The organism is Pseudomonas sp. 102515, from assembly GCF_031085165.1.
Classification (GTDB): Bacteria; Pseudomonadota; Gammaproteobacteria; order Pseudomonadales; family Pseudomonadaceae; genus Chryseomonas.
In genome coordinates, this window is record NZ_JAVHTY010000005.1 from 1 (window position 1) to 56180 (window position 56180).

54 protein-coding genes (1 of these 54 running past the window's edge) are annotated in these 56180 nt (G+C 66.3%); 13 read left to right on the plus strand and 41 right to left on the minus strand.

The window, feature by feature from the left end:
• Window positions 1-111 precede the first annotated feature (111 nt).
• The 10 genes from pdxJ to rpoE form a co-directional block, all read right to left on the minus strand.
• The gene (gene pdxJ / locus RCF34_RS18610) at window positions 112-852 is read right to left on the minus strand and encodes a pyridoxine 5'-phosphate synthase (RefSeq protein WP_308709506.1); all 741 of its coding nucleotides are present in this window, start codon (window positions 850-852) and stop codon (window positions 112-114) included.
• A gap of 3 nt (window positions 853-855) precedes the next feature.
• Window positions 856-1539, minus strand: coding sequence for a DNA repair protein RecO (gene recO / locus RCF34_RS18615; RefSeq protein ID WP_308709507.1), 684 nt, complete (start codon window positions 1537-1539; stop codon window positions 856-858).
• A gap of 2 nt (window positions 1540-1541) precedes the next feature.
• A complete protein-coding gene (gene era / locus RCF34_RS18620) occupies window positions 1542-2447 on the minus strand; it encodes a GTPase Era (RefSeq protein ID WP_133862947.1) in 906 nt (301 codons plus the stop codon).
• Window positions 2440-3129: a ribonuclease III gene (rnc, locus tag RCF34_RS18625; RefSeq protein ID WP_133862948.1), complete on the minus strand. Its 690-nt coding sequence runs from the start codon at window positions 3127-3129 to the stop codon at window positions 2440-2442. The genes era and rnc overlap by 8 nt, the downstream gene beginning before the upstream one ends.
• Window positions 3126-3521 (minus strand): DUF4845 domain-containing protein, encoded by a 396-nt coding sequence (locus RCF34_RS18630; RefSeq protein ID WP_133862949.1) that lies wholly within the window; start codon window positions 3519-3521, stop codon window positions 3126-3128. The genes rnc and RCF34_RS18630 overlap by 4 nt, the downstream gene beginning before the upstream one ends.
• Window positions 3518-4372 carry a signal peptidase I gene (gene lepB, locus RCF34_RS18635; RefSeq protein WP_308709508.1) on the minus strand — a complete coding sequence of 285 codons (855 nt, stop codon included), beginning with the start codon at window positions 4370-4372 and terminating at the stop codon, window positions 3518-3520. Before lepB ends, RCF34_RS18630 begins: the two co-directional genes overlap by 4 nt.
• A gap of 5 nt (window positions 4373-4377) precedes the next feature.
• Complete coding sequence (gene lepA, locus RCF34_RS18640) at window positions 4378-6177, minus strand: translation elongation factor 4 (RefSeq protein ID WP_183633383.1); 1800 nt, start codon at window positions 6175-6177, stop codon at window positions 4378-4380.
• 147 nt (window positions 6178-6324) lie between these two features.
• Window positions 6325-7749 (minus strand): DegQ family serine endoprotease, encoded by a 1425-nt coding sequence (locus RCF34_RS18645; protein WP_308709509.1) that lies wholly within the window; start codon window positions 7747-7749, stop codon window positions 6325-6327.
• Between the two features lie 222 nt (window positions 7750-7971).
• Window positions 7972-8499: an RseA family anti-sigma factor gene (locus tag RCF34_RS18650; RefSeq protein ID WP_308709510.1), complete on the minus strand. Its 528-nt coding sequence runs from the start codon at window positions 8497-8499 to the stop codon at window positions 7972-7974.
• A gap of 33 nt (window positions 8500-8532) precedes the next feature.
• Window positions 8533-9114 (minus strand): RNA polymerase sigma factor RpoE, encoded by a 582-nt coding sequence (gene rpoE / locus RCF34_RS18655; protein WP_026083736.1) that lies wholly within the window; start codon window positions 9112-9114, stop codon window positions 8533-8535.
• A gap of 320 nt (window positions 9115-9434) precedes the next feature.
• On the opposite strand from rpoE, the gene nadB reads away from it, so the two are divergent.
• On the plus strand, window positions 9435-11057 hold the full coding sequence (nadB, locus tag RCF34_RS18660; protein WP_308709511.1) for an L-aspartate oxidase: 1623 nt from the start codon (window positions 9435-9437) through the stop codon (window positions 11055-11057).
• On the opposite strand, the gene RCF34_RS18665 is transcribed toward nadB, so the two are convergent.
• Both RCF34_RS18665 and RCF34_RS18670 read right to left on the minus strand, forming a co-directional pair.
• Complete coding sequence (locus tag RCF34_RS18665; protein ID WP_308709512.1) at window positions 11014-11466, minus strand: protein YgfX; 453 nt, start codon at window positions 11464-11466, stop codon at window positions 11014-11016. The two genes, nadB and RCF34_RS18665, sit on opposite strands and share 44 nt — an antisense overlap.
• The gene (locus tag RCF34_RS18670; protein ID WP_133862956.1) at window positions 11450-11707 is read right to left on the minus strand and encodes a succinate dehydrogenase assembly factor 2; all 258 of its coding nucleotides are present in this window, start codon (window positions 11705-11707) and stop codon (window positions 11450-11452) included. The genes RCF34_RS18665 and RCF34_RS18670 overlap by 17 nt, the downstream gene beginning before the upstream one ends.
• A gap of 122 nt (window positions 11708-11829) precedes the next feature.
• Here RCF34_RS18670 and RCF34_RS18675 point away from each other — a divergent pair, with 122 nt between their 5' ends.
• Both RCF34_RS18675 and RCF34_RS18680 read left to right on the plus strand, forming a co-directional pair.
• Complete coding sequence (locus RCF34_RS18675) at window positions 11830-12747, plus strand: folate-binding protein YgfZ (protein ID WP_308709513.1); 918 nt, start codon at window positions 11830-11832, stop codon at window positions 12745-12747.
• Window positions 12748-12787: 40 nt separating this feature from the next.
• Window positions 12788-13618 (plus strand): HDOD domain-containing protein, encoded by an 831-nt coding sequence (locus RCF34_RS18680; RefSeq protein WP_308709514.1) that lies wholly within the window; start codon window positions 12788-12790, stop codon window positions 13616-13618.
• Window positions 13619-13674: 56 nt separating this feature from the next.
• Here RCF34_RS18680 and RCF34_RS18685 read toward each other — a convergent pair whose 3' ends face one another.
• The gene (locus RCF34_RS18685) at window positions 13675-15078 is read right to left on the minus strand and encodes a sensor histidine kinase (protein WP_308709515.1); all 1404 of its coding nucleotides are present in this window, start codon (window positions 15076-15078) and stop codon (window positions 13675-13677) included.
• Window positions 15071-15742 (minus strand): response regulator, encoded by a 672-nt coding sequence (locus RCF34_RS18690; protein WP_007161984.1) that lies wholly within the window; start codon window positions 15740-15742, stop codon window positions 15071-15073. Before RCF34_RS18690 ends, RCF34_RS18685 begins: the two co-directional genes overlap by 8 nt.
• A gap of 330 nt (window positions 15743-16072) precedes the next feature.
• Between RCF34_RS18690 and RCF34_RS18695 the strand changes: the two genes are divergently transcribed.
• The 3 genes from RCF34_RS18695 to RCF34_RS18705 are packed head-to-tail and all read left to right on the plus strand — an operon-like array spanning window position 16073 to window position 19070.
• A complete protein-coding gene (locus RCF34_RS18695) occupies window positions 16073-17053 on the plus strand; it encodes a tripartite tricarboxylate transporter substrate binding protein (RefSeq protein WP_308709516.1) in 981 nt (326 codons plus the stop codon).
• Window positions 17054-17101: 48 nt separating this feature from the next.
• Entirely contained in the window at window positions 17102-17560 is a 459-nt protein-coding gene (locus tag RCF34_RS18700; RefSeq protein WP_017640135.1) for a tripartite tricarboxylate transporter TctB family protein, read from the plus strand.
• Between the two features lies 1 nt (window position 17561).
• The gene (locus RCF34_RS18705) at window positions 17562-19070 is read left to right on the plus strand and encodes a tripartite tricarboxylate transporter permease (protein ID WP_308709517.1); all 1509 of its coding nucleotides are present in this window, start codon (window positions 17562-17564) and stop codon (window positions 19068-19070) included.
• A gap of 55 nt (window positions 19071-19125) precedes the next feature.
• Here RCF34_RS18705 and RCF34_RS18710 read toward each other — a convergent pair whose 3' ends face one another.
• The 7 genes from RCF34_RS18710 to ppc form a co-directional block, all read right to left on the minus strand.
• Entirely contained in the window at window positions 19126-19908 is a 783-nt protein-coding gene (locus RCF34_RS18710; RefSeq protein ID WP_308709518.1) for a class I SAM-dependent methyltransferase, read from the minus strand.
• 31 nt (window positions 19909-19939) lie between these two features.
• Entirely contained in the window at window positions 19940-20641 is a 702-nt protein-coding gene (locus tag RCF34_RS18715) for an extensin family protein (RefSeq protein WP_308709519.1), read from the minus strand.
• Window positions 20642-20748: 107 nt separating this feature from the next.
• A complete protein-coding gene (locus RCF34_RS18720) occupies window positions 20749-21606 on the minus strand; it encodes a DUF72 domain-containing protein (protein WP_308709521.1) in 858 nt (285 codons plus the stop codon).
• Window positions 21606-21965: a hypothetical protein gene (locus RCF34_RS18725; protein WP_308709522.1), complete on the minus strand. Its 360-nt coding sequence runs from the start codon at window positions 21963-21965 to the stop codon at window positions 21606-21608. Before RCF34_RS18725 ends, RCF34_RS18720 begins: the two co-directional genes overlap by 1 nt.
• Before the next feature lie 137 nt (window positions 21966-22102).
• A complete protein-coding gene (gene tsaB / locus RCF34_RS18730; RefSeq protein WP_308709523.1) occupies window positions 22103-22786 on the minus strand; it encodes a tRNA (adenosine(37)-N6)-threonylcarbamoyltransferase complex dimerization subunit type 1 TsaB in 684 nt (227 codons plus the stop codon).
• A 138-nt stretch (window positions 22787-22924) separates the two neighbouring features.
• The gene (adk, locus tag RCF34_RS18735; RefSeq protein WP_133862967.1) at window positions 22925-23572 is read right to left on the minus strand and encodes an adenylate kinase; all 648 of its coding nucleotides are present in this window, start codon (window positions 23570-23572) and stop codon (window positions 22925-22927) included.
• A 190-nt stretch (window positions 23573-23762) separates the two neighbouring features.
• The gene (gene ppc / locus RCF34_RS18740; RefSeq protein ID WP_308709524.1) at window positions 23763-26399 is read right to left on the minus strand and encodes a phosphoenolpyruvate carboxylase; all 2637 of its coding nucleotides are present in this window, start codon (window positions 26397-26399) and stop codon (window positions 23763-23765) included.
• 163 nt (window positions 26400-26562) lie between these two features.
• Between ppc and RCF34_RS18745 the strand changes: the two genes are divergently transcribed.
• The 3 genes from RCF34_RS18745 to RCF34_RS18755 all read left to right on the plus strand — a co-directional run bounded on the left by RCF34_RS18745 (window position 26563) and on the right by RCF34_RS18755 (window position 28416).
• The gene (locus tag RCF34_RS18745; protein WP_308709525.1) at window positions 26563-26898 is read left to right on the plus strand and encodes a pilin assembly protein; all 336 of its coding nucleotides are present in this window, start codon (window positions 26563-26565) and stop codon (window positions 26896-26898) included.
• 267 nt (window positions 26899-27165) lie between these two features.
• The gene (locus tag RCF34_RS18750; RefSeq protein WP_007161972.1) at window positions 27166-27597 is read left to right on the plus strand and encodes a DUF4398 domain-containing protein; all 432 of its coding nucleotides are present in this window, start codon (window positions 27166-27168) and stop codon (window positions 27595-27597) included.
• A 45-nt stretch (window positions 27598-27642) separates the two neighbouring features.
• Complete coding sequence (locus RCF34_RS18755; protein ID WP_308709526.1) at window positions 27643-28416, plus strand: OmpA family protein; 774 nt, start codon at window positions 27643-27645, stop codon at window positions 28414-28416.
• Window positions 28417-28475: 59 nt separating this feature from the next.
• Here RCF34_RS18755 and RCF34_RS18760 read toward each other — a convergent pair whose 3' ends face one another.
• The 5 genes from RCF34_RS18760 to msbA form a co-directional block, all read right to left on the minus strand.
• Window positions 28476-29966 (minus strand): helicase HerA-like domain-containing protein, encoded by a 1491-nt coding sequence (locus tag RCF34_RS18760; RefSeq protein ID WP_308709527.1) that lies wholly within the window; start codon window positions 29964-29966, stop codon window positions 28476-28478.
• A 49-nt stretch (window positions 29967-30015) separates the two neighbouring features.
• Window positions 30016-31443: a bifunctional D-glycero-beta-D-manno-heptose-7-phosphate kinase/D-glycero-beta-D-manno-heptose 1-phosphate adenylyltransferase HldE gene (gene hldE, locus RCF34_RS18765; RefSeq protein WP_308709528.1), complete on the minus strand. Its 1428-nt coding sequence runs from the start codon at window positions 31441-31443 to the stop codon at window positions 30016-30018.
• A gap of 212 nt (window positions 31444-31655) precedes the next feature.
• Entirely contained in the window at window positions 31656-33068 is a 1413-nt protein-coding gene (locus RCF34_RS18770) for a PIG-L family deacetylase (RefSeq protein WP_308709529.1), read from the minus strand.
• 1 nt (window position 33069) lies between these two features.
• Complete coding sequence (locus RCF34_RS18775; protein WP_308709530.1) at window positions 33070-33966, minus strand: GNAT family N-acetyltransferase; 897 nt, start codon at window positions 33964-33966, stop codon at window positions 33070-33072.
• Window positions 33956-35770 carry a lipid A export permease/ATP-binding protein MsbA gene (gene msbA, locus RCF34_RS18780; protein ID WP_308709532.1) on the minus strand — a complete coding sequence of 605 codons (1815 nt, stop codon included), beginning with the start codon at window positions 35768-35770 and terminating at the stop codon, window positions 33956-33958. Before msbA ends, RCF34_RS18775 begins: the two co-directional genes overlap by 11 nt.
• Window positions 35771-35873: 103 nt before the next feature.
• On the opposite strand from msbA, the gene RCF34_RS18785 reads away from it, so the two are divergent.
• Together RCF34_RS18785 and RCF34_RS18790 are read left to right on the plus strand one after the other, a co-directional pair.
• A complete protein-coding gene (locus RCF34_RS18785; RefSeq protein ID WP_308709533.1) occupies window positions 35874-36098 on the plus strand; it encodes a hypothetical protein in 225 nt (74 codons plus the stop codon).
• Window positions 36099-36178: 80 nt separating this feature from the next.
• Entirely contained in the window at window positions 36179-36469 is a 291-nt protein-coding gene (locus tag RCF34_RS18790; RefSeq protein WP_308709534.1) for a hypothetical protein, read from the plus strand.
• Here the strand turns inward: RCF34_RS18790 and RCF34_RS18795 are convergent.
• Together RCF34_RS18795 and RCF34_RS18800 are read right to left on the minus strand one after the other, a co-directional pair.
• A complete protein-coding gene (locus RCF34_RS18795) occupies window positions 36444-37283 on the minus strand; it encodes a hypothetical protein (protein ID WP_308709535.1) in 840 nt (279 codons plus the stop codon). The genes RCF34_RS18790 and RCF34_RS18795 overlap by 26 nt on opposite strands.
• Before the next feature lie 22 nt (window positions 37284-37305).
• A complete protein-coding gene (locus RCF34_RS18800; RefSeq protein WP_308709536.1) occupies window positions 37306-38355 on the minus strand; it encodes a hypothetical protein in 1050 nt (349 codons plus the stop codon).
• 117 nt (window positions 38356-38472) lie between these two features.
• Between RCF34_RS18800 and RCF34_RS18805 the strand changes: the two genes are divergently transcribed.
• Complete coding sequence (locus RCF34_RS18805) at window positions 38473-39114, plus strand: lipopolysaccharide kinase InaA family protein (protein WP_308709537.1); 642 nt, start codon at window positions 38473-38475, stop codon at window positions 39112-39114.
• Here the strand turns inward: RCF34_RS18805 and RCF34_RS18810 are convergent.
• The 13 genes from RCF34_RS18810 to glnE all read right to left on the minus strand — a co-directional run bounded on the left by RCF34_RS18810 (window position 39111) and on the right by glnE (window position 55044).
• Window positions 39111-40277: an O-antigen ligase domain-containing protein gene (locus RCF34_RS18810; RefSeq protein ID WP_308709538.1), complete on the minus strand. Its 1167-nt coding sequence runs from the start codon at window positions 40275-40277 to the stop codon at window positions 39111-39113. The genes RCF34_RS18805 and RCF34_RS18810 overlap by 4 nt on opposite strands.
• A gap of 5 nt (window positions 40278-40282) precedes the next feature.
• Entirely contained in the window at window positions 40283-41044 is a 762-nt protein-coding gene (locus RCF34_RS18815; RefSeq protein ID WP_308709539.1) for a glycosyltransferase family 2 protein, read from the minus strand.
• A gap of 50 nt (window positions 41045-41094) precedes the next feature.
• Entirely contained in the window at window positions 41095-42054 is a 960-nt protein-coding gene (locus tag RCF34_RS18820; RefSeq protein WP_308709540.1) for a glycosyltransferase, read from the minus strand.
• A complete protein-coding gene (locus RCF34_RS18825) occupies window positions 42051-43184 on the minus strand; it encodes a glycosyltransferase (protein WP_308709541.1) in 1134 nt (377 codons plus the stop codon). The genes RCF34_RS18820 and RCF34_RS18825 overlap by 4 nt, the downstream gene beginning before the upstream one ends.
• Window positions 43181-44923: a carbamoyltransferase gene (locus tag RCF34_RS18830; protein ID WP_308709542.1), complete on the minus strand. Its 1743-nt coding sequence runs from the start codon at window positions 44921-44923 to the stop codon at window positions 43181-43183. Before RCF34_RS18830 ends, RCF34_RS18825 begins: the two co-directional genes overlap by 4 nt.
• Window positions 44924-45108: 185 nt before the next feature.
• On the minus strand, window positions 45109-46530 hold the full coding sequence (locus tag RCF34_RS18835) for a lipopolysaccharide kinase InaA family protein (protein ID WP_308709543.1): 1422 nt from the start codon (window positions 46528-46530) through the stop codon (window positions 45109-45111).
• Entirely contained in the window at window positions 46527-47282 is a 756-nt protein-coding gene (locus RCF34_RS18840) for a lipopolysaccharide kinase InaA family protein (protein ID WP_308709544.1), read from the minus strand. The genes RCF34_RS18835 and RCF34_RS18840 overlap by 4 nt, the downstream gene beginning before the upstream one ends.
• Window positions 47279-48010 (minus strand): lipopolysaccharide kinase InaA family protein, encoded by a 732-nt coding sequence (locus RCF34_RS18845; protein ID WP_308709545.1) that lies wholly within the window; start codon window positions 48008-48010, stop codon window positions 47279-47281. The genes RCF34_RS18840 and RCF34_RS18845 overlap by 4 nt, the downstream gene beginning before the upstream one ends.
• Window positions 48010-48816, minus strand: coding sequence for a lipopolysaccharide core heptose(I) kinase RfaP (gene rfaP / locus RCF34_RS18850; RefSeq protein ID WP_308709546.1), 807 nt, complete (start codon window positions 48814-48816; stop codon window positions 48010-48012). Before rfaP ends, RCF34_RS18845 begins: the two co-directional genes overlap by 1 nt.
• The gene (locus RCF34_RS18855; RefSeq protein ID WP_308709547.1) at window positions 48813-49931 is read right to left on the minus strand and encodes a glycosyltransferase family 4 protein; all 1119 of its coding nucleotides are present in this window, start codon (window positions 49929-49931) and stop codon (window positions 48813-48815) included. The genes rfaP and RCF34_RS18855 overlap by 4 nt, the downstream gene beginning before the upstream one ends.
• Window positions 49928-50935: a lipopolysaccharide heptosyltransferase I gene (waaC, locus tag RCF34_RS18860; protein WP_308709548.1), complete on the minus strand. Its 1008-nt coding sequence runs from the start codon at window positions 50933-50935 to the stop codon at window positions 49928-49930. The genes RCF34_RS18855 and waaC overlap by 4 nt, the downstream gene beginning before the upstream one ends.
• The gene (waaF, locus tag RCF34_RS18865) at window positions 50936-51970 is read right to left on the minus strand and encodes a lipopolysaccharide heptosyltransferase II (protein WP_308709549.1); all 1035 of its coding nucleotides are present in this window, start codon (window positions 51968-51970) and stop codon (window positions 50936-50938) included.
• Window positions 51971-52083: 113 nt separating this feature from the next.
• On the minus strand, window positions 52084-55044 hold the full coding sequence (gene glnE / locus RCF34_RS18870; RefSeq protein WP_308709550.1) for a bifunctional [glutamate--ammonia ligase]-adenylyl-L-tyrosine phosphorylase/[glutamate--ammonia-ligase] adenylyltransferase: 2961 nt from the start codon (window positions 55042-55044) through the stop codon (window positions 52084-52086).
• A 327-nt stretch (window positions 55045-55371) separates the two neighbouring features.
• Here glnE and aceE point away from each other — a divergent pair, with 327 nt between their 5' ends.
• Window positions 55372-56180: the 5' portion of a pyruvate dehydrogenase (acetyl-transferring), homodimeric type gene (aceE, locus tag RCF34_RS18875; RefSeq protein WP_308709551.1), read on the plus strand. 1834 nt of this gene lie beyond the right edge of the window; only the first 809 of its 2643 coding nucleotides appear in the window; it begins with the start codon at window positions 55372-55374; the stop codon falls past the right edge of the window.

The following is a 56180-nucleotide window of genomic DNA, read 5'->3' on the forward strand; positions in this document are numbered from 1 at the left end:
ATCCCTGGACCCCTCGCCCGGCTCAGACCTAAGTGCTTGATTTTCAAGCCGCTTCAGCGTCTGCGCCGGAAGTGGGGCGCATTATAGGGGAGTTTCGGAACAGGTCAACAGTTATTTTACGACCGAGTTACAGCGGATCAATTCGGCCATGTCCTTGACCGCCTGCTTGAGGCCGACGAAGACCGCCTGGGCAACGATGGCATGGCCGATGTTCAACTCGTTGATACCTGGCAGGGCCGCGATGGGCTGGACATTATGGTAGTGCAGGCCGTGGCCGGCATTGACCACCAGCCCCAAGCCGGTGGCGAATTCCACTGCCTTGGCCAGGCGCTGCAGCTCCAGGGTCTGCTCGTGCTGGGTGTCAGCTTCGGCATAGCGACCGGTGTGCAGTTCGATCACCGGGGCACCGCAGTCCTTGGCCGCCTGAATCTGCTGCAGATCCGGGTCTATAAAGAGGGACACTTCCGAAGCGGGCAGCGCGGCGATGGCATCACGGATGCGCTGGACCTGACCCAGGACATCCAACCCACCTTCGGTGGTCAGCTCTTCCCGGCGCTCGGGCACCAGACAGACGTGCTCGGGACGGATCTCTTGCGCGAAGGCCAGCATCTCGGAGGTCAGGGCGATTTCGAGATTCATGCGGGTCTGCAGGAGGTCGCGCAGCAGGCGGACATCTCGCTCCTGGATATGCCGACGGTCCTCACGCAGGTGCAGGGTGATGCCATCCGCTCCTGCCTCCTCGGCGTCCAGGGCCGCCTTGACCGGATCGGGATATCTCGTACCCCGAGCCTGGCGCAGGGTGGCGACATGGTCGATGTTGACGCCCAACAGAACACGACTGAACTCTTTCATGGCTTATTCACTTGGCTTGGCGAACAATTCGCGACTCATCAGGGGTTTGCCGCCCAGGTGCGGCGCCAGGGCCTGGCGCATCAAGCGCTTGGCAGCGCGAACTACCGTGGGATCGTCCCATTCGCCGCGATCCAGTGCCAGGATTTCCGCGCCGGCCAGACAGCCCGGGCGAACCTCGTCGACGGCTTCGAAGCCCTGGTCCGGAATGAAGCGATAGAGGCGCTGGCCTTCGATGGCCCGACCATCCAGGGACTGGGACAGCGAAAAGCCGTAGCCCAGCAGGTCGAGCAGACGCCATTCGAAGGTACGCAACAGGGGTTCGACCGGACGACCCTGGACCAGGGCGGCCAGGGTCAGACCATAGAGTTCGAAGAGGGCGGGATAGGGATCTTCGGCGGGTAACAGCCGGACCAGCAGCTCATTGAGATAGAAGCCACTGAAAAGGGCCTGTCCCTGAAGCAGATAGGGCGGCGCCAGGGCCGCCACCTTTTGCAGGTTCTTCAACTCCCCTCGCCCGCTGAGCTGAGCCTCGAGCGGAATGAAGGGCCTGGCCAGACTCCCGGAGCGGGAGCGGGCCGCGCGCAACACGGTACGGACCCGGCCAAAGGCGCCGAACACATCCACCAGCGCACTGCTTTCCCGGTAAGGACGCGAATGCAGGACGAACAGCGGCTCGGACGCCTGCATCGCTAGAGGTCGGAATAACCCAGAGAGCGCAGGGCGCGCTCGTCATCGGACCAGCCGCCCTTGACCTTGACCCAGAGGTTGAGCATGACCTTGGCGTCGAACAGGGTCTCCATGTCGTGGCGGGCTTCCTGGCCGATCCGCTTGATGCGCTCGCCGGCCTGGCCGATGAGGATCTTCTTCTGGCCATCTCGCTCGACCAGAATCAGGCCATGGATGTGCAGCACGCCGTTGTCGTACTTGAATTCCTCGATCTCGACGGCGACCTGATAGGGTAATTCCGCCCCCAGCTGGCGCATGATCTTTTCCCGGATCAGCTCGGCCGCGAGGAAGCGGCTGGATCGGTCGGTGATCTGGTCTTCGGGAAAGAAGTGGTCGCCTTCCGGCAGGCGTTCGGCGACCAGCTCTTCGAGGGCGTCGAGATTGTGGCCGTGCTGGGCGGAGATCGGAATGAGCGCGGCTTCCGGCAACTGCTCCTGCAGCCATTGCAGGTGCGGCAGCATGTCGGCCTTGTCTTCCAGGCGATCCATCTTGTTGACGGCGAGCAGCACCGGGCATTTCACGAAGCGCACCCGTTCCAGCACCATCTGGTCTTCGTCGGTCCAGCGGGTGCGATCGACCACGAACACCACGACGTCCACATCGCGCAGGGCGGTTACGGCCGTCTTGTTCATGAAGCGGTTGAGCGCCTTCTGGTTTTCCTTGTGCAGACCGGGGGTATCCACATAGATGGTCTGGACCTCACCCTCGGTCTTGATGCCGAGCATGTTGTGCCGGGTGGTCTGCGGCTTGCGCGAGGTGATGGCCAGCTTCTGCCCGAGGATATGGTTGAGCAGCGTGGACTTGCCGACGTTGGGGCGACCCACGATGGCTACGTAGCCGCAGCGCGATGCCTTCAGCTCATCATTCATGACCATTCTCCACGCCCAGGGCGATCAAGGCCGCCGAGGCCGCTATCTGTTCGGCGATGCGGCGACTGGCGCCCTGCCCCGTCGTCTTTTCGTTGAGCATGGCGATCTCGCATTCGACGAAGAAGACCCGGCAATGGGGCTCTCCTTCGATGGCGACCACCTCGTAGCGCGGCAGGTCGCAGGCGCGCGCCTGGAGGAATTCCTGCAACCGCGTCTTGGGATCCTTGTTGGTATCCACCGGCGTCAGCTCGCGCAGTTGCGGACCCAGCCAGGCCATGACCCGGTCTTTCGCCGCGTCCATGCCGGCATCCAGATAGATGCCGCCGATCAGGGCTTCCATGGCATCGGCGAGAATGGATTCGCGACGAAAGCCGCCGCTCTTCAGTTCACCGGAGCCCAGGCGCAGGTAGTCACCGAGTTCGAAGCTGCGGGCCAGCAGCGCCAGGGTCTCGCCTTTCACCAGCTTGGCCCGCAAGCGGGACAGCTGGCCTTCGCGGGCCTGGGGGAAGTGATCGTAGAGGGCTTCGCCGATGATGAAGTTGAGGATGGCGTCGCCGAGAAATTCCAGGCGTTCGTTGTTGCGACCGGCAAAGCTGCGGTGCGTGAGGGCGAGCAGCATCAGGTCCGGGTCCTGGAAGGTATAACCCAGCCGACGCTCGAGGCGATCTAGAGATAAAGTCACGGGAGATTTATACGGAAATCACGATTGAAACGAACGACCAGATCGATGTTGCGGATCAGGTGTTCACGTTTTTCATAGTCGAGGTGGATCTGCAGGTGGTTGCCGTCGGCTTCGACGCGCATGGCCTTTTGCAGATCGAGATCACGGATGTCGTTCACCTGCATACCCTTCCCCACGTAGCTGTAGACGTCGGACACGCTGCGAATCTGGTTATCGGGGTTGTCGCCGATGGATTCGATGACCTTGGTCAGAGCATTGTAGTCCAGGTAATGCGGAACGAGTTTCATGGCCGTGCTGGCCAGGAAGGCGATGACGCAGAGTCCGAGCAGGCCACCGAGAAACGACAGACCCTGCTGACGCGATGGGAGACCGGGCACTCTGCGTTCATTCATCTGATGATACCTACGCGAGACAGGGTGGGCATGCTCTGCAGCTTGGGCTCCGGCCAGCTCAGCCAGACGGCGAAGGCCTTGCCGACGATGTTGCGGTCGGGAACCATGCCCAGCAGGTCACGGGGAATGCTGGGATCGTCCCAGTAGCGACTGTCGTTGGAGTTGTCGCGGTTGTCACCCATCATGAAGTAGTGACCGGCCGGCACCTTCCACTCGTGGTCGGGCTCCATGCGGTAGCGGGTCATCTCTTCGCGAATCAGGTGTTCGGCCTTACCCAGTTGTTCCTTGAACAGCTTGACGCTGCCCAGCGAACCCGGCTCGTCGCCCACCAGCTCCTCGCTGACGCGCTGGCCGTTGATGTACAGCTGCTTGTCGCTGGTATAGCGGATGGTGTCGCCCGGCACCCCGATCACGCGCTTGATGTAGTTGACGCTGGGATCGCTGGGATAGCGGAACACCATGACGTCGCCACGCTGCGGATCACCGATCGGGATGACCTTGAGATCGATCACCGGCAGGCGGATGCCGTAGGCGAATTTGTTCACCAGGATGAAGTCGCCCACTTCCAGGGTCGGCTTCATGGAGCCCGAGGGAATCTGGAACGGCTCCACCAGGAAGGATCTCAGGATCAGCACGATGGCCAGGACGGGAAAGAAGGACTTCCCGTACTCGACCAGCGCCGGTTCCTTGTTCAACTGGTCCAGGACCACGGGATCAGGCTCGCTGACCTGCTGCCCATAGGTCTGGATCGCCTTGCGACGACGCGGTGCGAGCACCAGCAGATCGATGAGCGCCAGGGCGCCGCAGACGGCGACCGCGAGAACCAGCAACAGAGGGAAGTTCCAAGACATGGGCTTCAGCTATCCACCTTGAGCACGGCCAGGAAGGCCTCTTGAGGAATCTCTACGCTACCAACCTGCTTCATGCGCTTCTTACCCGCCTTCTGCTTTTCCAGCAGCTTGCGCTTACGGGAGACGTCACCGCCATAGCACTTGGCCAGAACGTTCTTGCGCAGTGCCTTGACGGTGGTACGGGCGACGATCTGACCGCCAATGGCTGCCTGGATCGCTACGTCGAACATCTGCCGCGGGATAAGCTCCTTCATCTTCTCGGTCAGGGCGCGACCCTTGTAGTGCGCCTTGTCGCGATGGACGATCAAGGCCAGGGCGTCGACCTTCTCGCCGTTGATGAGGACGTCGAGCTTGACCAGGCTGGCCGCCTCGAAACGATCGAAGCTGTAATCGAGCGACGCATAGCCGCGGCTCACCGACTTCAGGCGATCGAAGAAGTCCAGCACCACTTCGTTCATCGGCAGGTCGTAGCTGACCTGCACCTGGCTGCTGAGGAACTGCATGTCGCGCTGGACGCCACGCTTCTCGATGCACAGGGTGATGACGTTGCCCAGGTGCTCCTGGGGTACCAAGATGTTGGCGCGGACGATGGGCTCGCGCATTTCGGCGACGGAGGCCAGGTCCGGCAGTTTCGAGGGGTTGTCGACATAGATGGTGCTGCCATCCTTGAGCACCACCTCGAAGACCACGGTCGGCGCCGTGGTGATGAGGTCGAGATCGTATTCGCGTTCCAGGCGCTCCTGGATGATCTCCATGTGCAGCATGCCGAGGAAGCCGATGCGGAAGCCGAAGCCGAGGGCCTCGGAGCTTTCCGGCTCGTATTGCAGGGCCGCGTCGTTGAGAGTGAGCTTCTGCAGCGCTTCGCGGAAGTCCTCGAAGTCGTCGGAGCTGACCGGGAACAGGCCGGCGTAGACCTGCGGCTTGACCCGCTGGAAGCCCGGCAGCATGGCCACGTCAGGAGTGGCGCTGAGGGTCAAGGTGTCACCGACCGGAGCACCGAGGATTTCCTTGATGCCGGCGATGATGAAGCCCACTTCACCGGCCTTCAGATCAGGCATCTCGGTGTGCTTGGGCGAGAAGACGCCAACGCTGTCGACCTGATGCACCTTGCCGGTGGACTTGACCAGGATCTTGTCGCCCTTCTTGACCCGACCGTGCTTGACGCGCACCAGCGAGACGACGCCCAGATAGTTGTCGAACCAGGAGTCGATGATCAGCGCCTGCAGCGGTGCCTCGATCTCGCCTTCCGGCGGCGGAATGACCTTGACCAGCTGTTCGAGCACCTCCGGCACGCCCATGCCGCTCTTGGCACTGCAGGGCACGGCGTCGGTGGCATCGATGCCGATGATGTGCTCGATCTCGGCCTTGACCTTGTCCGGATCGGCCTGGGGCAGATCCATCTTGTTCAGCACCGGCATGACCTCGAGGCCCTGCTCGATGGCGGTGTAGCAGTTGGCGACCGACTGGGCTTCCACGCCCTGCCCCGCGTCCACCACCAGCAGCGCGCCTTCGCACGCGGCCAGCGAGCGGCTGACTTCATAGGTGAAGTCGACGTGGCCGGGGGTATCGATGAAGTTGAGCTGGTAGGTCTTACCATCTTCGGCCTTGTAGTACAGCGTAACGCTGTGGGCCTTGATGGTGATGCCACGCTCACGCTCGAGATCCATGGAATCCAGGACCTGGGCCTCCATTTCTCGGTCGCTCAAACCACCACACATCTGGATGAACCGATCCGCAAGCGTCGACTTGCCGTGATCGATGTGGGCGATGATGGAGAAATTGCGGATATGGCTCAGATCACTCACGAATCAGCACTCGAATAGCCAGCGGCGGAACATCCGCCGGGAAAATAGCGGGGGAGTTTACCTGAATGCGGCAAACAAGGGGACTCGCGCCGTTCGAGCGGACAAAAAGAAGGGGCGGTCGCCCGCCCCTGCTCCACTGCCTTGCCGTTACTTGCCCGGCAGTTTGAAGGTGATGAAGCTGGCGCGACCGTCGCGCACCACGCGCATCGAGATGGAACGACCCGCCGGCAGCGCCGAGGTGATCTTCTCGAAGGCCGAGGCCGATTCGATCGGCTGGTTGTTCAGGTGGGTGATGACATCGCCCGGACGCAGGCCGATGGCCGCGGCAGGACCGTCGCCACTCAGCTTGTTGATGACCACACCGCCCTGGATATCCAGGGTCTTCTTCTGCTCGGGCGTCAGGTTGGCCACCGCGATACCCAGGCGATTGCTGGCCCGGTCGGAGCCACGCTCGCCACCGGACGTGGCCTGGTCATCCTTGGGCATGTCGCCCACGGTGACGCTCAGGTTCTGCCGCTTGCCTTCGCGGATGATCTCCATGTCGGCCTTGGCACCCGGCTTGAGGTTGCCGATCAGGTGCGGCAGGTCGGCGGATTCCTCGATCTTCTGGCCATTGACCGAAAGGATGACGTCACCCACCTTGATGCCGCTCTTGGCTGCGGGACCGTCGTCCAGGGTCTGGGCGACCAGGGCACCCGCCGGACGATCTAGGCCGAAGGATTCGGCGAGATCCTTGTCCACTTCCTGGATGACCACGCCGAGCCAGCCGCGGCTGACCTTGCCTTCGGTCTTCAGCTGATTGGCCACGTTCATGGCGACGTCGATGGGGATGGCGAAGGACAGACCCATGAAGCCCCCGGAGCGGGTGAAGATCTGCGAGTTGATCCCGACCACTTCACCCTTGAGGTTGAACAGGGGGCCGCCGGAGTTGCCCGGGTTGATGGCTACATCGGTCTGGATGAAGGGGACGTAGCTTTCATTGGGCAGGCTGCGACCCTTGGCGCTGACGATACCGGCGGTGACCGAATGATCAAAGCCGAAGGGCGACCCGATGGCCAGCACCCACTCACCGACCTTGAGCTGGTCGGAGTTACCCAGCTTCAGGGTAGGGAGGTCCTTGGCGTCGATCTTCAGCAGGGCCACGTCGGTACGGGGATCCGCACCGATCAGCTTGGCGGTGTGATCGCTGCGATCGGAAAGGCGCACCAGGATTTCGTCGGCATCGGCGACCACATGGTTGTTGGTCAGGATGTAGCCATCGGGCGAGATGATGAAGCCGGAACCCAGCGACTGGGCCTGCTCCTGCTTGCCCCGGGGACTGCGCGGCATCTGCGGAATGCTGCGCTCGAAGAACTCACGGATGCCCGGCGGCAGACCTTCCAGGTCCGGCATGGTCATGGCGCCGGCGCCCCGACCTTCGGGAATTTTCTGACGGGTACTGATGTTGACGACCGCGGGAGACGCCGCCTCGACCAGGCCGGTGAAATCCGGCAGATCGGCCCGGGCCATGGCCGTCATCCCCATCAGCCAGAGCCCCATCAGGGCCGCCGTGTAATGCTTTAGATTGCGCATGCGCATGCAGCTCCACTCTATCCAATGACTTGAACACGTCGCTGGCGACCTGCCTTTCCCGGATCGGAGGCACTGTCAGTGACGATTGGCAGCAGAAATACCACGCCCTTGCTGAACGATAGCTTTCGAAGCTTTTTTGCGACCTGGTCGAAAATCTCCAGGGCAAAAAAAACGGCGCCTGGAGCTGGACTCCGGGCGCCGTTTCGGTGTGAAGCCAGCAGATCAGCGCTGGGCAGGAGCGTCCTGCTTTTCACCTGCCGCAGGCTGATCAGCCTTGACTTCGGTGTTGGCCTTGGTGCTTTCCTCGCTGAAGCTGGCCAGTACAGCCGGGCTACGCGCGGGTTGCGGCACGGTCAGCTGGCTCGGTGCCTGCTGGGCCAGACCCTGGGTGGAGACGTCGGACTGGTTGTACATCCGCACGCCCGCCAGCACGGCGAAGGTCACGGACGCGGCGACCGCGACACGACCCAGGCTCGACCAGCGACCCTTGCTCGCTTGAGCAGCAACGGGTGCTGCCGGCACTGCGGCGACCTCATCACGCTCCAGCGTGGCGGTGACGCCTTTGGCAATATCCAGGTTCGGCAGCATGGGCTCACCGCGAATCACGGCGCTGACCATGGCGTAGCGCGACCAGGTGGCGCGCAATTCCGGGTCCTTGCTGACCTCGGCGATGACACGCCGGGTTTCGAATTCGTCCGCTTCGTTATCCATAACAGCGGACAGGGATTCCAGCAGGGCTTCACGACTCATACGTATTACCTCTCTAAAAGCTGTCGCCGCTGTCTATGCATCACGCAGCAGGGGCTGCAATGCTTTGTCTATCGCTTCCCGAGCCCGGAAAATCCGGGACCGGACCGTTCCCACTGGACATTGCATAACATTGGCAATGTCCTCGTAGCTGAGGCCTTCGAACTCACGAAGGGTCAGCGCGGTACGCAGATCTTCCGGGAGTTGCTGGATGGTCCGATGCACGGTGGCCTCGATCTCATCCCGCAAAAGGGACCGCTCCGGGGACTCGATGTCCTTTAGAGCATGGTCGCCTTCATAAAATTCCGCATCTTCGGCGCTGACGTCGCTGTCCGGTGGACGACGACCCCGGGCAACCAAATGGTTCTTTGCCGTATTGATGGCGATGCGATAAAGCCAGGTATAGAAAGCACTATCGCCACGGAAGTTCCCGAGGGCGCGATAGGCTTTGATGAAAGCCTCCTGAGCGACGTCCTGGGCTTCCTGGGTATCGTGGACGAAACGCACGATCAGACCGAGAATCTTGTGCTGATACTTGAGCACCAGCAGGTCGAAGGCACGCTTGTCGCCGCGCTGCACACGCTCGACCAGTTGTTGATCCTGCTCCTGGGTGGGCAGGGCTTGCTTGCTATCCTTGGCTTGCAGTTCGGTATCGTCCTTGCCTTCACTATCGACGCGCGCTGCTAGACTGGGCTGTTGCACGAAAGTTCTCCCCTCCACAGCAGTTGATGAGCGAGCACTGACATGGCTGCTGATCGCTCCTGGGTATCACTGATTTAGCTTTGGCAGATGGCTCATTCTCGTCCAGGCACTCCGGCCGCACAGATGAGCGATTATCTGTACATAGACCCCGCTTAGCGTCCGCGAGTTCCCCGCCGATGGCTATGCCGTCAGCCGCCTTGTTCCTATACTCGCCGTCTCGGTGAGAAGGAAACGTCATGGCGCGTCATCTGGAATTCGATGTCCTGGTAATCGGCAGTGGCGCCGCGGGCCTGACGCTCGCGCTCAATCTGCCCGCGACGCTGTCGATCGCGGTGCTGAGCAAGGGCGAGCTGGCGCATGGCTCGACCTACTGGGCGCAGGGGGGTGTCGCCGCCGTGCTGGACGAGGGCGACACCATCGAGGCGCACGTGCAGGATACCCTAGTCGCCGGCGCCGGGCTGTGTGACGAGGCCGCTGTGCGCTTCACCGTCGAGCACAGTCGCGAGGCCATGCAGTGGCTGATCGACCAGGGCGTGCCCTTCACCCGCGAGCAGGACGCCGCCAAGGGCAGCCTGGGTTTTCACCTGACCCGGGAAGGCGGCCACAGCCACCGCCGCATCATCCACGCCGCCGATGCCACCGGCATGGCGATCTTCGACACCCTGCTGCGCACCGCCGAAGGCCGCCCCAATATCCAGCTGCTCAGCCAGCGCGTGGCGGTGGATCTGATCACCACGGAAAAACTCGGCCGGCCAGGCGCTCGCTGCCTGGGCGCCTATGTGCTCGACCGCACCAGCGACCAGGTGGATACCCTGCATGCGCGCTTCACGGTGCTGGCCACCGGCGGCGCCAGCAAGGCCTACCTCTATAGCACCAACCAGGACAGCGCCAGCGGCGACGGCATCGCCATGGCCTGGCGCGCCGGCTGTTCGGTGGCCAATCTGGAATTCAACCAGTTCCACCCCACCTGCCTCTATCATCCCCATGCGCGGAGCTTCCTGATCACCGAAGCCCTGCGTGGCGAAGGCGCCGTCTTGCGCCTGCCGGATGGCGAACGCTTCATGCCGCGCTTCGATCCTCGCGCCGATCTCGCCCCACGCGACGTGGTGGCGCGCGCCATCGACCACGAGATGAAGCGCCTGGGCATCGACTGCGTCTTTCTCGACATCAGCCACAAGCCGGCGGATTTCGTGCAGGAGCACTTTCCCACGGTCCATCGGCGCTGCCTGGAACTGGGCATCGACATCACCCGGGACGCGATCCCCGTGGTACCGGCGGCGCACTACACCTGTGGCGGGGTGCGCGTCGACCAGCACGGGCGCTCGGATCTCGCCGGTCTCTATGCCATCGGCGAAACCAGCTGTACCGGTCTGCATGGCGCCAATCGCATGGCCAGCAATTCGCTGCTGGAGTGCTTCGTCTACGCGCGCTCGGCGGCGCTGGACATCCAGGCGCAAGAGGCCGAGATCACCATGCCGAGCGACCTGCCCGACTGGGATGCCAGCCAGGTGACGGACTCGGACGAGGACGTGGTGATCGCACACAACTGGGACGAGTTGCGGCGCTTCATGTGGGACTACGTCGGCATCGTGCGCACCACCAAGCGACTGGTGCGCGCCCGCCATCGCATTCGGCTGCTGATGGACGAGATCGACGAGTTCTACAGCAACTACCGGGTCAGCCGCGACCTGATCGAATTGCGCAACCTGGCGCAGGTGGCGGAGCTGATCATCGATAGCGCCCTCGCCCGCCAGGAGAGTCGCGGCCTGCACTTCACCCTGGACTATCCGCAACTCGCCAGTACTGCCCGGGACACTATTCTGCTGCCGCGAACCGGCGCGGCGCGAAGCGAAGCCTGACTCTCAGGCGGCGATGGGCGTCCGCGGTGAGGCTGTCGCGGGCGATGCAGAGACTGCGGGTGCGTCTTTCGTCCGGCAGCCGATAGCGCAGGACCACTAGCCGCGGCAGGGCCAGGCTGTCCGGGCGCACCTGGATGGCCTGCCAGCCGTTCGCTGGCGACCAGAGCTGCCAACCCTCGGCACCATGCCGCAGCCGCCGCGGCACGCCAGGGTAGCGCTGCTGGAGCTGGCGCTGGCGCACGCGATGCCACGACCAGAGCACCAGCAGCGTCAGGAGCGGCTTGAGCGTCCAGGGAATGGCCGCCAGCCAGGGGCAGATCCCTGCGCAGAAGGCGGCCAGGGCGTGCAGCCGCAGGAGGCCGGCAGAGGCGCTCCAGCGGCATTCGAAGGGCTCAAGCCGGCTGGACACGGTCCAGGATCATGCGCACGATGAGCTGCAGATCGGCGTCTTCCGGCTCGCCACGCTGCATGAACCAGTGGAACATGTCCTGATCCTCGCACTCGAGCAGCTTGCGATAGCGCGCCTGGTCTTCCGCGCCCAGGGAGGAATAGACCTCCTTGACGAAGGGCACCAGCAATACATCCAGTTCCAGCATGCCGCGACGGCTGTGCCAGTACAATCTGTTGAGTTCGGTAGCTTCGGTACTCATGGGGACTCCTGCGACAATCGGCGCAGTATAAGCCCGAAGCGCCCCGCCGCGCAGTGCGCCTGACATTCACCCCGGGCGCGCCTATGATGAGCGGCTTCACTCGACACGGAGCTGCTGCCGCAATGGCCGACTCGCCGTATTTCTGCCGCTTGACCCACGAAGGCGTCCTGGCCATCCGCGGGGTCGATGCGACCAAGTTTCTCCAGGGGCAGGTGACCTGCAACCTCAACTATCTCGCTGACGACCAGGCCGGCCTGGGGGGGCGCTGCACGCCCAAGGGGCGCCTGGTGTCCAGCTTCCGCATCGTCAAGCAGGCCGACGGCTATCTGCTGGCGATGGCCGCGGAGCTGGTCGAGCCCTTGCTGACCGATCTGAAGAAGTATGCGGTCTTCTCCAAGTCGACGCTGACCGATGAGAGCGGCCAATGGCAACGCCTGGGGCTCTCTGCCGCCGGCTTCGCCAGCGCCTATCCCGACGTCGTGCTGGGCGACCAGGCCAATGCCGTGGCGCCGCTCGATGACGGCTTCGCCCTGCGGCTGGAGGATGGCCGGATCGAGACCTGGCGCACAGCAAACGCAGCGGCGCCGGCATTGCCGGAGGTCGCGCTCGACGCCTGGCTGCTGGCCCAGGTACGGGCCGGCGTGGGCCAGGTGTTCGGCGCGACCCGCGAGCTGTTCGTCCCGCAGATGATCAATCTACAGGCGCTGGATGGCGTGAGCTTTCGCAAGGGCTGCTACACCGGCCAGGAAATCGTCGCGCGCATGCAGTACCTGGGCAAGCTCAAGCGGCGCCTCTATCGGCTCGCCGGCAGCGACCAGCCCCCTGCCGTGGGTACCGAGCTGTTCTCGCCGGTGCATGGCAGCAGCGTGGGCGAGGTGGTGCTCGCCGCGGCCAGCCCAGAGGGTTGCGAATTCCTGGCGGTGCTGCAGGGCGATGCCGCCGAGGATGGACGCGTCTCGGTGGGCAGCTCGGGCGGGCCAAACTGCCGTTTACTCGATTTGCCCTACTCACTCGATAGCGATCGTGAAATAAAGCGCTGAAGGTTGGGATCGCCTTTTCCGCTCCTCACACAGGTACGTCATGACTCCTCTTGCCGAAAAAGTTGTCCAAGATCTTCTCCACGCGATAGACACCGATCGCGTGGTGCTGCCCACCCTTCCCGAGGTGGCACTGAAGGTCAGAGAAGCGGCCGAAGACCCCAACGTGGGTGTCGCCGAGCTGAGCCGGGTGATCGCCATGGACGCCGCCCTGACGGCGCGCCTGATCAAGGTGGTCAACAGCCCGCTCCTACGTACCAACAAGGAGATCACCGACCTGCAGATGGCGGTCGGGCGCCTGGGTATCAACTACACGGCGAATCTGGCCACGGGCCTGGCGATGCAGCAGATGTTCCAGGCCACCAGCGACGCCGTGGATCGCAAGATGCGCGAGGTCTGGAGCCAGGGTACCGAGATCGCCGCCATCAGCCATGCGCTGTGCAAGAAGTACACGCGCCTGATGGCCGACCGTGCCCTGCTCGCCGGCCTGGTGCACCAGATCGGCGTGCTGCCGATCCTCACCTATGCCGAAGAACAGGAAGAGCTGCTGGCCAACGCCATCACCCTCGACCAGGTGACGGCGCGCATCCATCCGCAGATCGGCGAACGCATTCTCAAGGTCTGGGATTTCCCGGCCGACATCGCCTGCGTACCGCGGGAATATCTGGCGCTGGAGCGGCAGCCCGCGGCGGCCGACTATGCCGATATCGTGCAGATCGCGACCCAGCTGCACGCGCAGCGCCAGGGTCAGCCGGAGATCGCGGTCCAGACGCTGCCGGCCAGTATCCGCCTGGGGCTGAACAACCAGCCGGACCCTGCCCAGGATCAGTCCTTCTGGGACGCGGTGGAACAGTCGCGCACCCTGCTCGGCTGAGCATCGGGCTTGTCTGAAAAGTCGCCGAGCGAAGGTCAGGTACTTTTAGACAAGGCCTAGGCTTCCTCGGCGGGAAATTCGACCCGCACCCGCAGCCCGCCGAGCGCGCCGTCCAGCAACTGGATACGGGCGCGGTGGGCGGCGCAGATCTCACCGACGATGGCCAGCCCCAGACCGGCGCCCCCGGACTGCGGATCCAGGCGCTGAAAGCGCTCGAAGACCCTGGCCCGCGCATTGGCCGGAATGCCGGGGCCGTCATCCTCGACTTCCAGCACCGCCGGGGCCAGCACCCGTACCACGATGTTGCCACCTGGCTGGCTATGGGCCAGGGCGTTTTCCACCAGATTGCAGAGCAGCTCGTTGAGCAGCGTCGGTTCGCCGATCACCGGCGCCTTGGCGAAGGGCTCGAAGGCCAGGGCGACGCCCTTGGCATGGGCCAGCGGCGCCAGCGCCATGGCCAGCTCCCTGGCCAGTTCGCTGAGTTCCAGGCGTTCGGCGCCCCCCTCGGCGATGGCCTGGGCGCCGCTCTCGATGCGGGCCAGCGACAGCAGCTGGTTGGCCAGGCGCGCCAGGCGATCGGTGCTCGCGCGGGTCTCTTCCAAGGTGGCGTACCAGGCCTGGGGCTCGCGTTCGCGCAGGCCCAGTTCGACCCGCGCCTTGATCGCCGCCAGCGGGGTGCGCAATTCGTGGGCGGCGTTGGCGATGAAATCGGCCTGGCGCTCGAACAGGCGGCGCAGGCGCAGGGTGAAGCCTTCCAGGGCATGCACCAGCGGCAGCAGTTCCTGGGGCGCTCGCACCTCGGGCAGCGGTCGCAGGTCGTCGACCCCACGCTCTTCCACGGCCTGGCGCAGGCGCTCCAGGGGACGCAGGGCGGCGCCAACCGCCATCCATACCAGCAGGATGGCACCCAGCCCCATCAGGCCAAGGCGGATCAGGGTGTCGGTGAGCAGGCTGCGGGCCACCTCCTCGCGGGCTTCGGCGGTCTCGGCGACGCGGATCTCGGCCATGCCGGTGAGATCCGGCTGGCTGACCGGCTGGGCCAGGCTCACCACCCGTACGTCCTTGCCGCGGTAGGTGCTGTTGTAGAAGCGCGCCAGGGCCGGATAGTCGCGGGTCAGCGGGGCGTCCGGTGGTGGCGGCGGAATCTCCTCGTAACCGGAGATCAACCGGCCGCGGGTATCTAGCACCTGATAGAAGATGCGCCCGACGTTGTCGTAGGCGAAGTTGTCCAGGGCGATGTAGGGCACATCGGCGCGCAGGGTGCCATTGGTGGCCGACAGACCGGCGGCGATGGTCCGGGCCGAGGCCAGCAGCGTCCGGTCATAGGCCACGTCGGCCAGCCGCCGGCCATTGAGATAGGCCGCCAGGCTGCTGATCGCCAGAATCACCGCGAGCAGGATGACCATTCGCAGCAGCAGGCGGCCACGCAGGCTGCCCGCCGCCTTCGCCACCTCAGCCATGCTGTTCTTCCAGCAGATAGCCCAGGCCGCGGAAGGTGACGATGCGTACCGCGCCGGCTTCCAGCTTCTTGCGCAGGCGATGCACATAGATCTCGATGGCCTCGGGACTGGCCTCTTCGTCCAGGCCGAAGACCTGGGCGGCCAGTTGCTCCTTGCTCATGACCCGTCCGGGACGGGCGATGAGCGCGGCCAGCACGGCGTGCTCGCGCGAGGTGAGTGACAGCGCCTCCTCGCCCAGGGTGAAGCGCGAGGTATTGAGGTCATAGATCAGCGGGCCGCAGCGCTGCTGGCGATCGCCACCCAGCACGCTGCGGCGCAGCAAGGCCTTGACCCGGGCTTCCAGCTCGGTGAGTTCGAAGGGCTTGGCCAGGTAGTCGTCGGCGCCGAGATTGAGGCCCTGCACCCGATCCTTGACCTCGCCGCGAGCGGTCAGCATCAGCACCGGCAGGCGATCGCCACGCTCGCGCAACCGCGCCAGGACCTCGAAGCCGTCCATGCGCGGCAGGCCGACATCGAGGATGGCCAGGGCATAGCTTTCGCTCTGCAGGGCCAGGTCGGCGGCCACGCCATCGTTGAGCAGATCGACGTTGAGCCCGGCATTCTTGAGCGCCTGGGCGACGCTTTCGGCCAGTGGCGGATGATCTTCGACCAGTAGGATGCGCACGCTGACAGCTCCCGCTCAAAAGACTCGAGTTTACCGGATAGCGGCCGGTTGGCCTGCTGCCAGCGCCGCACTATCGCAGCCTTTCACGTCTGAAAGGCTGTTGAAAGCTTGGCGGTCTAGAGTGAAAGGTAGCGGTCCCAGAACCGCATGATGCTTGCCCAAGCGCCACCCCTGGCTGGCCAACAACAATAACAAGCGGAACGACATCCATGCTCGCCCTCGCGCAGCTCCACGTGCTCACCCTTCTTCTCTATGAACGATCGCCGCCCTGGCGAGCCTGAGCCGTGTCCGCCTGTCAGCTTCTGAAATAACAACAAAAGGAAGACGTCGATGAGCACCACCTTGCGCAACCTCACCCTGACCCTGGCCGCCTCCGTGCTGCTGTCCGCCCAGGCCATGGCCGAACCCAAGCGTCCAGAATGCATCGCCCCGGCTTCCCCGGGTGGTGGCTTCGACCTGACCTGCAAGCTGGCCCAGAGTGGCCTGGTGGAAGCCAAGTTGCTGGACAGGCCCATGCGTGTGACCTACATGCCCGGCGGCGTGGGCGCGGTGGCCTACAACACCGTGGTGGCTCAGCGTCCAGCCGATGGCGACACCATCGTCGCCTTCTCCAGCGGTTCGCTGCTGAACCTGGCGCAGGGCAAGTTCGGTCGTTTCGATGAAAAGGCCGTGCGCTGGCTGGCGGCAGTGGGGGCCAGCTATGGCGCCATCGCGGTCAAGGCCGACTCGCCCTACAAGACCCTGGGCGACCTGGTCGAGGCGCTGAAAAAGGACCCGAGCAAGGTGGTGATCGGCTCCGGCGGTACCGTGGGCAGCCAGGACTGGATGCAGACGGCACTGATCGCCAAGGCCGCCGGCATCAATCCCAGGGACCTGCGCTACGTGGCCCTGGAAGGCGGCGGCGAGATCGCCACCGCGCTGCTGGGTGGCCACATCCAGGTCGGCAGCACCGACATCTCCGACTCCATGCCCCATGTCGAGGCCGGCAACATGCGCCTCCTGGCGGTCTTCGCCGAGCAGCGTTTCGACGAACCGGCGATGAAGGACATCCCCACCGCACGCGAGCAGGGCTACGACATCGTCTGGCCGGTGGTCCGCGGCTTCTATGTCGGCCCGAAGGTCACCGACGAGCAGTACAACTGGTGGAAGGCCAGCTTCGACAAGCTGCTGGCGTCCGACGACTTCGCCAAGCTGCGTGATCAGCGCGAGCTCTTCCCCTTCGCCATGACCGGCGCCGAGCTGGACGCCTATGTGCAGAAGGAAGTCGCGCGTTACCGCGGCATGGCCAAGGAATTCGGCCTGATCCAGTAACGAGCCCCCGCCCCTGGCGCCCCTCCGGGCGCCTTCGAGGATGTCGACATGATCTTCCAACGCGCCTTCATGGCGGTCTGGCTGGTGGCCGGGCTCGTCATGCTGTTCATCGCCCGGGATTACCAGGCGCCTTTCTCCTACGAGCCGGTTGGGCCACGGGCCTATCCGATGCTGATGTTCGGGCTGATGAGCCTGGGCCTCGCCTATCTGATCATCCGCCCCACGCCGATCGGCGATGGCGAGGACCAGAAGCCGCTTGACGCTTCCTCGCTGCGCAAGGTGGTGGCCTGCTGCGTCATCCTGCTGGGCTACGCCCTGACCTTCCAGCCGCTGGGCTTCCCCTTGAGCGCCTTCCTTACCGCCACCCTGTGCGGCCTGCTCTATGGCGGCCGCCTGATGCCCTGTGCCCTGGTCAGCCTGCTGCTCTCGGTAAGTCTCTATGTGCTGTTCGACCGGGTGATGGAAGTCCCCCTACCCCTTGGCGTGCTGGAATTCCTGGAGGGCTGACATGGAAACCTTGAATTTTCTGATGCAGGGCTTTGGCGTCGCCATGACACCCACCAACCTGATCGTGGCGCTGATCGGCACCCTGATCGGCACCGTGGTGGGCCTGCTGCCAGGTCTCGGCCCGATCAACGGCATCGCCCTGCTGATCCCGGTGGCCTTCGCCCTGGGCCTGCCGCCGGAGACCTCGTTGATCCTGCTGGCGGCGGTCTACCTGGGCTGCGAATACGGTGGCCGGATCTCTTCGATCCTGCTGAACATCCCCGGCGAAGCCGCGACCATGATGACCTGCCTGGACGGCTATCCACTGGCACGCCAGGGCATGGCGGGCGTGGCCCTGTCGCTGTCGGCCTGGAGCTCCTTCATCGGCGCCTTCATCGCCACCTGCGGCATGGTGCTGTTCTCGCCGCTGCTGGCCAAGTGGGCGATCGCCTTCGGTCCGGCGGAATACTTCGCGCTGATGGCCCTGGCCATCCTCAGTCTCTCCGGCATGGCCGCCGAGAAGCCGGTCAAGACCCTGGTCGCCGCGCTCTTCGGCCTGGCCATCGCCTCCGTGGGCATCGATGCCAACAGCGGCGTCTATCGCTTCACCTTCGACAACGTGCACCTGGCCGACGGCATCGACTTCGTGATCCTGGTGCTGGGGCTGTTCTCGGTGAGCGAACTGCTCCTGCTGCTGGAGCAGACCCATCATGGCCAGGTCGCGGTCAAGGCCACCGGGCGCATGCTGTTCAACGTGCGCGAAGCGCGCAGCGTGCTGATGGTCAACCTGCGCAGTTCGGTGAGCGGCTTCATCATCGGCGTGTTGCCGGGTGCCGGCGCCACTCTGGCCAGCGCCCTGGCCTACACCACCGAGAAGCGCCTGGCCGGTGCAGATGGCAAGTTCGGCAAGGGTGACCTGCGCGGCCTGGCAGCGCCGGAAACCGCGATCGGCGCGGCGGTGTGCGGCAACATGATTCCCATGCTGACCCTGGGCATCCCCGGCTCGGGCACCACCGCGGTGATGATCGGCGCCCTGACCCTCTACAACATCACCCCCGGCCCGCTGCTGTTCCAGAACGAGCCGAATCTGGTGTGGGGTCTGATCGCCTCGCTGTTCATCGCCAACGTGATGCTACTGATCCTCAACGTGCCCATGGTGAAGATGTTCACCAAGATCCTCGATGTGCCGAACTGGTCGCTGGCCCCGGCCATCGCCATCATCACCGGCATCGGCGTCTACGCGGTGCACGCCACCACCTTCGACCTGGTGCTGATGGTCTGTGTAGGCATCTGCGGCTACATCATGCGCAAGCTGGACTTCCCGCTCTCACCGCTGCTGCTGGGCTTTATCCTCGGCGAGCTGATGGAGACGAGCCTGAGACGCGCGCTGTCGATCTCCAACGGCGAAGTGGGCATCCTCTGGCAGAGCGGCATCAGCCAGGTCATCTGGATCGTCTGCATCCTGATGGTGGCCTTACCCTTCTACCGTGCCTGGCGCAAGCGTCGAGCGCCCAAGCCCGCGACCGTCTGAGGTCGGCGATACCAGCGCCCGCGGCCGGAGTCCTTCCGCCCGCGGGCTTTTTCGTTCAGGCTGACTTGAAGCTCTTCTTCGGATAGATGTCGTAGCGGCTGGACTTGCCCTCCAGCACATAGCCCGGCTTCACCCCCTCGATGGCCGGCGCCTTGCGCGGGCGCTTGACCACCACCCGGTGACTGGCGCGGGCCAGGGCCGCGGCCAGCAGCGCCGGGGCGTCCAGATCGTCGCCCACCAGCGGTCGGAACAGGCGCATCTCCTTCTTCACCAGGGCGCTCTTGTCGCGATGCGGAAACATGGGATCTAGGTAGATCACCTCGGGCGCCTCCCCTTCCTCGCCTTGCAGGTAGGCGGTGGAATCGGCCTGCACCAGGGTCATCAGGGCGGCGATGCCGGCCGCTTCGTGATCCCTAGCGGCGCGGGCGAGACCGTCTTCGAGCAGGGCGGCGATCAGCGGCTGGCGCTCGACCAGCGTCACCGTGCAGCCCAGGGTCGCCAGCACGAAGGCGTCGCGGCCCAGACCCGCGGTAGCGTCGAGGATGCGTGGGCGCACGCCGGGTCCGACCCCGACCGCCTTGGCGATCATCTGGCCGGCGCCGCCGCCGAACTTGCGCCTGTGCGCCGCCGCGCCCTCGACGAAGTCCACCCGTACCGGACCCGGTGCCTCCGGGCCACGCTGCACCAGCTGCAGGCCCTGAGTACCGACTTGCAGGGCGAATTCCTCGGTCGTGGCGGTGCCCAGGGGCAGACCCAGGCGCGCGGCCCAGGCAGCAGCAGCCTCGGTGAAGGCGGGTTCCAGGGCTTCGACGATAAGCGCGGGGCGGGCGGTGGACATGGGCGACTCGCTGGCGAAAGGACCGGCCATTCTACCGACAGACGCGAAAGCCACCCATGTCGACATGGAAATGATCGCGGTGCGCCGCGTTGTAGTCCGGTCCCAGGGTGGTATTGAAGGACCGGCAGGCCCCATCGCGTACCAGCCGCAGGAAGCGCTGGGCCTCGGGATCGCCCTTCCAGTCCCGCGCCACGCTGATCCGCCGACCGTCGGCCAGACGCAGTCCGGCGAGGTCCAGGGCATTGGCGGTGGCGTGCTGACTGCGCCGGCCGCTCGCGCGGCCATAGATGTTGCGGCAGGCAAAGCTGCCGTAGTGCTCCACCTCGGCCACCCGCTGGCCATAGACGGCTTCGGCCGCCGGCTGCAGGGCCTGCCGCTCGAACAGCGCGAAGCCGACGGCCAGGGGACAGCTGGCGAGGAAGCTGCCGCTGAGCCTTACCCCTTCGCCGCGCTGGATGCGCACCGTCCGCTCCAGCGGGCAGTCGGCCGAACCGGCATTGCCGCGCAATTCGCGATAGTTGAGCGCCGAGGTGGCCAGGGACGCCGCGCAGTAGTCGGCATCGGCCTGCAGGCGCCAGAGCTTGAGTCGGGTGACGGCATTGGTGGGTGCCTGGATGTCCAGCGGCGCCCAGGGGTTGTAGGCCGGCGGAATGCGCAGCCAGCCCTGGTCGAAGGCGGTGTGCAGACCGCCATAGAGCAGGATGACGAGACCGAGCAGGTGTCTGGCTTTCATGCGGCGCGCCGAAGAGGATTCGCAAGGCGGAGTCTTCATCAGACCGGAGCGACCAGCGGGAATGCCGGCGAAAACGTCGCCAAACGTATCGCGGCGGACGCCAGGGGCTAGAGCAGGCCGAGTTGTTCGGTGTCGGCGGTGCTCAACTCGGGCAACGCCGGCAGGCCGGGCAGGCGTTCGCGCAGCTGAGCATGGAATCTCAGGGCCAGTTCGGGCGCCTGGCGATTGTCCGGGGTGTGCAGGAAGACATAGGGCACCTTGCCCCCTTCGATCCAATCGGCCACCCGGGTCACCCACTTGGCCAGGTAGTAGTCGTTCGCTGCCAGCTCCAGGCGACCGATGAAGCGCACCTGGGGATGCTCGCTGAACGCCAGGGCACGGGCCGGTACCCGCGGCTTCTTGGCCTGGGCCAGGCGCACGGCCGGCTCACTCGGATCGGCGCTGAACAGCGCCGCGGAATCCAGGCCGACGCGCTCCACGCCCAGCTCCATGAGCAGGCGATTGAGCGCGCGCTCGGTCTCGCCCTTGTCGAAAAAGGCCAGGTGCCTGACCTCCACGGCCAGGGCGCAGCGCGGCGCCATGGCCGAGAGAAACACCTTGAGTTCGCCCAGCCGATCCGGACCGAAACCGGCAGGCAACTGCAGCCACAGCGGACTGGCGCGCTCACCCAGGGGCGCCAGCAACTCCAGGAAGGTGCGGGCGCTGGAGAGTTGCACCCGCAGATCCTCGGCATGGCTGATGTCGCGGGGAAACTTGGCGCAGAAGCGGAAGTCGGCAGGCATCAGCTCGCCCCAGCGGCGGATGGTGTCCGCCGCTGGCCAGGCATAGAAGGTGGTGTTGCCTTCCACGGCGTTGAACACCTGGGCATAACGCGACAGGAAGTCACCCGGGCGCAGGCCGTGATAGAGACTTTCGCGCCAGGCGTTGTCGTTCCAGGAGGGACAGCCGAGAAAGTACGGCAGCATCAGGCGTAGAGATCGAGGCCCACGACGCGGGGGGAGCCGTCCGGCTCGGCGCCGAGGGCGGCGGTGCTGCCGTAGCTGGCCAGGGCCTGCTGGGCGCGCGCGGTGAGCTGACTGGCGAAGCGCCCTTCCCGCTCGCTGAGCACCAGCCCATTGCCGCCGCCGTTACCGGTATCGGTCGCCGCGGCTGCCTCGACGCGGCGAACCGGCGCGACGTCGGGCCGGGCATTGCCCGTAGCCTCGCGGGCGATGGCGTTCTGACGGGCGTCCTCGTCCTTCGCCACCTCGCGTACGGGCGTGACCGCGCGCGAGGAACGATTCAGGGGGTAAGCAGAGGAGGAATAGCCGCTGTCAATGCGCATGGCAGGTCCCGAACGGATGGCACTACTCTAAGTAGGGTCGAAAGCTATGACAATCAAGGGCCGGACGCCCGTCGCGACCGGCGGACGAGCGGCATCTACAGCTTGGACGCCAGACCATTACGCCAGGTTTCCTGACGTCAGACCGACTGCTTGAGAGTGGCGACCCGATCACGCAGATAGACGGGTTGCGCCGCTTCGGATTCGGCCGACACGGCTTCGCCGCGCTGCCAGGCCGTGGCCGCCAGGACCGCCAGATCCTGCGCATGGGGCAACAGAGTGGCATCCCGCTCGGTCAGCGGCACGGCCATGCGGCCGACGTAACCCCAGCCGGTGCCGGCACCGAACCAGTCGCCGGTGGCGGCTGCCGGCAGGACGACGCCTTCGGGCGCCAGCACGGCTTCCGCCCCCGCCAGCACCATGGTGTCGCCGGCGAGGCGATAGCAGCCCCAGTAGACCTCGTCCATGCGCGCATCGATGGCGGCTGCCACCTGGGTCACGCCCCGCTCGCGCCAGGCGCGCTGAGCGATGATCGCCAGATTCGACACCGGCAGCACCGGCCGATCCAGACCGAAGGCCAGGCCCTGCACCACGCCGATGGCGATGCGCACGCCGGTGAAGGCGCCCGGTCCGCGACCGAAGGCGATGGCGTCCACCTGCGCCAGACTCAGACCGGTCTCGGCCAGCACCTCCTGCACCATGGGCAGGACCCGCTGGGCATGCAGGCGCGGCGCGATCTCGTAGCGATGGATGATCTCGTCGCCCAGATGCAAGGCGACCGAACAGGCTTCGGTGGCGGTGTCGAGGGCGAGCAGGATGGACATGGGGCGAATCCGCGACTAGGGAAAAGGGCTGCGCATTCTAGAGGAAGACGGGACGCGAGGGGACCCGCCCATCGGTCATGACGCCAGGACGGCGCCTTGACCGGACCGCCTGCAGGCACAGGCGGCCGTTACCGGCTTCTAGTTCAGGGCCTGCAGCACCTTGGCGGTGATGGCATCTACCGAACCCACGCCCTCGATGCGGCTGCACTTCGGCGTGCCCTGGGCGGCGCCCAGCTTCTGGTAGAAGTCCACCAGCGGCTTGGTCTGGGAATGATAGAGGTCCAGGCGCTTGCGAATGGTCGCTTCGCGGTCGTCTTCGCGCTGTACCAGCGGCTCGCCGGTCAGGTCGTCGGTGTCGGCGACCTTCGGCGGATTGTGCTCGACGTGATAGACGCGACCCGAACCGGGGTGCACGCGGCGACCGGACAGGCGCTGGACGATTTCTTCGTCATCGACGGCGATTTCCAGCACGTGGTCGATCTTGACGCCCGCGGCTTCGAGGGCCTCGGCCTGGGGAATGGTGCGCGGGAAGCCGTCGAACAGGAAACCCTTGGCGCAATCGGCGTCGAGGATGCGCTCGCTGATCAGGGCGATGATGATCTCGTCGGAGACCAGGCCGCCGTTGTCCATGATGTCCTTGACCTGCAGGCCCAGGGGCGTGCCGGCCTTGACCGCGGCACGCAGCATGTCGCCGGTGGAAACCTGCGGAATGCCGAATTTCTCAGTGATGAACCGGGCCTGAGTACCTTTGCCGGCACCGGGCGCTCCCAGCAGGATTACGCGCATCTGTTGCTCCTTAGAATGGTCTCGGACTGGCAGCCCGCGCGGGGCGCTGTCGCGATGATTGTTGTCGACGACACGAGACGGCCAAAGGGACCAACCATACACAGCGCCCCCTGGCCGCACAAGTTACCAAGCGTCGCAGGTGCCGGGGCCGTCCAGACGACTCCGGGCCCCAGCAAAAGCGACAGCCTGTTCAGCCGGTATTGCGCAGTCCCGCGGCGATACCGGCCACGCTCACCAGCAGGGCCTGATCGAGTGCGGCCGGCTGGCTTTCGCCCGCCGCCCGCGCCCGGGCCAACAACTCGATCTGCAAGAGATGCAGCGGATCGAGATAGGTATTGCGCACGGCGATGAACACCAGGGTTTCCGGATGGTGCTCGAGCAATTCGGCCTGCCCGGTCAGGCGCAATACCGCCATGCCCGCCTGGCGCAGCCGCTCGCGCAACTGGCTGCCGAGCACCTGCAGGTCGGCTTCCACCAGACGCTGGTCATAGAGCCGTGCCAGTTCGGCTTCGGCCTTGGCCAGCACCATCTCCAGCATGTCGATGCGCGTCTGGAAGAACGGCCAACGCTCGCGCATCTCGCGTAAAAGCGGCGATTCACCACGGCGTTCGGCTTCCTCCAGCGCCGTTTCCCAGCCGAGCCAGGCCGGTAGCATCAGCCGGGTCTGGGTCCAGGCAAAGATCCAGGGAATGGCCCTGAGGCTTTCCACGCCGCCTTCGCGGCGCTTGGCCGGGCGGCTGCCCAGGGGCAACCGGCCCAGCTCCTGCTCGGGGGTGGCCTGGCGGAAATAGCTGACGAAGTGCGGGTCTTCGCGCACCACCCCGCGATAGGCCTGCAGGCTGTCGCGGGCCAGGCGATCCATCTGCTCGCGCCAGGCCGGCTCGGGCGCCGGTGGCGGCAATAGGGTGGCCTCGAGCACGGCGCCCAGGTACAGCGCCAGATTCTGCTCGGCGATGGCCGGCTGACCGAACTTGAAGCGGATCATCTCGCCCTGTTCGGTGGTGCGGAAGCGCCCAGCCACCGAGCCGGGCGGTTGCGAGAGGATGGCCGCGTGGGCCGGGCCACCGCCGCGCCCCACGGTGCCGCCGCGGCCATGGAACAGCAGCAATTCGACGCCACGACTGGCGCAGATGTCCACCAGGGCTTCCTGAGCACGGTACTGGGCCCAGGCCGCCGCCAGGGTGCCGGCGTCCTTGGCCGAATCGGAATAGCCGATCATGACCTCCTGGGGACCGGCCAGGCGCGCGCGGTAGTCGGGCAGATCGAGCAGGCTGGCGATGGCCGTGCCGGCGTGATCCAGGTCGTCGAGGGTTTCGAACAGCGGCACCACGCGCATCGGCTGACGCACCCCGCACTCGCGCAGCAGCAGCTGCACGGCGAGCACGTCGGACGCCGCGCCGGCCATGGAGATGACATAGGAACCCAGGGCATCGGGCGGCGAGGCGGCGATGACGCGGCAGGTGGCGAGCACCTCCCCGGTATCGGCCTCCAGTTCGGCGTCAACCGGTAACAGGGGCCGCCGGCTGGCCAATTCGCCACGAAGGAATTCCAGGCGCTGCTCCTCGCTCCAGGCGGCATAGTCGCCCAGGTCCAGGTAGCGGCAGATATCGGCCATGGCCGCGGCATGGCGCGCGGCGTCCTGGCGGATGTCCAGGCGCACCAGGTAGAGGCCGAAGGTGCGGGCCCGCCGCAGGGTATCGAGCAGGGAGCCATCGGCGATGACCCCCAGGCCGCAGCGCTGCAGGGAGTCGTAGCACAGCTGCAGCGGGGCGATCAGCTCGGCGTTGTCGCTGAGGACGTGGCGGGCGCCGGCCTGGGGATCGGTGATGGCATGGGCTGCCCAGCTACGGGTGATCTGCAGCCGCTCGCGCAGCACCTTGAGCACCTTGCGATAGGGTTCGGGATGATCGCCGGCCTGCTCGCGCAGGGCGGGACTCGCCGCCTGCATGGACAGCTCCGCGGCCAGCCGGTCGACGTCGCGCAGGTAGAGATCGGCGGCCATCCAGCGCGCCAGCAGCAGCACCTCGCGGGTGATGGCGGCGGTGACGTTGGGGTTGCCATCACGGTCGCCGCCCATCCAGGACGAGAAGCGTACCGGCGCCGCGGTCAGCGGCAAGCGCTGGCCGGTGCGTTCCTGCAGGCAGTCGTCCAGCTTGCGCAGCAGGCTGGGGATCGCCTGCCAGAGCGAATTCTCGATCACCGCGAAGCCCCACTTGGCCTCGTCCACCGGCGTCGGCCGCTGGCGGCGGATCTCCTCGGTATGCCAGGCCTCGGCGATCAGCCGGCGCAGCCGTGCCTCGATGGTGGCCACCTCGGCGGAGGTCAGGTCGCGATGATCGAGGGCCGCCAGTTGCGCACTGATCTCGTCGTATTTCTGGATCAGGGTGCGCCGAGAGACCTCGGTAGGGTGGGCGGTCAGCACCAGATCGATGTCCAGCGCCGCGACCCGCTCGGCCAGCGCCTGGCCGGAGTGCCCGGCTGCGCCCAGGCGCTCCAACAATTCCGGCAGCACCTGCTGCTCGAAGGATGGTGGCTCGTCTTCGGTGCGCCGTCTGACCCGGTGATATTCCTCGGCGATGTTGGCCAGGTTGAGAAAATGGCTGAAGGCCCGCGCCACTGGCAGCAGCTCGTCCTCGGCCAGGGTATCCAGGGTGTCGCCCAGTTGGCGGGCACCCTCCGCGGAGCCGCCACGGGCGGCCTTGGCGCCCTTGCGGATCCGCTCGATCTTGTCGAGAAAGGCCGTGCCATGCTGGTCGGCGATGGTCTGCCCCAGCAGATCGCCCAGCAACCGCACCTGCTCGCGCAGGCGAACGTCGATTTCCACCATCTCGTGCTCCTCGAAAGTACCGGTTCGGACCTCACGGCAACCGCTGCGGTCTAGCGCAGAGGACAGCACCCTACTGTCACGGTTGCAAGCGCCGGCTGTTGCAGGGTGCCCAGCCTCGCTCGACCTGAATATCCGACCTTTGCCTAAGCCACGGGAGATGCTCATGAAGATTCGCGAACTCGCTCACCAATGGGAGCAGCAGGCCACCACCTCCGGCACCACCCGCAGCTACCGCCTCGACCTGGAGATCGAGACCGCGGCCCGTCTCGAGGCCCTCTGCGAACTCTATCCCCAGCGCACACCCGAAGCCCTGCTCGGCGAGTTGCTGGCGGCCGCCTTCGAGGAACTGGAAGCCAGTTTTCCCTACGTGCAGGGCGAGGACGTGGTGGCCACCGATGAACTCGGCGACCCCCTCTACGCCGACGCCGGCACGACCCCGCGCTTCCTCGAACTGGCGCGCAAGCACCTGCATCGCCTGCAGTCCGCAACGGCCGGCTAGCCGTCGACCTGCAGCTTTACCTACGCCGCTACCGCTCTGCAAAGGGCCTCAGCGCACGGCGAAATTCGATAGCCAGTGAACATTTTTGCCGGATGAGCGGTCACAGAGTCAGACCGCAGCGCTGGACGAGGGCTGGTTACCAGTACCCGTCACGGCCCCTTGGGGGACGGATCGGACTTGCTTCCACGTGCGGCTTTCAACTGACCAGGCGCCCGCCCTGCCCATGCCGGCGGCGCGCTTTTCGGATCAACAACGGAGCTTGAATCCATGAAGAGTGCCACTGCCCAAAAGTCCCTTTCCAAAGCCTGCACCCTGAAACTTGCAGCCCTTGCCCTGGGCAGCTCGCTGTTGCTGGCCGGTTGCGCCGGCAATCCGCCGACCGCCCAGATGGCCGTGACCCAGTCCGCCGTCAACGAGGCCGTGAGCTCCGGTGGCAACCAGTTCGCTCCCATCGAGACCAAGTCGGCCCAGGACAAGTGGACCCAGGCCCAGACCGCCCTCTCCAACGAGAAGTACGACGAAGCCAAGCAACTGGCCGAACAGGCCGAGTGGGATGCCCGCCTGGCCACCCGCAAGACCCAGGCCGCCAAGGCCGACGCCGCACTTAAGGATGCCCAGAACAGCATCCAGCAGATCCGTGAGGAAGGTCAGATCAACCTGCAGCTCCAGCAGAACCTGCAGAAGAAGGTCCAGCAATAAGCGACCGCCTCTTTCCTCCCTTCACGAACTCAAAGGACGACCATCATGCGTAAACACATTCTGATCCCTGCCGTGTCGCTGCTCAGCCTGGCCCTGGCCGCCTGCTCCACACCGCCCAACCCCAACCTGGAACAGGCCAAGTCCGACTACTCCGCGCTGGAATCCCAGCCCCAGGCCGCCCAACTGGCCGCCCTGGAGACCAAGGACGCCGGCGCCTGGCTGCAGAAGGCCGAGAAGGCCTACAAGGACGGTGAAAACGAGAAAACCGTCGACCAGCTTGCCTACCTGACCAACCAGCGCATCCAGACGGCCATGCAGACCATCAAGCTGCGCATGACCGAAGCCCAGATGCAGAACGTCGACGCCGAGCGCACCCAGGCCCGCCTGGACGCCCGTACCGCCCAGCTCAAGCAGCTGCAGGACGCCCTGCAGGCCAAGCAGACCGAGCGCGGCACCGTGGTGACCTTCGGCAACGTGCTGTTCGACTTCAACAAGGCCGAGCTCAAGCCCCAGGGCTACGCCAACGCCCAGAAGCTGGCCGATTACCTGAAGCAGAATCCCGAGCGCAAGGTGATCGTCGAGGGTTACACCGACAGCGTCGGCAGCGACTCCTACAACCAGCAGCTGTCCGAGCGTCGCGCCCAGGCCATCCAGACCGCCCTGGTCAGCGCCGGCGTCGAGCCGAGCCGCATCCAGGCCCGTGGCTATGGCAAGGCCTTCCCGGTGGCCAGCAATAGCAACGCCTCCGACCGCGCCCTGAACCGCCGCGTGGAAGTGACCATCTCCAACGACGCCAACCCCGTCGCCCCACGCATGTAATGACTGCGTGAAGCTCAAGGACCCCGCCCAGGCGGGGTCTTTTTTTGCCTGCGAGTCGGCTAGCGACGCTTGCCACCCAGCAGGGAGCCGAGCAGCCCCCGTACCAGCTGACGTCCGAGCTGATTGGCCGCCTGGCGCGCCGCGCTCTTGATGGCGTTGCCGGCAAGTTCGCCGACCAGATCGCTGAGCGCACCGCCCTGCCCGGCCTTGGTCTTTTCCGCTGCTGGCGCCTCCGCCGGTACCCGCTCGGCCTGACGCTCCCGCAGGATCTCGTAGGCCGATTCGCGATCCACGGCCCGGTCATAGCGACCCGCCTGGGGTGACTGACGGATCAGCGTCTGGCGCTCGGCTTCGCTGAGCGGGCCGACCCGGGATTGCGGCGGGGCGATGGCCACCCGCTGGACCATCGCCGGCGTGCCCTTGTCTTCCAGGCTGCCCACCAGGGCTTCACCGATCCCCAGGTCGGTCAGCACCTGCAGGCTGTCGAAGGCCGGATTGGGCCGGAAGCCGTCGGCCACCGCGCGCAGGGCCTTCTGCTCCCGGGCGGTGAAGGCGCGCAGGCCGTGCTGGATGCGCAATCCCAGCTGGGCGAGGATGGCGTCCGGCAGGTCGCTGGGCGACTGGGTGGCGAAATAGACACCGACGCCCTTGGAACGGATCAGCCGCACCACCTGCTCCAGGCGATCGCGCAGGGCCTTGGGGGTGTCGCCAAACAGCAGATGGGCCTCGTCAAAGAACAGCGCCAGCACCGGCTGGTCGGCATCGCCGCGCTCGGGCAGCTGCTCGAACAGCTCGGCCAACAGCCAGATCAGGAAGGTGGCATAGACCTTGGGCGCCTCGTGCACCAGGCGACTGGCGTCGAGCAGGTGAATGCGTCCGCGGCCATCGGCCTCCGGGCGCAGCACCTCCTCCAGTTGCAGCGCCGGCTCGCCGAAGAAGGCCTCGGCGCCCTGCTGTTCCAGGGTCGCCAGCCGGCGCAGCAGCGCCTGGGCCGAGGCGCCGGCGAACAGCGCGCGGTCTTCGCCCAGGGCCTCGGGCCGTTCGCGCAGGTGATTGAGGACGGCCTTGAGGTCCTTGAGATCGAGCAGCAGCAGGCCCTCGCGATCGGCCACCTTGAAGGCGGCGTGCAAGGCGGCCTGCTGGCTGTCGGTCAACTCCAGCAGATTGCCCAGCAACAGTGGGCCCATCTCGCTCAGGGTGGTACGCAGCGGATGACCGCGCTTGCCGTCGACGTCCCAGAGGGTGACCGGATAGGCGCGGGACTGGTGCGCCAGGCCCTGGGCGGCGATGCGCTCGGCCAGCTTGCCCTGGGGCGCGCCGGCCGCGCCCAAGCCGCAGAGATCGCCTTTGATGTCGGCGGCGAAGACGGCGACGCCGGCGTCGCTGAAGGCTTCGGCGAGGCGCTGCAGGGTCACGGTCTTGCCAGTGCCGGTGGCGCCGGCGATCAGACCGTGCCGATTGGCCAGCTTGAGAGGGTGGCCGAGGGGTTGGCCGTCGCTCTTGTCAGCAGAAACGGCAGTACCCAGGATCAACAGGGGCGTCGAGGACATGGCGCAGCTCCATAGCGGTTCTACGCCAGCTTAACCCGAGCGCTCGCGCTCAGGTGCGGTTGCGGATCCGCTCGACGATGGCGGTGGTGGAGCTGTTCTCCACCAGGCCGAGGATGCGCACCTCGCCGCCGTAGCTCTGCACGATCTGGGCACCGACCACCTCTTCCACGCTCTTGTAGTCGCCGCCCTTGACCAGCACATCCGGGCGCACCTGCTCCAGCAGGCGCTCCGGGGTGTTCTCACTGAAGGGAATGACCCAGTCCACCGCGCCGAGGCCGGCCAGCACCGCCATGCGCCGGTCGACGCTGTTGATCGGCCGGCCCGGACCCTTGAGGCGGGTCACGGAGGCATCATCGTTGACCGCCACGATCAGGCGATCGCCCTGGGCGCGCGCCTGTTCCAGATAGGTCACGTGGCCGGCGTGGAGGATGTCGAAGCAGCCGTTGGTGAAGACGATCTTCTCGCCATGGGCGCGGGCGTCCTCGATGGCCAGTTGCAGCTGTTCCAGGGACAGGACGCCGCGCTCGGAGCCTTCCGAGCGCTGTACCGCGCGCCTCAGCTCGGGGGCGCTGATGGCGGCGGTACCCAGCTTGCCGACCACGATGCCGGCAGCCAGGTTGGCCAGGCCCACGGCCTGGGGCAGGTCCTCGCCGGCGGCCAGGGCGGCGGCCAGGGTGGAGATCACGGTGTCGCCAGCGCCAGTGACATCGAACACCTCGCGCGCGCGCGCCGGCAGGTGCAACGCCGGCTGAGCGGGACGCAGCAGGGTCATCCCGTGCTCGCCGCGGGTCACCAGCAAGGCGCCCAGGTCCAGGCGCGCCATCAGTTCGTTGCCCTTGGCGACCAGTTCGGCATCGTCGGCGCAGACGCCGACGATGGCTTCGAATTCGGAAAGATTCGGCGTGATCAGGCTGGCGCCGCGATAGATGGAGAAATCCTTGCCCTTGGGGTCGGCCAGCACCGGTATGTTGCGGGCCTTGGCCAGCTGAATGAGGGCCTGATGGTTCTTCAGCGCGCCCTTGCCGTAGTCGGACAACACCAGCACCTTGACCCCGGCCAGCATGGCGGCGGTGTCCGAGGCCAGCGCCTGGGCATCGGTGTCGAAGGGCTCTTCGAAGTCGACGCGGATCAGCTGCTGGTGGCGACTCATGATGCGCAGCTTGACGATGGTCGGCTGCTGGGCGATGCGCTGGAAGCGCACCTGCACGTGGGCGGCTCTCAGGCTGTCGGTGAGGGCATCGGCGGCTTCGTCCTGGCCGGTGACGCCGACCAGATAAGCTGGCGCGCCCAGGGCAGCGATGTTGAGGGCGACGTTGGCCGCGCCACCGGGACGATCCTCGTGCTGGTCGACGCGCACCACAGGTACCGGTGCCTCGGGCGAGATCCGCGAGGTGGTGCCGTGCCAGTAGCGGTCGAGCATCACGTCGCCGACCACCAGGACCGGCGCGAGATCGAAGCGAGGCATGGTCAGCTTCATAGGGACAGGCTCCAAAGCGCGAAAATGGCGGCGATCATAGCATAGGGGCCAAGGCGCTCTGGAAGCGCCTGCCAGCAGGAGACGCCGGGGTCAGAGCCTGTTCATAATCGTGCGAGCTAGAGTCAAACGAGGCCTGAGCAAGCGGACCGGCTAGCGATCCTGGGCCATTCCAACGCGGTCTGGCCGACGCGCAGCAGATTATGAAAAGGCTCTTAGAGCTCGCGGCGCTGGATCCAGAACAGCTCGTGACGGCGTACGGCCTTGCGAAAGAACTCGTCTTCGCCGGTGCGCGGCCAGCGGCGACCGGCCAGCAGCCACTGGATGGCCCGACGCAGGCGTTTCTTCGCCGGCAGCGGCACCAGCAGGTCGTGCTGCATACCCAGGGCCATGGCCTTGTCCAGACGCCGCTCGGGCGTCAGCAGCGGACTCCAGGGCACCAGGGGCGCCGGCGTCTCGATGGCCGGCGGCAGGGCGATGCCGCCCTCGGCCGGGCCCATGGGCCAGCGGTCGTTGTCGTGCAGGTGGTTGGCGTAGAGCAATTCGAGCTCGGGCTGCCACTGGCTGAGGGCCAGGGCCTCGCGCAGGGCCTGGGTGCTGGCCACGTGATCGGCATGGGGATCGATCTGCGGATGCGGCAGCACCACCACCTCGGGACGGAAGTGCTCCAGCAGGGCCACCAGATCGGCCACCAGATTGCGCCAGGTGGGGGCGCCGTCGACATCTCCGGGCAGTTCCAGGGGATTGTGGCGCCGGGCGCTGCGCACATCGCTCTCACCGGACTCGCGGGAGCCGAAGGTGTCTTCCGGCGCCTGGCGCATGGCCGGCAATTGCAGGCAGTAGTAGCCCAGCTGCACGCAGCGCTCCGGCGGTACCCCGCCCCACAGCGGCGTGACCAGGCTGTCCCAGGTGCGCAGCCGCCCCTTGAGCCGGGCCGCGGCCTGGCGATCGAGGCCCAGGCGCTGGTAGTGCCCAGCCTCGATCTCGCCCTGGGTCAGGGTGACGATGCTGGCTTCCCGCGCCTGGCTGTAGAGCCCGAAGGCGGCCAGCTCGGCATCGTCGGCATGGGGCGCGATGACCATCACCCTTTTTTCGCGGAAATCCGGCTGGGCGAAGACATGCAGGCGCAACTCGCCCTGCAGCCGACAGAAGCGGGTCCAGAGGTGCAACTCGCCACGCCGCAGGGGCGCGGCATAGCCACTCAGATTGACATAGCGCCGCCCTGCGACGCCGCGCTCGAAGTCCTGGCGATCGCCTTCGTCGCCCGCGCGCAGGTGCACCCGGGGATCCAGCAGGCGACCGAGCCAACCGGCGCGCAGGCGGCATTCCAGGAACAGCGTCAGCTCGCCCGGCGGCAATTCCACCGCAGCCAGGCGACCGTGCTGCAGATGCAGGCCCAGCACCAGGGTGTCGGCAGGGAACTGGTAGCTGTAGTTGTCACGCGGCGAATAGAAGAGGTGATCGGCGAACCAGGCCTCGTGGCCGAGCCAGACCAGCAACGCCAGCAGTGGCGCGCTCCACCAGGGCCCGAACGCCAGGCAACCGAGCAGCACGACGGCGATGACCGCCAGGACCAGCCGCTTGTGGCGGCGGTGACGTTTGAGCAGGGCTTGTTTACGGGCGGTCATCTCAGCTCTCGAAGACGGTGACGCGGTGGCACCAGCGGTCCTTGTAGTCGCGATCGGCGCGGCCGAAGGAGTAGCGCAACGCCTTGCCGAGGGCGCGGGCATCCTGCCAGGCGGCCTGGGTGTTCAAATAGGTGAGGACGCTGCCGGGACTCAGGTCGCTGGAAGCGGGATCGACACCGCCGTTGACGTATTCGACGCTGATCCATTCGGGCGCTTCTACCCGATAGAGCACCTGGATCGCCACCGGACGCTCGCCAAGCATGAGCAGCGAACCGGTCATGAACTCCCGCAGCAGGCCGAACACCTCGGCCAGCCGGGCCTTGCCCGGTACCTCGAAGCCCCAGCGCGCCTCGAACAGCTCGGCATAGATCCGCGCCTGCTCGGCGCTGTCCAGCTCGGCCATGGGGACCACGCGCCCTCCGGCGTCTTCGAACAGGCGCTGCTCGCGACGCTGGTTGTAGCGGAATTTCTTCGACCAGGCTTCCGGCTCGCGGAGCATGGCCAGTTCTTCGCTCTGCCGGCGCAGACCGGCGAAACGCTCGTCGCACAGCGGCGACAGATAGCGGGCGCGCTGGCGCAGGGGCGCCAGCGCGCCCGGCACGGCCGGCAGGATGATCTCGGCATTGCCCAGGTCGAACAGGGCGCGCTGGCGGCGCTTCTTCAGCACGGTGCGCGAGAGCGCCAGTTCACGGCCCCAGCAGGGCACCGCGGCCTGCAGGCCGTCCGCGCCGGGCCAGCCCAGGTAGCGCACCGGGATGCCGGCCAGTTCGGCCAGGCGGGCGACCACTTCGGGGTGGCTGGCGACGCTGCCGCCATGGCGCTGCCAGGTGGCGGCGTAGTCGGCGGCGGAAATGGTCGTCCAGCCACGTTCGCGCCAGAAACGGAACCTATTCAGCATGGGACGCGGGCGTCGCGGGGGCGACGTCCTCGAATTGCTTGGCGTGCAGGCGCGCATAGTAGCCATTCAACGCCAAGAGCTCGCCATGACTGCCACGCTCGACGATGCGGCCATGGTCCATCACCAGGATCAGGTCGGCCTTCTCGATGGTGGAGAGACGGTGGGCGATCACCAGGGTGGTGCGCCCCTGCATGACGCGGTCCAGTGCGGCCTGGATGTGGCGCTCGGATTCGGTGTCCAGCGCCGAGGTGGCCTCGTCGAGGATCAGCAGCGGTGCGTTCTTCAGCAGGGCCCGGGCGATGGCCAGGCGCTGGCGTTGACCGCCGGAAAGCAGCACGCCGTTCTCGCCGACCTGGGTGTCGTACCGCTGTGGCAGGCGCTGGATGAATTCGTCGGCATAGGCCGCTTCGGCCGCCGCCTTGACCTGATCCATGGGCGCCCCGGCCAGGTCGCCATAGGCGATGTTGTTGGTGACGCTGTCGTTGAACAGGGTGACATGCTGGGTCACCAGGGCGATGTGCCGGCGCAGGTTGTTCAGCCGATAGTCCTGGATCTCCAGGCCGTCGAGCAGGATCTCGCCCTCTTCGTGCTGGTAGAAGCGCGGAATGAGATTGGCCAGGGTCGACTTGCCACTGCCCGAGCGCCCCACCAGGGCCACCATCTGGCCAGGCTCGGCGACGAAGTCGATGCCTTCCAGCACCGGCTTGTCGGTGCCCGGATAGCGGAAGGTCAGGTTGCGCACCTCCAGCCGACCCTGGACGCGCTCGCGTTCTTCACGACCGTCGTCGCGTTCGGCGGGCTCGTCGAGCTGCTCGAAGATGCTTTCCGCACCGGCTACGCCACGCTGGATGGTGGAGCTGACCTCGGAAAGCTGGCGGATCGGCTTGGGCAGCAGGCCGGCGATAGTGATGTAAGCAACCAGGTCACCGGGAGAGGCGTCGCCTCGAAGTAGCAGTACCAAGAACATCAATACAGCCATCGCCGTATAGATCACCAGCTGCAACATGGGTGTATAGACCGCTCCGGTCTTGGTCATGGTCAGCTGTTTCTCAGTATTCGCCTCGCTGGATGCAAGGAAACGCTGCTGCTCGTAGGCTTCACCACCAAAACTCCGCACCACGCGATACCCCTGAATGGCCTCGGAGGTGATGTGGGTGACGTCGCCCATGGCCGACTGGATCTTATTACTCTGCTTGCGGAACTTGCGGCTGGCGCTGGTCACCATCAGGGCGATCAGCGGCAGGATGGCCACCATCACCAGGGTCAGTTTCCAGTTCATCCACAGCAGCGAGGCGAAAAAGAAAATCACGCTCATGCCTTCGCGAATCACCACCTTGATCGCCTCGGTAGCGGCACCGGTCACCATGGTGACATTGAAGGTGATGCGCGAGATCAGATGCCCCGAGTTGTTGGCATCGAAGTAGCGATTGGGCAGACGGAGCATATGGTTGAACAATTTGATCCGCAGGTCGTGCACCAAACCCAACGAAACCCTTGCAAGAAAATAGTTACCGAGAAAAGAACCAATACCCTGCCAGACCGCGATGAAAACGATCATCAACGGTACAGCCTTCACCAAACTCAGATCGCCGATGATTGGCTTACCAGGAAACATCGCCGCGTCAGGGTTGCTGAGCCCATCGACGAAGTACTTAAGCACGTAAGCTAGTGCGGGCTGGGAAGAAGCAAATATCAGAAAGCCCACGATACTCAGCAAGAACATGCCTATGTAGGGCCGCACGTAGCCGAGCAGGCGGAAATAGATCTTCAGACTGGAGGTCTGCGCAGGGGAGTCTTGGCTCATGGTCTCGTCGTGACGCAAAAGCGCCATGTTAACACGCACCCGCCGCCGACCCAGCCAGGGGATTTTCCGCTAGGCTTGCCCTCCCTGCTCCGGAACGTCCGCCATGCCACCGCTGATCGCCACCTTTGCCGAACTCAAGGACCTCTGGCGCGTTGAGGTGCTGGATGCGCCGGGCAAGCCCTTGCGACTTAGGCGCCTGTTTCGGCGCGTAGCGGCGGAGAGAGTCCGAGCTTTCTGTTCTGGTATCGCCTGGCGCAATTTCTCTATTGCCGCCCGCGCGGCCTGCTCAACTATCGCAAGCTGGCCGAGCGCATCAATCGCCGGCTGATCCGCCGGCACAACATCGAGATCCTGCTGGGCGCCCGTATCGGTCCCGGGCTGCGCCTGCCCCATCGCATGGGCATCTGTGTGTCGAATCTGGCGGTGATCGGGCGCAACGTGATGATCCGCCAGCACACCACCATCGGCATCAAGAGCGACGATCCGGCGCAACTGGTCGGCATCTTCATCGGCGACAACGTCAGCCTCGGCGCCCACGTCTGCATCGTTGGCGACCACCTGACCATCGGCGACAACGTGGTGGTGGGCGCCGGCGCCCTGGTGATGCGCGACATCCCCGCCGACAGCCTCTACTACAGCCGCCACGAGGCGGTGATCCGTCCGCTGCCGGGCGCTACGCCCGGGGATGCCGCCCGCTGAGGATGGTCCGCAGCATCCGTGGCAGCACGCCATACAGATACAGCCGATTGCCCAGCAGCTGCCGCCCCAGGTAGCGCAGCACCTTGCCGCGGGAGGCGCCCTTGTAGTGCAGGCGCAGCAGCAGGGCGACATAGAACTTCTCGATGTCGCGAAAGCGCCGCTGGGCCGGGGTTTCCACTTCCAGCTCGGACAGCGAATGGTCGAGGGTGCCTGCGCAGCGCAGCTCGACCGGCTCCTCCTGCGCCAGCGCCTGGACCCGCAGGAAAAAGGAGACATCGACACCATAGAGGGCGAAGCGCTCGTCGAAGACATCGCCATGGCGGGCCGCGATACGCGTGGCCAGACGTTGCGTCAGGCACAGCCCCGAGCTGATAGTCACGGTGGCCCGGGGATCCAGGGGCCCCTCCGCGGTCACCACCGCCTTGTACTGGTGGGGATAGCGGATGGCACCGGCCCCCAGCACCAGGGGCACCAGCAACTCGGCCTCCTGCCCGAGCGCCTGCAGAAAGCGTGTGTCCACCACGGTGTCCTGGTCGAAGATCACCAGGCGCTCGGCGCCCAGCCGCAATGCCTGGTTGTAGACCCGGCTCAGCGGCGGATTGCCGAGGTCCTCCCTGACGAGTACCTCCGCCCAGCCTGGCGCGGCCAGCAGGCGCTGCTGCTCCGCTTCCTCCAGCGGCCGAGGACCGTTATTCCAGACCAGCAGGATGCTGTCGGCCGGCAGGCTGGCCGGTGGCTGGGCCAGCAGGCTGTCGAGGGTGGCCGACTCCCCGGGGCGCAGGCCATAGAGGACGACGAGAAAGAGCGTTCGCATGGGATTTCCTAAGGGTCGCGGCCTAGCCGCGCACCCGCTTGCGCAGGTAGTCGAGGGCCGCGCTGGCTTCGTCCGCCAGGTGCGGGCGCGGCAGGTCGTTGGGCCAGATGCCTTCGGCGAAGGCCTGGCGATCGCCGCCGCCCAGGCGCTCGCTCAGGGCCCGCTCCCACCAGACATGGCGGCAGGCGCGGGCGTAGCTGTCCTGAGTCGCCAGGCAGCCGTAGAGCAGCTTGCGGCCCAGGCTCGCACGCTGCTTGTCCAGCCCGGCCAGCTGCCACTTCACCCGCAGCCGGGTCCAGACATCGGGCAGCGGCTTGGTCAGGGGTACCTCCTGCCAGTGCTGCTGCAGCGCCGGTGAATAGTCCTCGCCATAGCGCTCGAAGAAGTGCGCCAGCATGAAATGCAGAAAGCGTTTTTCCGCGTAATAGTGCCGAATGGGCCCACGGGCCTCGCTGATGACCAGGTCCGCCAGGCTGAACGACAGGGCGATCTGCTCCAGGGTATGGACCTCCTCGTCATGCCCATGCCAGTCGTCGATAAGGGCGATGGCCCGCTCGACCCGCGGCAGATGGACCCGCGCCAGACCGCAGACACCGCTGTTGTAGAGCCGCGTCTCTTCCGCCGGCTCCTGCCCGCGCTCGGCCAGCGCGGCGGCGAAACGGACGAATTCGGGACGGACACGAGCCTTGCGCCAGAACCATTCCTCGATGTCCATCATCCCGCGATGGACATCGATGCTGTCGAACAAGGACGCCAGTGGTGCCTGAACCACGGTATCGCTATCCAGAAACAGCGTCTTGTCGGCCCGGGGCAACGCCCAGGCGATGGCGCAGGCCTTGCTGCGATGCAGATAGCCGTGCTGCCCCTGCCAAGCCTTGAGCGTCGCCCCCTCGATGGCCAATACTTCCACCGGCCAGCCGCGATAGTCCTGCGGCCGATCGGTCAGGATACGGAGGGCGATGTCCTGGCCCTGCCGCCAGTGCAGGGCGCTGAGCAGGCTGAACTTCAGCTCCTGCCGATAGGCCTGGGCACCGCCGTAGACGAAATACAGGAGTTGGCGTGTTGGGCGCATGTAAAGCTGCCGGCAAAAATCCGATTCTAGCAACAAGCGACCGGATAGGTCGCAAGGGTCACTTCACAGCCTGCCACCTTCGGGTAACATGCACGCCCTGACGTTGACGGGTCCTGCATGAAGCCTCTCGAACATTCGCGCTATCTCGAACTGCGCGACGCCGCCCAGGTAGTGGAAGCCGATCATCATGGCGACAAGGTCCTGCGCCTCACCGATGGCAGCTATCTCAAGCTCTTTCGCCGCAAGCGGCTGCTGACTTCGGCGGCGCTGTTTCCCTATGCCCAGCGCTTCGCCGACAACGCCCGCCAACTGGCCGAGCGCGGCATTCCCTGTCCGCAGGTTCTGGAGGTCTATCGCGCCGCCTCGCTGCAGCGTGATCTGGTGCACTACAGCCCGCTGCCGGGCGCTACCCTACGCCAGCTACGCACCTCGAGCGAGGCCGCGACACTGCGCCCCGCCCTGGGTCGCTTCATCGCCGAATTGCACGACAGCGGTGTCTATTTCCGCTCGCTGCACCTGGGCAACGTGGTGCTGACGCCGGAAGGCGAACTGGGCCTGATCGACATCGCCGATCTGCGCTGTCATGCGCGGCGTCTGCCGCTGCGCCTGCGGGTGCGCAACTTCCATCACCTGCTGCGCTACCGCGAGGACCGCGACTGGCTGTTCGAGCCCGGTCGCGAACCCTTCCTCAAGGCCTATGCCGAAGCCTGCCGCCAGCCCTTGGACTGGCGCGAACTCGACCGGCAACTGCAGGATTAGACCGGCACCGCCTGCCCCAGCGCCAGCTTGCGCCGGCGCTGCACCTCGGCCCCGGCGATCATCGCCGCGGGCAACAGCACCAGCGGCCACAACTCGTCCGGATTGCCGATCAGCTTGGCGCCGTCGAAGTTGAGCATCAGCAGGGCCACGGCCAGATAGAGCCCCCAGGGATCGCGCTGGCGCAGGGCCGCGCCCAGGCTGGCGAGCATCAGCACGCCGAAGATCAGTAGCGACACCAGGCCGGTGTAGATGCCGAAGGACACGAAGATATTGTGCGGGTGCTGGATGGCCTCGGTACCGTGCAGCAGGTCGTGACTCTGATAGCCCAGGCCGCAGCCCAGCCACCAGCCGCAGGACTCCCAGTCCTTGACCATGAAGTGGAACAGCTCGATGCGTCCCGAGTCCGCGCGGCCCCAGAAGGCGACGAACCAGGCTTCGGTGTGCACCACCTGGACCACCCCGGCGATCAGCAGGCTGACCAGAACCACCAGCGCCAGGGTACGCAACGGAAAGCGCGGAAAGGCGAACAGCACGCCAAGGGCGGCCAGGAAGCCGATACCCACCAGGCCGGTGCGGGTCTGCAGGGCGAAGGAGATGCCGACGATGGTGACCACCACCGCCGCCAGCAACTCGATCCAGCGTCGCTCGCGGATCCAGGTTGGCGCCGCCAGGCCGCCCAGGCAGACCATCCAGATGCTCACATAGATGGGATTGGAGATGCGTCCCGGCAGGTGGATGACCCGCTGGCCGACCGCATAGTGGCCGGTGAGCCAGAACACTAGACTGGAACCCACGGCATAGGCACAGACCAGCCAGAAGGCCAGACGCACGAAGCCGGGCCGGCGAAAGAAGTCGCCATCCACCAGACAGGCCACGCTCAGGACGAACAGCAGCACATAGAGGATGTGCTTGAAGAACTGTCCCTCCTCGGCCCGCGCCCCCGGCACGATGAACCAGGCGAGAAACACCAGCCAGAGCAGCAACAGCGGCGAGCGCCAGTCGATCAGCCGCGGGCGCAGGACGAAGAGGATCAGCGCCGGCAGGGCGATCGCCGCATAGTAGTAGCTGTTGATCCACTTCGCCGTCGGGATGCACAGGTAGGCGGCCATGAACACCAGCACCGCCAGGGTGAAATAGCGACTCTGCTGCAGGCGATCAAGCAAGGGCGTCACCACAACAGGGCTCCCAGGAGTGCACCGACCAGGAAGGCCAGTGCCAGTTTGATGCGTTCCATCCGCCGACGCTTCTGCTTGTCGTTGCGGTCCTTGTCGCTGACCACGTGCTGGCCGAAGCCGGTGTGCAGCACGGCATCGTTCTCCAGGATCAGCGCATGGCGATGAGCGTCGGCATAGCGCCGGGACAATTCCTTCTCGCCGCTCAGCTCGCCATAGGGGGCGTGCAGGAGATAGTCGGCGCGCCGGCGCAGGCCGGGATTGAAGGAAAAGCCCTGCCATTCGGGCTTGTGCGAGCCGACCTCGTAGAAGGCGATGCCCGCGTGCACCTGGCGCGACTTCAGATGGACGTAGGGGCTGTGGATCGCCAGGTCGTGGGCGTGACTGCGCAGCCAGACCTGCAGCGCCTGGGGATCGGCCTCCAGCAGCGCCTGGGAATCCTCGATGAAGCCCGGGCGATAGAAGGCCCAGTCGTCTTCGCAGTGAAAGATCCAGCTGGTCTCGACCCGGGCATAGGCGGCGTCGACGCTGCGCATCTGGCCGAGCTTGGGGTTGTTGACGATGAATTCGGTGTGCTCGCGCCAGTGGGCCGGGATGCAGTCGCGTACCGCTTCGTCGCCGGAGTCCTCGGTGATGAAGACGCGGCGGATGGGCGCGGTATTGAATTCGTCGAAGGTCGCCAGCGTCTGCCGGAGCAAGTCGAAGCGCCCGCAACTGGTGACGACCACGGAGATGTCGCTGTCGGCGGAAAACTGCACGTTCTACCCTTTCTGCCAGTTGAGTCGAAAGCCGGACCTCAGGCAGCGCATCAGCGTCCCAGCCTGCCGAGCAGGCGGTGCAGGAACCCCGGAGCGACTGCCGGTCGCAGCGCTGGGGTTATAGCCGAAACGATACGCTCACCCAAGTGGCCGAAAGCGAAAGAGTGACGCGCCAGCGCCTCTCCCGCCCTGGCAATGGCCGCAGCGTGCGCCGGATCGCCTCGCAACCGGGCGAGTTTCTCGCGCAATTCGTCCAGCGAGCGATAGAGCACCACGTTGACGCCATCCTCGAAACCCAGCGCCCGGTTCTCCTCTTCACCCTGGTCGTAGGTGAAGAGCACGCAGCCGCAGGCCATGGCCTCGAAGTTCTTGATCATGTATTCGCCCATGCCGACATCGGCGCCGACGAAGAAGCGGATGCGATTGAGGGTCTGCAGGTACTCGTCGCCCGAGCGGGTCTTGGTGATCAGCAGCGGCTCGACCCTGGCCAGGTCTTCCAGCAGCTGCTTGCGTCCGCTGTAGGCCACGCTGCCGAGGCTGCCGACGAAGCCCAGTTCGATGTCGCGTGCGAGACCCAGATCGCGCAGACGGCTGTCGTCGTAGCCCTTGGGCACGAAGTGGGCGTCCACCCCCTCCTCCTGCAGCCGCCGCGCCACGCCAGCGCCGGAGACCAGCACCCGGACGTGGGGCATGGCCCGGTAGTAGCGGCTGAATTTGCCGGTGTACTTGCAGGGGATGAAATTCTGGTAGGCGTCGTGTTCCAGCTCCACCAGGTTGGGCAGGCTGCGGATGAAGGCGACCTGCCTGAGCTGCTTCTTGAATCTGAGGAACAGCAGGATACGGTCGTATTGCTCGGGTCGGGGCACGGTGCGACGGAAATAGCCGCGCAGATCGGCCTGTTCCTCGTCGCTCAGCCAGCGCAGGTCGCACTCGCAGTGGGCGGCGATGCTGGCATAGAAATGGTCCAGCAGGATGCGTTGCTCCTTCTGGACCAGGAACAGGACGTTCACGGCGCCGGGGCCTTGAAGGCGGCGACCATCGGCAGGCGCCAGAAGTCGCGGCGCACGGCCTCGTCGGAGAAGCGTTCGGCCAGGCGCTCGCGCATGTGCTGCACGCAGGCGCGTCGCTGGCTGGGCGCCAGCCGGCCGAGGTGCTGCAGGCCCTGGCCGAGGGCGTCGGCGTCGCCCAGGGGGAAAAGGAAGCCTACCCCCTCAACGATCTCCCGGGCGCCGCCGCAGGAGGTGGCGATCAGGGGGACGCCGGCGGCCATGGCCTCCAGCAGGACCATGCCGAAGGGTTCGTGGTCAGAACTCAGGGCGAAGACGTCGAAGGCCTTGAAGTAGCGCCGGGCGCCTTCCACCTGGCCGAGGAACAGCACCCGGTCGGCGATGGCCAGTTCGCGGGCCAGGTCCTTGAGGTCTTCTTCCAGGCGGCCCTTGCCGAGGATCGCCAGCAGGGCATTGGCCGGCAGATTTGGCAAGGCAGCGGCGAAGCCGCGCAGCAGGGTGGCCTGGTCCTTGTCCGGATGCAGGCGGCCGACGTTGCCGACGATCCAGGCGTCATGGGGCAGCTTGAGCTCGGCGCGGGCCTGGTCGGCCGGCAAGAGTTCGCGCTCCACCGCCTCGACGTCCAGGCGGTTGTAGAGGGTCTCGATGCGCTCGGCCGGCCAGTCCTTGAGGCGCTGGCGAATCTCGTCGCGCACCGCGTCGGAGACCGCCAGCAGGGTCAGGCGCTTGCTCATCAGCTTGGCGAACAGCCGCCGGCCGAGCCGGTCGTAATCGCCAAAGGCATGGTGCACGCCGATCACCGGCAGGTTGGTGGCCAGGCAGGCGATCCAGATCGGCTTGAATCTATGGGCGATGACGAAGCGGATGCCCCGCGAACGGACGATCTCGCGCAGCGCCTGGATGGCGCCGAGCTTGAGCCCGCGCACGTCCCTGGAGGAGTACTCCAGGAACAGCACCTCGTCGCTGCCGCAGCCGGCCGCCACCTCGGCGTCGGCGGTGCCGGTGAGAAAGACCGTGGTGACGCGATAGCCGCTGCCCGCGAAGAGGCTGGCGGTCTGGCGGGCGCAGTCGAGGAAGGGACCGTCGTAGCCGTGACAGAACTGCAGCACCCGCGGTTCGGCGGAACGCGTCATACGCCAGCCCCCTCCTTGACCACCAGGATGTCTTCCATGATCAGGTACTGCAGATCCGAGCCGAAGAACATGTTCAGGGCGTCGGTGGGCGAGCAGACCATGGGTTCGCCGCGGCGGTTGAGCGAGGTGTTGAGGGAAACGCCATTGCCGGTGAGCTTTTCCAGCTCGACCATGAGGTCGTACCAGCGCGGATTGTGCCGACGCTCCAGCACCTGGGCACGGGAGGTGCCGTCTTCGTGGACCACCTCGGGCACCCGGCTCTTCCACTCTTCGTTGACCTCGAAGGTAAAGGTCATGAAGGGCGAGGGATGGTCGACCTTGAGCATCTGCGGCGCCACGGTGTCGAGCATGGACGGGCAGAATGGCCGCCAGCGCTCGCGAAACTTGATCTGGGCGTTGATGCGATCGGCCACGCCCGGCACGCTGGGGCAGCCGATGATGGACCGACCGCCCAGGGCGCGCGGACCGAATTCCAGGCGACCCTGGAACCAGGCCACCGGATTGCCGGCCACCATGATCTCGGCGATGCGCTGGGGCATGTTGTCGATCCGCTCCCACTTGGGTGCGTTGGGATGACGGGCGCAGGCGGCGATGACGTCTTCGTTGCTGTAGCCGGGGCCGAGATAGACGTGCTCCATCTTCTCCACCGGCACGCCACGGGCATGGGAAACGTAGGCGGCAGCGCCGACGGCGGTGCCGGCGTCGCCCGAGGCGGGCTGGACGAACAGCTCCTTGACCTCGGGACGGGCGATGATCTTCTGGTTGAGCTTGACGTTGAGCGCGCAGCCGCCGGCGAAGGCGAGCTTGCCGGTCTGGCGGATGATGTCGCCCAGGTAGTAGTCCATCATCTCCAGCGCCAGGCGCTCGAACAGCGCCTGCATGCTGGCGGCGTAGTGGATGTAGGGATCGTCGGCGATGTCGCCTTCACGCTTGGGCCCCAGCCACTCGATCAGCTTGGGCGAGAAGTAGTAGCCCTTGCCCTTTTCCTTGTAGCGACGGAAGCCGATGACGTTGGCGTAGTCGGTATTGATGATCAGCTCGCCATTCTCGAATTTCGCCAGGCGCGAGAAATCGTACTTGCTGGCGTCGCCATAGGGCGCCATGCCCATGACCTTGAATTCGCCATCGAGCATCTCGAAACCGAGGAATTCGGTGAGGGCGCCATAGAGACCACCCAGGGAGTCCGGATCGTAGAACTCCTTGATCTTGTGGATCTTGCCGTTCTCGCCGTAGCCAAAGAAGGTGGTGGCGTATTCGCCCTTGCCGTCGATGCCGAGGATCGCGGTCTTCTCGCTGAAACCCGAGCAGTGATAGGCACTGGAGGCATGGGCCAGGTGGTGCTCGACGGCTTCCAGCTTGACCTTCTTCAGGTCGAAGCCGAGCTGCACCAGGCACCATTCGATGCGCTTCTGGTAGCGGTGGTAGCGACGATTGCCGAACAGGATGGCGTCCAGGGCGCGATCCGGCGCATAGGCATAGCGCTTGGCGTAGTGCCAGCGGGCTTCGCCGAAGAGACTGATGGGCGCATAGGGAATGGCCACCACGTCGACATCGGCGGGGCTGATCCCGGCCTGTTCCAGGCAGAACTTGGCCGACTCGTAGGGCATGCGATTCTTGGCATGCTTGTCGCGCACGAAGCGTTCTTCTTCCACCGCGGCGATCAGCTTGCCGTCGATATAGAGCGCGGCGGAGGGATCGTGGCTGAGGGCGCCGGACAGGCCAAGGACGGTCAGGGACACAGGTAAAGCCTCTGTACAGGGCGAAGCCAGAGGAGTTCGCCGGGGTTTCGCGAGGCCGCTGCAGGCCCGCCTCGCCTCAAAAACGGCGAATTATAGCCGTTCAGGCAGGCCACGGGTAATGGCCGCACGCCGAGCGGGGCCTAGCGCACGGCGATTCAGCCCCGGTACAGACGGCAGGTCGGCGATCAGGCTGGCGGCAGGCGCTCGTCGAGCAGGCGATGCAGGGCGCTGTCGGCCGGCCAGTTGCGCAGCAGCCGGGCGCGGTCGCGGGCATAGGCGGCGGCGTAAGCACGGTCGCTGGCATGGGCCTGGAGGGCGTCGAGGTCGATCACCAGCCAGCGACCTTCATGCCAGATCAGGTTGGTGCCCTTGAAATCGCCATGGCCGAGGCGCTCGCGACGCAGGGCCTCGACCAGCGCCAGCAGGGCGTCCAGCTCGGCCACGGGCGGCGTGGAATCCACATAGGGGGCGAAGCGCTCCAGCAGATTGGGGCCCTCGACGAAGGGCGTCACCAGATAGGCGCGGCCGCGCAGGCCGAGGAAGCGGCGCTCGCGCACGGCCAGGGGCTCGGGGGTGGGAATGCCGAGGAAAAGCAGGCGATGGCCTTCGCGCCAGCTGTGCCAGGCCCGGCTCGGTCGCCAGAAGCGCGTCAGCCAGTGGCCGAAGCCCTTGATGTTGTATCTCTTGAGCACCAGGTCCTGGTCCTGCCACTGCACATGGGCCACGGTGGCGGCGCCGCCGTCCTTGAAGGTCGGCAGACCGGCCAGGGCCGCATCGGGATCGGCCAGCAGGCCTTCCAGGCGACTCAGCCAGCTACGGCGCACGGCGATCAGGCCGAAGGCGCTACGGGTGACGGCGAACAGGGTGCATTCCCGGCCGCTCTTCTTGAGGTAGTCAGCCAGGCGCCAGCGACGAATCTCGGCGGTTCGCGCCAGCAAGGCCTCCAGGCGCAGGGCGTGTTCGGCATTGACCAGCAGGTAGTGGATCAACAGCTCTTCCAGCTGGGCATCCAGGGTGGCGGGCAGCTGGGCGAAGAACACCGCCAGATTCTCCTGTACCCGTGCCTGGGATAGCGGCTGGCCGACGGTCTCGGCCTGGATGTCCGCCGCGTCTATGACCAGCGCCGCGCCGTCCTTGACCAGCAGGTTGTCCAGATGCAGATCGGCCTGCCAGAGGCCCTGGGCATGCAGGCGCGCCAGGGTGGCGAGGGCCGCGCCGAGCAATGCGTCCTGTGCTGGCGACAGGGGCGGTTCGGTGGCGATCCGCTGCCAGAGTTGCTCGACGCTGGGCGCCGTCTCGATGAAGTCGAACAGCAGCCAGGCGCCCTGCCCGCTCGTCTCGCCGCTGTCGAGCAGTGCCGGGGTCGGTGCTGCGGCGGCCGCCAGCAGGCGACAGCCCTCGCGCTCGCGGGCGAATTGCCGCGCGGCGCGCGCGCCCACCAGCAGCTTGGCCAGCACCCGCCGGCCCTGCCAGCGGGCCTCGCCGACATAGCGCTGATCGGGCAGCACCCTGAGCAGCGACAGCAGTTCCAACTCGCCACTGGGCAGTTCGATCCGCAGCGGCAGGGTCGGCGCGCGGCCGGCCTTGGTCAGTTGCTCCAGGGTCATGCCTTGCGCTCCTTGTGACGGCGACGCCCGGCCAGACGCCGACTCCAGTCGCGCACGGCGACGCTGTCCAGCGGCTGGTCCAGATAACTCGCCAGCAGGCGGGCGATGTCCGGCTCGCTCCATTGCGGCGCGCGGCGCAGCAGGGGTTCGAGATCGCGCAGGCGATCGCGCCGGCCGAACAGCAGCGGCCGGGTCTTTTCCAGATCGATCAGCCGCGCGGCCAGGCTTTCGCCCTGACGCTGCAGGAACAGATGCTTGGGATAGAAGCAGCCGTGCACCTGGCCGGCGCCGTGCAGCTGGCGAGCCAGTTCGCCGACGGCGACCAGCACCGCCTGGCGCTCCTCGGGGGCCAGGTGCGCCCAGACGCGCAGCCAGCTGTCGAGATCGCGCCAGTCATCCAGCGCCCGGGTCAGCAGGATGGCGCGCCAACCCTGGTCATCGCGGCGCTCGCCATAGTAGGCCAGCTCCAGCGCGGGGATGCCGCGCTCGGCATAACGGCGGATGTTGCGGCTCTCGCGGGCGAAGGTCGGCTCGCCCAGGGGGCGGGCCAGAGTGCGGGTCAGGTAGTCGCGCTGGCGCTTGAGGTAGTAGCCGCGGCCGGCCACGTCCAGGCGAAACACCTGGCTGAAGCCGCCACGCCCTTGGTTGGGTTCATCCACCGCCGTCAGGTCCAGCGCCCACAGCGCCTCGAAACTGTCCAGGCCATGGCTGGCCAGCACGGCCCGGTCCGCGGCCGCCCACCCCTCGTTCATTCCCGCCCCTTGAAATAGTCCAGCACCTCGCGGATGCGCCCCTTGTCGTTGTCGCTGAGGCGCGCGCGGCCGCGGTATTGCAGATAGAACCTGAGGCGCTGGGTGCGCGACAGCTGGTACTTGGCCACCTTGTCCAGGCAGGCCAGGTCCTTGACGATGCGCCAGCGCAGCCAGTGGCCGACCCAGAAGGCGCCGCCCGGGCAATCGATGAAATAGAGCACGCCCTGGCCATCCACCAGCAGGTTGCGCCACTTGAGATCGTTGTGGACGAAATGGTGGTCGTGCAGGGTGCGGGTCGCCGCGGCCAGCTGGCGGCTGACGTTGTCCACCCAGACCCGGTCGCGCAGCCGCGGATCCTCGCGCCTGGCCAGTTCGGCCAGGTCCAGGGTGTTGGGAATCTCGCGGGTGACCATGGCGCCCCGGGCGAAGCCCCGTGGCGAGCGCTCCATGCCCCAGGCCACCACCGGCGCGGTGGCGATGCCCCACTTGGCGAAGCGCTTGAGATTCTGCCATTCGGCTTTGACCCGTGGCCGCCCGACATAGCGCCGCAGCCCCTTGCCGGCGCCGTGGTAGCGCTTGACGTAGTAGCGGATGCCGTCGCGCTCGATGCGCACCACTTCCGACAGCGGATCGCTGGTCAGGCGTTCGCCGGCCAGGGCGAACACAGCGTCCAGCGTCGCGAATTCGGGCAAGTGGGCGACGCTGGAATCAATGCGCCAGTCAGCCATCAGAGCCGGTCCCCGTAGCGTTCCTTGCGCTCCAGCAAGGCGGCGGCCTTGCGTTCCAGGCGCGCCAGCAGCGGGGTCTCGTCACGCAGGATCTCGCGCAGCGGGCGCTGGAAGTAACCGCGCAGGAAGCGCAGGAAGTCGCGCTGGGTCAGACCGATCCCCAGGGCGGAGAAATACAGCCCGGCCAGGTCCTTGTCGCGCCAGCGCCGGGACACCTGGGCGCGGCACTGGGCACGGTGCAGGTCGATCAGCCAGAGTTGCAGATTAGCCACGGTGACCGGCTGGGCGGTGTCGAGCAGGAAATGACAGATGTAGCAGTCGCGATGGTTGACGCCAGCGCGGTGCATGGCACCGGTCATGCGCGCCACCTCGGCGATCAGCGCCCGCTTGAGTGCCGGCTCGGGCGGCTGCCGCACCCAATCGAGACTGAAGTCTTCGAGGCTGACGGTGGGCGCCAGCTCTTCGGTGATGATGAAGGAATGCTGGGTCGCCGGATTGACGCCGCGCTCGCCAAAGGCCACCGCGGTCATGGTCGGCACGCCGACCTGGTGCAGGCGCTCGATGGCCTGCCATTCCTGGCGTGCTCCCAGCACCGGCTGCTTGGCCTGCAGCAGATTCTTGGCGATCTCGCCCCAGCCGATGCCACGGTGGATCTTGACGAAATAACCCCGTCCCGCCACCTCGGTGCGCAGGGTGCGGCGCCCGTCCAGTTCACGATAGACCTGGCCCTGCAGGGCCTCCACGGCGACGAAGGGATCCTGGCCGGCCCAGAGGCTGGCGAAGGGCTCACGCAATTCCAGGGTCATGCCACCCCCAGGATGACATCGGCGGCGCGCTCGGGCAGCGAATAGAGATCGGCACTGTCGGCGAAAGCCAGGCCATTGCGACCCTGCACCGCCCGGCGCTCGGGATCGGCCAGCAGCTCGGTCAGCATTCGGTCCAGGGTCTCCTGAGCGAAGGGCGACGGCACCACCACGCCGGCGCGGGCCTCGTCGATGTAGTGGGCATAGCCGCAGACGTCGGTGACCAGCACCGGCAGCCCGGCGACCAGCGCCTCCAGCAGCACGGTGCCGGTGTTCTCGTTGTAGGCCGGATGGATCAGCAGATCGGCGCCGAGCAGGAAGCGCGGGATGTCGCTGCGCCCCTTGAGGATCTGGACCCGCTCGCTCACGCCCAGCGCCTTGGCCTGCAGCAGGAAGGGCTTGGGATCATCCTGGCCGATGGCGAACAGCCGGGTGCGCTTGCGCAACTCCTTAGGCAAAGAGGCCATGGCGCGCAGGCTGCGATCCAGGCCCTTGGTCTTGAAGCCGGAGCCGATCTGCACCAGGAGCAGCTCGCCCTCCTCCAGTCCGAATTCGCGCCGGAAGTCGGCGCGGATCTCGGCGGCGTTGGCCGGCGCGCGGCGATCGGCGGCGATGCCCGGCGGCAGGAGGTGGAAGCGCGGCGCCGGCGTGCCGTAGTGCTTGACGAACAGCGGCTGCTGCACCTCGGAGATCATCAGGATCTCGGTCGACGACTCGGGTGCGAACACCGCGCGCTCGTATTCGGCGAAGTGCCGATAGCGACCCCACTGGCGATAGAGCGGATTGCGCAGGGTCTGGGCCTTGTCCTCGAAACAGGGATCGGCGGCGTAGTAGACGTCCAGTCCCGGCATCTTGTTGAAGCCGATCACCCGGCCCACCGGATCGCGGGCGAGGTCGGCCTGCAGCCAGGCGTGGAATTTCTCGTTGCGCCGGTGATTGAACAGGGCGCTGACCCTGGCCACCCGCACGTCGAAGCCCTCCGGCACCGGGCCTTCCCAGATCAGGGTGTAGACGCGGATGGCGTGGCCCCGGCGCTGGCACTCCTGGGCGATGCGCAGGAAGTCCCGCTGCAGGCCGCCAAAGGGAAAGTACTTGTAGAGCACGAAAGCCAGGGTCATGCGGGGAGGTCTTCCAACAGCAGGGTTTCCAGTTCCAGTTCGACCCGCTCCGGGGTCAGGGCGGCGAGACTGGCCGATGGCTGGTCGCGCGGCTCATCGGTGCCGTCCAGCCCCACGGCGCTCAGGTGCACCTGGGAGCGTCCATAGGCGCCGACCTTCTTCGGACTGGTCGGGCCATAGAGCGACACGGTGGGCACGTCCAGGGCCGCGGCCAGGTGGCCGAGGCCGGTATCCACCGCTACGCAGGCACGGGCGCCGGCCAGCACCTTGGCCACCCCGGCGAGATTCAGTCGCGGCAGCACCTGGACGCCATCCAGGCCTTCGGCGATGCGTTCGGCACGGGCATGTTCCACCTCGTTGCCCCACAGCAGTCGCACCGGCCAGTCCAGCTGGCTCATGCGCTCGGCCAGTTCGCGCCAGTGGGTCTCGGGCCAGTGCTTGCTGACCCAGGTGGTGCCGTGCAGGAACACCACATAGGGCGTCTCGTTGGGGCCGGCCAGGCGTTGCCGATCCAGGCCGTAGTCACCCACGCCTGCCGGCAGCGGATAGTCCAGGACCTGGGCGAACAGCTGGCGGATCCGCTCCAGGGCGTGTTGCCCCTTGGCGACGTGGTAGCGCTCGTCATAGAAGCGGCTGGCCAGGGGCTCGCGGGCGGAGTTACGGTCCAGACCGGCCACCGGCGCTTCGGCGTAGCGGGTCAGCCAGGCGCTCTTGAGCAGACCCTGGGCATCGATCACCCGGTCATAGCGCTGCTCGCGTACCCGATCCTTGAATTCGCCCCATTCGCCACTGGCCCAGGCGGAAAAGGGCTGCTTGCGCCAGCGGCGCAGGGCCACCGGGATCACCTGGCTCACGGCCGGGTGCCAGGCGGGAATCTCGGCGAAGCCCTCCTCCACCACCCAGTCGAAGCAGATACCAGGGATGGCCCGGGCCGCATCGGTCAGGGCCGGCAGGGTATGGATGACATCGCCCAGGGAGGAGGTCTTGATCAGCAGCACGCGCATCTAGCCCACCTCGACCGGATCGGCGACCAGGCGGCCGAGCGCCTCCTGCACCAGGCTCGGCTGCAGCAGGCGCAGGCAATCGTAATGGCCGAAGCGGCAGGTACGGTCGAAGCAGGGACTGCACTCCAGGCCCAGGCGCACCACCTCGACCTGACTGGCCAGCGGTGGCGTGAAGCCCGGCGAGGTGGAGCCATAGACCGCCACCAGCGGGCGATCCAGGGCGGCGGCCACGTGCATCAGGCCGGAATCGTTGCTGATGACCGCGCTCGCACAGGAGAGCAGGTCGATGGCCTCGGCCAGGGAGGTACGCCCGGCGAGGTTACAGACATCTTCTTCGAAGCCAGGGGTGACCCATTCGCGGATCTCTTCGCCACCCGGGGCATCCTTCTGTGAACCGAACAGCCAGACCTGCCAGCCCTGACGCAGTCGGGCATCGGCCACGGCGGCATAGTGCTCGGCCGGCCAGCGCTTGGCCTCGCCGAACTCGGCGCCCGGGCAGAGCGCCAGCACCGGCCGGTCCAGGCTCAGGCCGAAGCGCTCCAGGGCGGCGTCGCGGCTGGCCGGGTCGATGGCCAGACGTGGCTTAGGATAGGGTTTGGGCAACTCCGCACCGGGCGCGTAGGCCAGCGCCATGAAGCGCTCGATCATCAGCGGATAGCGCGCCTTGTCCAGGGTACGGATGTCGTTGAGCAGGCCGAATCTCATCTCGCCGCGCCAGCCGGTGCGCTTGGGGATGCCGGCGAAATAGGGCACCAGCGCCGATTTCAGCGAGTTGGGCAGGAGGATCGCCTGGTCATAGCGGCCGCGCAGCTCCTGACCGATGCGCCGGCGCGTGGCCAGCTCGAAGGCGCCATGGCCGAGGGGAAAGCTCAGGGCTTCGCGCACCTCGGGCATGCGCTCGAGCAACGGGCGACTCCACTCGGGGGCGAGGACGTCGATCTGGCAGTCGGGGTGCTGGCGCTTGAGGCAGACGAAGAGGGTCTGCGCCATCACCATGTCGCCGACCCAACTGGGTCCGATGATCAGAATATTCATGCTGGAAGGCGATCGGCACCTAGCGGGTGGCCGACTCCCACTCCCCCAGGCCCGGCCTGATCGAAAGCTCGCGCACGGACATCGACATCTTGCCTCTCCTTACTGATGGCGGCCTAAAAGGTGGCCGGATTGCCGGACGGCGCGTCCAGCCCCAGGCCGTGCCAGATACGGCGTACTTCGTCGCGCTCGGCGAGAAAGCCGTCGGCCGGCACCTTGCCCGGCTGCTTCTGCAGCACCAGGCGGTGCAGCGCGGCGCGGTAGGCCTTGTAGGCTTCGCGCAGGGCAATGGCGTCCGTGGCCGGTACCAGACCAGCCGCCTCGAGGGATTCCAGGATGCGGATGTTGTCGGGAAAACGCAGCAATTCGGGATGCTGCCACGACCAGGCCAGAACGGCATATTGGACCATAAATTCGATATCGACGATACCGCCGGCATCCTGCTTGAGGTCGAACCACTGCTCCGGCCGGCGCGCATTCGGCCCCAGTCCGCCGGTGGTCACCGCGGTGCCGAGGTTGTCGAGCATCTTGTCGCGCATGCCGGCCACGTCGGCCTGCAGGGTCGCCAGCGCCCGCTGCCGACCGAGGATGCGCGCCCGCACCTCGTCGAAGCGCTCGCCAAGACGCGGGCAACCCGCCACCACCCGCGCGCGCACCAGGGCCTGGTGTTCCCAGGTCCAGGCCTCGCTCTGCTGGTAGCGCTCGAAGGCCTCCAGCGAAGTCACCAGCAGGCCCGCCGCGCCGGACGGCCGCAGGCGCATGTCCACCTCGTAGAGGGTGCCCACCGGGGTGGTGGTGGTCAGCAGATGGATGATGCGCTGACCGAGGCGGTTGAAGAACTGGGCGCCATCCATGGGCTTGGCGCCATCGGTCTCGGCCAGGGGATCGGCGTCGTGGATGAACACCAGGTCGAGATCCGAGCCGTGGCCGAGTTCGATGCCGCCGACCTTGCCGTAGCCGACGATGACGAAGTCCGGCTGGCAGGGTGAGCCGTCGCGCCGCTGCGGCGTGCCATGCCGCTGCACCAGCTGACGCCAGGCCAGGCCAAAGACCTCTTCGAGGATCACCTCGGCCAGCCAGGTGAGATAGTCGCTGACCTTCATCAGCGGCAGGCTGCCGGCGATCTCCGCCGCCGCCACCCGCAGGCTGTGGGCGCGCTTGAAGTGGCGCAGCACGTCCATCTGCTGCTCCAGGTCCTCTTCCGGCAGGCGCATCAGGCGTTCGCGCAATTCGGCGGCCAGCTCGGGCTTCTGTGGCGGATGATAGAGCCGGCCCTCGTTGAGCAGCTCGTCGAGCAGCGCCGGATAGCGAGCGATCTGCTCGGCCACCCAGGCACTGGCGCCACAGAGCTCCAGCAGCCGCGCCAGGGCCGGCGGATTCTCGCTGAGCAGGACCAGGTAGGCCGAGCGTCGCGCCACCGCCTCCACCAGCGGCAGTACCCGCTCCAACGCCCGATCGGGTTGCTCCTCGGCGCTGACCGCATCCAGCAGCCGCGGCATGAAGGCATCCAGGCGTTCGCGACCGGCGCGTTGCATGGCGCGCACCTGGCCGCTGGCACGCAGGCTGGCCAGCAATTCCAGCGCCTGCTCCGGCGCCTGGAAGCCCGCCTCGCGCAGTCGCGCCAGGGACTCCTCGGGGTCGAGCAGGTCGCCCCACAGTGGCAGCCAGCTGTCTTCCAGTTCGGCGCTCTGGGTCTCCTCCTCGGGATCGGCGATGGTCTGCTGGAAGTGCCAGTCGATGCGGCGGCGCCAACCGTCGAGCGCCGCGCTGAATTCGTCCCAGTCGGCATGGCCCATGAGAAAGGCCACCCGCGCCCGGCCCTGGGGATCCACCGGCAGGGTCTGGGTCTGCTGGTCGGCGATGGCCTGCAGCCCGTGCTCCACGTAACGCAGGAAGCAGTAGCCCTCGCGCAACTCGGCTTCGGCCGCCGCCGGCAGATAGTCGCGCTCGCGCAGACTGGTCAGCACCTTGAGCAGCGGTCGCTGCTGCAGTGCCGGATCGCGCCCGCCGTGGATCAGCTGATAGGCCTGGGCGATGAATTCCACCTCGCGAATACCGCCCGCGCCCAGCTTGACGTTGTCGGTCATGCCGCGCCGGCGCACCTCCTGGCGGATCAGCTGCTTCATGCTGCGCAGGGCTTCGATGGCGGAGAAATCCAGATAGCGCCGATAGACGAAGGGCCGCAGCAGGGTCAGCAGCTCGGCGCCGCTGGCCTGATCGCCGCCGACCACCCGTGCCTTGATCATGGCGTAGCGTTCCCAGTCGCGCCCCTGGTCCTGGTAATAGAGCTCCATGGCGGCAAAGCTCAGCACCAGGGCGCCGGCACTGCCATAGGGCCGCAGGCGCATGTCGACGCGAAAGACGAAGCCCTCCACGGTGGTGGCGTCCAGCGCCTTGATCAGTCGCTGTCCGAGGCGGGTGAAGAATTCCTGGTTGTCCTGCTCGCGCCGCGTGCCGCGCGTCTCCCCGCCCTCGCCATAGGCGAAGATCAGGTCGATATCGGACGACAGATTCAGCTCTCCCGCACCCAGCTTGCCCATGCCCAGCACCACCAGGTGCTGTGGCTGACCGCTGTGGCGTCCGGTCGGCACGCCGAACTGGCTGCACTGCTGGTCATAGAGCCAGGCGCAGGCCTGGTCGATGCAGGCGTCGGCCAGGTCGCTGAGGTCGCGGCAGGTCTCCACCAGATCGGCGCGCCGGGTCAGGTCGCGCCAGACGATGCGTACCTGCTGCAGCATGCGAAAACGCCGCAGCCGCCGTCCCAGCTCGGCTTCGTCCGGGCAGTCGGCCAGGGCCTCGCGCAAGCGCTGCGCCATGGCCCCCGGCGCCAGCGACAACTGCAGATCGCCGCTGTCGACCAGCGCCAGGCAGGGCTCGGGCAGGCGGCAGAACTGCTCGACGACGAAATCACTGAGAGCGGCCACCCGCCGCCAGTCGGCACGCTGCGCCGCGGACCAGTTCGCCTGGCGGGCCGCCGCCGCGGGCAGCGTGGCCAGGGCGTCGGCCAGGCGCCGGTCGGCGAGCTCGGCACAGGCGACGAGAGTCGGAGGCAGATCGGGACGAAGGAGGGGTATCATGGGCAGTCCTGCGCAGGGACGGTCGAACCCCACCGCCCTGCCACGACCCCCACCAGGGACATTCCGACGGACCACCTGGTCCGAGCGGGAACCGTTATCACGTCCGTGGTTCGGAGTTCGCGAGCCCTCGAGTAGAGCGTTCGACAAACGTCGAATTGTTTTTTATCGCATTACAGCTCGGAGCTGAAACGGATTTGAATTTGTAGTAAAACTACACGCCGATCGGAACCGTCCGGTCATAAATCCAAGAATTTTCGCTGCCCCCAAGAGGCCGGCGGCGACCCTGAGGCGACCGATTTTGGAAGCCTTTCCGCCCTGGAGCAAGCCATGCAAGATCTCGATCCCGTCGAAACCCAGGAATGGCTGGACGCCCTGGAGTCCGTCCTCGACCACGAAGGCGAGGAGCGCGTTCATTATCTGATGACCCGCATGGGCGAACTGGCTACCCGCAGTGGTACCCAGCTGCCCTACTCCATCAATACCCCCTATCGCAACACCATTCCAGTGACCAAGGAAGCCCATATGCCGGGCGACCTGTTCATGGAGCGGCGCATCCGCTCGCTGGTTCGCTGGAACGCCCTGGCGATGGTCATGCGCGCCAACCTCAAGGATCCGGATCTGGGTGGCCACATCTCCACCTTCGCTTCCAGCGCTACCCTCTATGACATCGGCTTCAACTATTTCTGGAAGGCGCCCAACGAAGAGCACGGTGGCGACCTGATCTACTATCAGGGCCATGCCTCCCCCGGCGTCTACGCCCGCGCCTACCTGGAAGGCCGCCTCTCCGAAGACCAGATGAACAACTTCCGTCAGGAAGTGGACGGCAAGGGGCTGTCGAGCTACCCGCACCCGCACCTGATGCCCGACTTCTGGCAGTTCCCGACCGTGTCCATGGGTCTGGGCCCGATCACCGCCATCTACCAGGCCCGCTTCATGAAGTACCTGGAGAACCGCGGCTACATCCCCGCCGGCAAGCAGAAGGTCTGGTGCTTCATCGGCGACGGCGAGTGCGACGAGCCGGAAACCCTGGGCGCCATCTCCCTGGCCGGCCGCGAGAACCTCGACAACCTGATCTTCGTCATCAACTGCAACCTGCAGCGCCTCGACGGCCCGGTCCGCGGCAACGGCAAGATCGT

Bases quoted from the DNA above. Each gene is read 5' to 3' on its own strand.
- nadB (WP_308709511.1), top strand. From the start codon at position 9,435: ATGGCGCGTCATCTGGAATTCGATGTCCTGGTAATCGGCAGTGGCGCC.
- hldE (WP_308709528.1), bottom strand. From the start codon at position 31,443: ATGAAGCTGACCATGCCTCGCTTCGATCTCGCGCCGGTCCTGGTGGTC.
- RCF34_RS18770 (WP_308709529.1), bottom strand. From the start codon at position 33,068: ATGACCGCCCGTAAACAAGCCCTGCTCAAACGTCACCGCCGCCACAAG.
- RCF34_RS18725 (WP_308709522.1), bottom strand. From the start codon at position 21,965: ATGCGCATTGACAGCGGCTATTCCTCCTCTGCTTACCCCCTGAATCGT.
- RCF34_RS18675 (WP_308709513.1), top strand. From the start codon at position 11,830: ATGGCCGACTCGCCGTATTTCTGCCGCTTGACCCACGAAGGCGTCCTG.
- msbA (WP_308709532.1), bottom strand. From the start codon at position 35,770: ATGAGCCAAGACTCCCCTGCGCAGACCTCCAGTCTGAAGATCTATTTC.
- waaF (WP_308709549.1), bottom strand. From the start codon at position 51,970: ATGAATATTCTGATCATCGGACCCAGTTGGGTCGGCGACATGGTGATG.
- RCF34_RS18720 (WP_308709521.1), bottom strand. From the start codon at position 21,606: ATGCTGCCGTACTTTCTCGGCTGTCCCTCCTGGAACGACAACGCCTGG.
- RCF34_RS18775 (WP_308709530.1), bottom strand. From the start codon at position 33,966: ATGCTGAATAGGTTCCGTTTCTGGCGCGAACGTGGCTGGACGACCATT.
- waaC (WP_308709548.1), bottom strand. From the start codon at position 50,935: ATGCGCGTGCTGCTGATCAAGACCTCCTCCCTGGGCGATGTCATCCAT.
- RCF34_RS18835 (WP_308709543.1), bottom strand. From the start codon at position 46,530: ATGACCCTGGAGCAACTGACCAAGGCCGGCCGCGCGCCGACCCTGCCG.
- RCF34_RS18795 (WP_308709535.1), bottom strand. From the start codon at position 37,283: ATGCGAACGCTCTTTCTCGTCGTCCTCTATGGCCTGCGCCCCGGGGAG.
- pdxJ (WP_308709506.1), bottom strand. From the start codon at position 852: ATGAAAGAGTTCAGTCGTGTTCTGTTGGGCGTCAACATCGACCATGTC.
- RCF34_RS18745 (WP_308709525.1), top strand. From the start codon at position 26,563: ATGAAGATTCGCGAACTCGCTCACCAATGGGAGCAGCAGGCCACCACC.
- ppc (WP_308709524.1), bottom strand. From the start codon at position 26,399: ATGGTGGAAATCGACGTTCGCCTGCGCGAGCAGGTGCGGTTGCTGGGC.
- RCF34_RS18670 (WP_133862956.1), bottom strand. From the start codon at position 11,707: ATGAGTACCGAAGCTACCGAACTCAACAGATTGTACTGGCACAGCCGT.
- RCF34_RS18805 (WP_308709537.1), top strand. From the start codon at position 38,473: ATGAAGCCTCTCGAACATTCGCGCTATCTCGAACTGCGCGACGCCGCC.
- RCF34_RS18715 (WP_308709519.1), bottom strand. From the start codon at position 20,641: ATGAAAGCCAGACACCTGCTCGGTCTCGTCATCCTGCTCTATGGCGGT.
- RCF34_RS18650 (WP_308709510.1), bottom strand. From the start codon at position 8,499: ATGAGTCGTGAAGCCCTGCTGGAATCCCTGTCCGCTGTTATGGATAAC.
- RCF34_RS18760 (WP_308709527.1), bottom strand. From the start codon at position 29,966: ATGTCCTCGACGCCCCTGTTGATCCTGGGTACTGCCGTTTCTGCTGAC.
- RCF34_RS18785 (WP_308709533.1), top strand. From the start codon at position 35,874: ATGCCACCGCTGATCGCCACCTTTGCCGAACTCAAGGACCTCTGGCGC.
- RCF34_RS18845 (WP_308709545.1), bottom strand. From the start codon at position 48,010: ATGGCTGACTGGCGCATTGATTCCAGCGTCGCCCACTTGCCCGAATTC.
- RCF34_RS18700 (WP_017640135.1), top strand. From the start codon at position 17,102: ATGATCTTCCAACGCGCCTTCATGGCGGTCTGGCTGGTGGCCGGGCTC.
- recO (WP_308709507.1), bottom strand. From the start codon at position 1,539: ATGCAGGCGTCCGAGCCGCTGTTCGTCCTGCATTCGCGTCCTTACCGG.
- RCF34_RS18840 (WP_308709544.1), bottom strand. From the start codon at position 47,282: ATGAACGAGGGGTGGGCGGCCGCGGACCGGGCCGTGCTGGCCAGCCAT.
- adk (WP_133862967.1), bottom strand. From the start codon at position 23,572: ATGCGCGTAATCCTGCTGGGAGCGCCCGGTGCCGGCAAAGGTACTCAG.
- RCF34_RS18695 (WP_308709516.1), top strand. From the start codon at position 16,073: ATGAGCACCACCTTGCGCAACCTCACCCTGACCCTGGCCGCCTCCGTG.
- rfaP (WP_308709546.1), bottom strand. From the start codon at position 48,816: ATGACCCTGGAATTGCGTGAGCCCTTCGCCAGCCTCTGGGCCGGCCAG.
- tsaB (WP_308709523.1), bottom strand. From the start codon at position 22,786: ATGTCCATCCTGCTCGCCCTCGACACCGCCACCGAAGCCTGTTCGGTC.
- RCF34_RS18685 (WP_308709515.1), bottom strand. From the start codon at position 15,078: ATGGCTGAGGTGGCGAAGGCGGCGGGCAGCCTGCGTGGCCGCCTGCTG.
- lepB (WP_308709508.1), bottom strand. From the start codon at position 4,372: ATGTCTTGGAACTTCCCTCTGTTGCTGGTTCTCGCGGTCGCCGTCTGC.
- RCF34_RS18855 (WP_308709547.1), bottom strand. From the start codon at position 49,931: ATGACCCTGGCTTTCGTGCTCTACAAGTACTTTCCCTTTGGCGGCCTG.
- era (WP_133862947.1), bottom strand. From the start codon at position 2,447: ATGAATGATGAGCTGAAGGCATCGCGCTGCGGCTACGTAGCCATCGTG.
- RCF34_RS18800 (WP_308709536.1), bottom strand. From the start codon at position 38,355: ATGCGCCCAACACGCCAACTCCTGTATTTCGTCTACGGCGGTGCCCAG.
- RCF34_RS18710 (WP_308709518.1), bottom strand. From the start codon at position 19,908: ATGTCCACCGCCCGCCCCGCGCTTATCGTCGAAGCCCTGGAACCCGCC.
- RCF34_RS18645 (WP_308709509.1), bottom strand. From the start codon at position 7,749: ATGCGCAATCTAAAGCATTACACGGCGGCCCTGATGGGGCTCTGGCTG.
- glnE (WP_308709550.1), bottom strand. From the start codon at position 55,044: ATGATACCCCTCCTTCGTCCCGATCTGCCTCCGACTCTCGTCGCCTGT.
- RCF34_RS18705 (WP_308709517.1), top strand. From the start codon at position 17,562: ATGGAAACCTTGAATTTTCTGATGCAGGGCTTTGGCGTCGCCATGACA.
- RCF34_RS18825 (WP_308709541.1), bottom strand. From the start codon at position 43,184: ATGACGCGTTCCGCCGAACCGCGGGTGCTGCAGTTCTGTCACGGCTAC.
- RCF34_RS18630 (WP_133862949.1), bottom strand. From the start codon at position 3,521: ATGAATGAACGCAGAGTGCCCGGTCTCCCATCGCGTCAGCAGGGTCTG.
- RCF34_RS18755 (WP_308709526.1), top strand. From the start codon at position 27,643: ATGCGTAAACACATTCTGATCCCTGCCGTGTCGCTGCTCAGCCTGGCC.
- RCF34_RS18680 (WP_308709514.1), top strand. From the start codon at position 12,788: ATGACTCCTCTTGCCGAAAAAGTTGTCCAAGATCTTCTCCACGCGATA.
- RCF34_RS18750 (WP_007161972.1), top strand. From the start codon at position 27,166: ATGAAGAGTGCCACTGCCCAAAAGTCCCTTTCCAAAGCCTGCACCCTG.